General features: G+C 32.5%; 29 protein-coding genes and 1 pseudogene (2 of these 30 cut by a window edge). 14 read left to right on the forward strand and 16 right to left on the reverse strand.

From position 1 onward, the window contains the following. On the forward strand, window positions 1-460 hold the end of the coding sequence (locus KTT71_RS02440) for an N-acetylmuramoyl-L-alanine amidase (RefSeq protein WP_216782280.1). 851 nt of this gene lie to the left of the window's left edge; only the last 460 of its 1,311 coding nucleotides appear in the window; the start codon falls outside the window, past its left edge; the stop codon is at window positions 458-460. A 2,188-nt stretch (window positions 461-2,648) separates the two neighbouring features. Beyond that, window positions 2,649-3,605, forward strand: a complete 957-nt coding sequence (miaA, locus tag KTT71_RS02445) for a tRNA (adenosine(37)-N6)-dimethylallyltransferase MiaA (protein WP_216782281.1) — start codon at window positions 2,649-2,651, stop codon at window positions 3,603-3,605. Between the two features lie 533 nt (window positions 3,606-4,138). Here miaA and nuoN read toward each other — a convergent pair. The 13 genes from nuoN to ndhC all read right to left on the reverse strand — a co-directional run bounded on the left by nuoN (window position 4,139) and on the right by ndhC (window position 19,300). After that, a complete protein-coding gene (gene nuoN / locus KTT71_RS02450; RefSeq protein ID WP_216782282.1) occupies window positions 4,139-5,611 on the reverse strand; it encodes an NADH-quinone oxidoreductase subunit NuoN in 1,473 nt (490 codons plus the stop codon). A gap of 6 nt (window positions 5,612-5,617) precedes the next feature. Further along, window positions 5,618-7,141 (reverse strand): NADH-quinone oxidoreductase subunit M, encoded by a 1,524-nt coding sequence (nuoM, locus tag KTT71_RS02455; protein ID WP_216782283.1) that lies wholly within the window; start codon window positions 7,139-7,141, stop codon window positions 5,618-5,620. 82 nt (window positions 7,142-7,223) lie between these two features. Continuing rightward, window positions 7,224-9,074, reverse strand: coding sequence for an NADH-quinone oxidoreductase subunit L (nuoL, locus tag KTT71_RS02460; RefSeq protein ID WP_216782284.1), 1,851 nt, complete (start codon window positions 9,072-9,074; stop codon window positions 7,224-7,226). Continuing rightward, window positions 9,071-9,373 carry an NADH-quinone oxidoreductase subunit NuoK gene (gene nuoK / locus KTT71_RS02465; RefSeq protein ID WP_216782285.1) on the reverse strand — a complete coding sequence of 101 codons (303 nt, stop codon included), beginning with the start codon at window positions 9,371-9,373 and terminating at the stop codon, window positions 9,071-9,073. The genes nuoL and nuoK overlap by 4 nt, the downstream gene beginning before the upstream one ends. Next, entirely contained in the window at window positions 9,370-9,951 is a 582-nt protein-coding gene (nuoJ, locus tag KTT71_RS02470) for an NADH-quinone oxidoreductase subunit J (protein WP_216782286.1), read from the reverse strand. The genes nuoK and nuoJ overlap by 4 nt, the downstream gene beginning before the upstream one ends. A 135-nt stretch (window positions 9,952-10,086) precedes the next feature. Continuing rightward, window positions 10,087-10,629, reverse strand: a complete 543-nt coding sequence (gene nuoI, locus KTT71_RS02475; RefSeq protein WP_216782287.1) for an NADH-quinone oxidoreductase subunit NuoI — start codon at window positions 10,627-10,629, stop codon at window positions 10,087-10,089. Window positions 10,630-10,643: 14 nt separating this feature from the next. Then, window positions 10,644-11,621, reverse strand: a complete 978-nt coding sequence (gene nuoH, locus KTT71_RS02480; RefSeq protein WP_216782288.1) for an NADH-quinone oxidoreductase subunit NuoH — start codon at window positions 11,619-11,621, stop codon at window positions 10,644-10,646. An 11-nt stretch (window positions 11,622-11,632) separates the two neighbouring features. After that, window positions 11,633-14,368, reverse strand: a complete 2,736-nt coding sequence (nuoG, locus tag KTT71_RS02485; protein WP_216782289.1) for an NADH-quinone oxidoreductase subunit NuoG — start codon at window positions 14,366-14,368, stop codon at window positions 11,633-11,635. Between the two features lie 32 nt (window positions 14,369-14,400). Further along, the gene (nuoF, locus tag KTT71_RS02490) at window positions 14,401-15,762 is read right to left on the reverse strand and encodes an NADH-quinone oxidoreductase subunit NuoF (RefSeq protein ID WP_216782290.1); all 1,362 of its coding nucleotides are present in this window, start codon (window positions 15,760-15,762) and stop codon (window positions 14,401-14,403) included. Further along, a complete protein-coding gene (nuoE, locus tag KTT71_RS02495) occupies window positions 15,759-16,259 on the reverse strand; it encodes an NADH-quinone oxidoreductase subunit NuoE (protein WP_216782291.1) in 501 nt (166 codons plus the stop codon). The genes nuoF and nuoE overlap by 4 nt, the downstream gene beginning before the upstream one ends. A gap of 2 nt (window positions 16,260-16,261) precedes the next feature. Continuing rightward, complete coding sequence (nuoC, locus tag KTT71_RS02500; protein ID WP_420885572.1) at window positions 16,262-18,028, reverse strand: NADH-quinone oxidoreductase subunit C/D; 1,767 nt, start codon at window positions 18,026-18,028, stop codon at window positions 16,262-16,264. A gap of 108 nt (window positions 18,029-18,136) precedes the next feature. Further along, window positions 18,137-18,811: a NuoB/complex I 20 kDa subunit family protein gene (locus tag KTT71_RS02505; protein ID WP_216782293.1), complete on the reverse strand. Its 675-nt coding sequence runs from the start codon at window positions 18,809-18,811 to the stop codon at window positions 18,137-18,139. A 96-nt stretch (window positions 18,812-18,907) separates the two neighbouring features. After that, window positions 18,908-19,300, reverse strand: coding sequence for an NADH-quinone oxidoreductase subunit A (gene ndhC, locus KTT71_RS02510; RefSeq protein WP_216782294.1), 393 nt, complete (start codon window positions 19,298-19,300; stop codon window positions 18,908-18,910). 3,526 nt (window positions 19,301-22,826) lie between these two features. On the opposite strand from ndhC, the gene KTT71_RS02515 reads away from it, so the two are divergent. The 3 genes from KTT71_RS02515 (at window position 22,827) to aroC (ending at window position 27,123) form a co-directional block, all read left to right on the forward strand. Further along, a complete protein-coding gene (locus KTT71_RS02515) occupies window positions 22,827-23,492 on the forward strand; it encodes a M15 family metallopeptidase (protein ID WP_216782295.1) in 666 nt (221 codons plus the stop codon). 1,485 nt (window positions 23,493-24,977) lie between these two features. Beyond that, window positions 24,978-25,925, forward strand: coding sequence for a 50S ribosomal protein L3 N(5)-glutamine methyltransferase (gene prmB / locus KTT71_RS02520; protein WP_216782296.1), 948 nt, complete (start codon window positions 24,978-24,980; stop codon window positions 25,923-25,925). 112 nt (window positions 25,926-26,037) lie between these two features. Beyond that, complete coding sequence (gene aroC, locus KTT71_RS02525) at window positions 26,038-27,123, forward strand: chorismate synthase (protein WP_216782297.1); 1,086 nt, start codon at window positions 26,038-26,040, stop codon at window positions 27,121-27,123. Window positions 27,124-27,370: 247 nt separating this feature from the next. Here the strand turns inward: aroC and KTT71_RS02530 are convergent, their stop codons facing one another. After that, window positions 27,371-27,517, reverse strand: coding sequence for a hypothetical protein (locus tag KTT71_RS02530; protein ID WP_216782298.1), 147 nt, complete (start codon window positions 27,515-27,517; stop codon window positions 27,371-27,373). Window positions 27,518-30,812: 3,295 nt separating this feature from the next. Between KTT71_RS02530 and mrcB the strand changes: the two are divergent. From mrcB to tsaB, 9 genes and pseudogenes are all read left to right on the forward strand, one after another. Continuing rightward, a pseudogene (gene mrcB, locus KTT71_RS02535) lies at window positions 30,813-33,155 on the forward strand (bifunctional glycosyl transferase/transpeptidase); the annotation flags it as partial. Between the two features lie 1,205 nt (window positions 33,156-34,360). After that, window positions 34,361-35,311, forward strand: a complete 951-nt coding sequence (gene dusA, locus KTT71_RS02540; RefSeq protein ID WP_246543857.1) for a tRNA dihydrouridine(20/20a) synthase DusA — start codon at window positions 34,361-34,363, stop codon at window positions 35,309-35,311. Window positions 35,312-37,813: 2,502 nt separating this feature from the next. After that, window positions 37,814-40,411 carry a type I DNA topoisomerase gene (gene topA, locus KTT71_RS02545; RefSeq protein ID WP_216782300.1) on the forward strand — a complete coding sequence of 866 codons (2,598 nt, stop codon included), beginning with the start codon at window positions 37,814-37,816 and terminating at the stop codon, window positions 40,409-40,411. Between the two features lie 1,442 nt (window positions 40,412-41,853). After that, window positions 41,854-42,627 carry a pyrroline-5-carboxylate reductase gene (gene proC / locus KTT71_RS02550; RefSeq protein ID WP_246543863.1) on the forward strand — a complete coding sequence of 258 codons (774 nt, stop codon included), beginning with the start codon at window positions 41,854-41,856 and terminating at the stop codon, window positions 42,625-42,627. 1,824 nt (window positions 42,628-44,451) lie between these two features. Next, entirely contained in the window at window positions 44,452-44,628 is a 177-nt protein-coding gene (locus KTT71_RS03485) for a hypothetical protein (RefSeq protein WP_420885573.1), read from the forward strand. Between the two features lie 60 nt (window positions 44,629-44,688). Next, on the forward strand, window positions 44,689-45,030 hold the full coding sequence (locus KTT71_RS03490; RefSeq protein WP_420885574.1) for a DNA/RNA nuclease SfsA: 342 nt from the start codon (window positions 44,689-44,691) through the stop codon (window positions 45,028-45,030). Between the two features lie 219 nt (window positions 45,031-45,249). Continuing rightward, window positions 45,250-45,705 (forward strand): RNA polymerase-binding protein DksA, encoded by a 456-nt coding sequence (gene dksA, locus KTT71_RS02560; RefSeq protein WP_216782301.1) that lies wholly within the window; start codon window positions 45,250-45,252, stop codon window positions 45,703-45,705. A gap of 739 nt (window positions 45,706-46,444) precedes the next feature. Continuing rightward, window positions 46,445-47,707: a polynucleotide adenylyltransferase PcnB gene (pcnB, locus tag KTT71_RS02565; RefSeq protein WP_246543824.1), complete on the forward strand. Its 1,263-nt coding sequence runs from the start codon at window positions 46,445-46,447 to the stop codon at window positions 47,705-47,707. A gap of 3,218 nt (window positions 47,708-50,925) precedes the next feature. Next, on the forward strand, window positions 50,926-51,621 hold the full coding sequence (tsaB, locus tag KTT71_RS02570) for a tRNA (adenosine(37)-N6)-threonylcarbamoyltransferase complex dimerization subunit type 1 TsaB (protein WP_216782302.1): 696 nt from the start codon (window positions 50,926-50,928) through the stop codon (window positions 51,619-51,621). A 919-nt stretch (window positions 51,622-52,540) separates the two neighbouring features. Here tsaB and ettA read toward each other — a convergent pair. Together ettA and argS are read right to left on the reverse strand one after the other, a co-directional pair. Then, window positions 52,541-54,205, reverse strand: coding sequence for an energy-dependent translational throttle protein EttA (gene ettA, locus KTT71_RS02575; protein WP_216782303.1), 1,665 nt, complete (start codon window positions 54,203-54,205; stop codon window positions 52,541-52,543). A 1,877-nt stretch (window positions 54,206-56,082) separates the two neighbouring features. After that, window positions 56,083-57,671 carry the 3' portion of an arginine--tRNA ligase gene (gene argS, locus KTT71_RS02580; protein ID WP_216782304.1) on the reverse strand. The gene runs 142 nt beyond the window's last position, so 1,589 of the gene's 1,731 nt are visible here — the last part of the coding sequence; its start codon lies beyond the right edge, outside the window; the stop codon is at window positions 56,083-56,085.

Below are 57,671 nucleotides of genomic sequence, written 5' to 3' on the forward strand. Positions count from 1 at the left end.
CTCAGTATGGTTATTATCAGACCGTCGTGCAAATAATGAAATGGCAAGCTGGTTGAGCAAACATAGCAAGAAATATGAATTACTTGGCGGTGCTGGTCATGTATTAACCAAAAATAGTCATGACAAATACTTTAGTCACGCTGTTCTCGATTTGCAATTTGTTCACTCACAACGCGTAGGATCTGAGATAGCAATGCAGATTATTCAGCAACTAAAGTCAATTGGTAATCTACACAAAAGACATCCGGAACACGCAAGCTTAGGAATTCTGAGTTCCCTAGATATCCCTTCTCTGCTGATAGAAACTGGTTTTATCAGCAATATAGGAGAAGAACGTTTATTAGGAAGTGCTGTCTATCAAGAAAAAATTGCTAAGGCTATCTACACAGGAGTACGTAATTACTTTGTTGCACACTTGCACCAAAGTAGTTATAAGATATATAAACGAGCAAAGATCTGAGTATGATTAGCTTACTATGGGCAAAATTATTGGTCTAAAGTGTAACCTATTATAACAAAATTTAAATCGAAAAATTATTTAATAAACATAATGTAATTTAGGTCGTAACATAATCTAATATAGATATATTTTGGGTATTACAGGCTGTAAAGAGACTGCAACTAGAAAAGTATGCAGCAAAAAAATTATTTTTAAAAGAAATTTCTTGGTTCTGTAGATACAGATATTGAGCGTAATTATATACGAGAGAGTTAAATAATATACGTATTCAAGAGATCTTACTTATTTAAAGCTTGCTCATTAAAGGAATCTGGTGTTAGCAAAAAACTGGTAAGATACTTTTCTTTATTAGTTAAAAGAGTAATAAAAATAATACTACAGATAGTTTGTAGAAACGTAAATATTACTATTGGAATAGATTTTAAAAAGACGAATCATGAATAAAATAACGATCATGGATAAGATAGATCTTAAAAAGATGAGCGTGTATATTAGCAGTTCATCCTTATTAAGTAAAACATTTAGTAGCAGATGATCTTGAAGAGATTATGAGACTAGTATTTTGTCGAGTAGTTATCATGGGTATAACCATCAAATCAATATTATATCTAAAACCATAATCCTTGCTCATATCTCATAATAATAAGGATGTGGTATATAAAGCTCTAGGAAAATATACATGGAATATAATGGTACAACAAGCTCCTATCCCCTTTCGTACTCTAAAAAGTTAAAGTATTTAATCTCCATAACACTCTATTAAACTATACATTTGTGGGCATGAAAAAATGAGTGTAGAACAATTAGTTCACTAATCCTCTTATCCATATTATCCTATTTTTAACTTAGTATCTAACTCTACCAGCATTTATAATCTTACGAGAGCAACTCATCCTGTAAAAAATCAGATATATTAAAATTCAGTAGTACTATCTTAACTTGTAGTACTGCATTATTAGATAATATAATTTTTACATGCAAAATAAATAAATAGATTAAAGTATGTATGGTTTTTAATAGATATACCATAAGATACCCTAACTCATTGAAAAATAATAAGGTTATCTTATTTTAGTATTATAAGTAATAAAATAAAGCACCATATTAGACAGATGGGTATGATCCGTCTTAACTAAATAGTGATTACTAGTATGCTTAGGTATATAATTTAGTATTGATATAAATTAAGAGTACTTTAACTGCTATCCAGCTTAGCACGAATTGCGTGTTATTCGTGGAAACTAGTCTAGTATTTTTACATTAGGTGAGATTTATCTGGGAATCAACAGTCTTGTGCCATACCTACGAACACTTCAGAATAAAAAACAAAATACTCCCCGCTAGGAAAAGTGATATATTAAATTCTTGGGATAAATACGTTCAACAAAATACTTGTATATAAAACCGTACAAATTTATCATTGATCTAATAAAATATATCTTTCTATATATAAAACATTATTCTTGTAGAGAGAAAGCATACTAAATATTTAAGAAGATTGCTCAAAATATTGCGCAGTATGATTCAGAGTTATAAGTATATTTTATAACTATTTGCTCGAAAATACTAAGATATTTCAACAGAAATGCCCCCTCGCATTATCCCTGAGATAGAGATAATATTTTTCCTAGTCGGTATTTTAATCAAATTATGTATTTCGCAAGCTAGGCATAATGAACTATAATTTTAGTATATATGTAGTGTAAATAAAATAATAATATAACACAGTTATTACTAAGCACCACAGATCTCAGATCTATAAAGATTTCTGATACGATTTATACCTAATTTCGGATCTAATTAGATAAAGAACAAAAAACTGCACGGAAAAGATAATAATTTAGGTTTTTTATTACATGAATGGGAGAAAGATACTATATCTGATCTCCACTTATTACTATCAAATTACACTAATTAGATATGATTCCTTATCTCTTATATTTTATATCTCATTGAAACAACTTCAATCTATTATAGTGAAGATCAGGATGTAGTTAGTTACAATCCTAGTTAAAAGGATTAGTCAAAAAACAAGTTGATAGCCGTACAATTATTTAGGTTAGCTCAAGAAACGATGCTCTGACTGCAGTAAAAATACTAAATTCTAAGTTATTATATCCTATAGATTTAAAACAAAAGCTCGCTTTGGTTAAAGTAATATTTACTAAGAGATAAATCAAAAATATTTATGACGAGAAACACAAATAACAACAACCCTCCTGCTATTTTTATGATGGGACCTACAGCCTCCGGTAAAACTGCTCTAGCTATGGAAATCAGCAAGCATGTACCTGTTGAACTGATAAGCGTTGATTCAGCCATCATATACCGTGGAATGAATATCGGTACTTCTAAGCCAACCAAGCAGGAATTAGCAGAGGTACCTCAGAGACTTATTAACATTCGAGATCCTAAAGAAAGTTATTCCGCCGCTGATTTTCGTTTGGATGCACTACGTGAAATGGCTGCGATTACCTCAGAAGGCAAAATACCGTTGCTAGTTGGCGGGACAATGCTTTACTTTAAAACATTGCTGAAAGGAATCTCACCATTACCCGCCGCAAATCTGCAAATTCGCTCCCAAATAAAAAGTTGGATTCAATCTAAAGGCTGTAATATAGTACATCGTCAGTTACAATATATAGATCCAGAATCTGCATTTAAGATTCATTCAAATGATCCACAGAGACTTACTCGAGCACTAGAAGTTTTCCTTATTTCGGGTAAAACCCTAACACAGCTTACGAGAAATTTATGCGAAAATCTACCTTATAATGTCTATCAATTTGCACTTGCTCCCGTGACACGGGAGCTATTACACAGAAGAATTGCCCTAAGATTTGAAAAGATGATAGCAGATGGTTTTGAGAACGAAGTCAGAAATCTATTGAAGCGTTATGATTTACATAGAGAATTAAATTCCTTGCGCTGTATCGGTTACCGTCAAATGTTGTCGTATATATCAGAAGAAATAGATTATAATGATATGGTGTACCGTATACTTTGTGCAACGCGTCAATTAGCTAAACGTCAGATGACTTGGTTGCGTAGTTGGGAATCCGTGGAGTGGCTAGACAGTGACAAACCTGCACAAATGATAGGCAGAATTAAACATATTATTTTCAATAAAAGTAACAGAAACTAATCATTATCAAATATTATGATGACTTGTCGTAGTATGTAATACGAATTAATATAGAATACCACTAAAATCTAAATATTATTATTTTAGTAATATATGCTCTAAAAGAGCAGCACTCTTTTTAAGACTTTTTAAGAGTAGATAATAAATATTTTATGATAAACAGAAGAAATATAAACTACTAAAATTATATCTATTTCTACAGAGTATTTTATGAGATTTTTGTTCTTTTATTTAAAGTTACGAAAATATATGTTTATAAAGAAACTGAATAAATAATTTTTTATTGTTAATAAAAAGAGCTAACCTAATTTTTTAAGTGCAGAAATATATCATATGTCAGATATTTTCTATTGCTATATATAGAATTTATAATTTTTAAGACGCATCTAGATAAAAATCTAAAATTTTTTCTGTTATAAAGTACTATTACCTTGATCTACCACTTTATAATTACACTTATCACATATTCTCGATCTAGAAGAAATAGTATAGCTTTTATGCATTTGACTGAAGGTAATACTACCTAAATTATATTACATAATCAGTTGCGCTGTCTGTACCAGAAAAATTAGCGGTTGTGGAAAAATACCAAACAGCACCAGAGAGATTCCAGAAAGCAGCACCACACATCCACCGGGAGTAAGCGCCCAGTTATGCGGCGTGTCACGAGCCAGCATTTCAGGCGCATGTAGATACATACTCACGGACACTCTTAAGTAAGAGTATAGACCAATTGTACTACCCAACACAACAGTTCCGGTTAACCACCATAAATGTGCATTTATGCCTACAAAAATAATGTAGAACTTTCCTATAAAGCCAATCATCATTGGGATACCAGCAAGAGACAACATTGAAACTGTCATCAATGTAGACAAAATAGGTTTGTGCCAGAATAGACCTCGGTATGAAAAAAGAGATTCTGTATCGGGACCGCTATATGGACTAGACATCAGGCTCACAATTCCAAAAGAAGACAAGCTCGCGAGCAAATAAGAGATCAAATATACACCAACTGCTTCAAGGGAAATTTGCTGGCTTTGCACAGCAATAAGTGTTACTAATAAATATCCTAGATGAGCTACAGAAGAGTAACCTAGTAAGCGCTTAATATTTTTCTGGGTGATTGCCATCAGATTACCAAAAAGAATAGAACAAATTGCAATTACCCCTATAACTAGCCGAATATTCTCGCTTTTAGTTACAGGAAAAGATATAAAAAAACGCATAAATGCTGAAAATATAGCAATTTTAGTAGCAGTGGCTAAAAAGGTCAGAACTGGTGCTGGAGCACCTTGATACACATCTGGGGTCCACAGATGGAACGGGAAAAGGGAAAGCTTAAACCCAAAACTAACTAGCATTAATCCCAAGCTAACTAATATTATAGGATCATTTAGCATGATAGGATCAGTCATGCACTTACTTAGACCAACAAAAGATAAATCACCAAATTTGGCATAAAGTAACGCCATACCAAACATTAAAAAAGAAGAAGCTGCACCTGACATAATAGTGTACTTAATAGCCGCTTCAAAAGAACGTTGCTGCCGGTAAATATAACCAATAAGACCAAATAACGGAAGTGATATTAGTTCAATACCAATGAATAGCGCCGCCAGATGGTTAGCGCACGCGAGGATGATTCCTCCTAAGGTTGCTATTATAAGCAACAAATAGAACTCATCACGATTATCTGGATATCCTTCTAACCACAAATAGGCAAAAGTACTGGTTGCAAGACTCGAGATCAAGACCATACCAATATAAAGAATGGAGAAATAATCAATACGAAATAACGGAGTTATTATTAAATCACCATCATTTATAAAGATAATTTTTTTTACAAAATAAAGTGAACAAAAAGCTAGAGTAAGTCCGATCATTGTAGTTGTTGCATTGAAGAAATGATTACGTTGCCAAGCAATTCGCAACGTAATAATTAGTACCGTTGATACAAGAATTAGTGGTGGTAATAAAGCTATCAGATGTTGAAGATTTATCATTTTTAATTACAGCCTTATATTCAAGTGTGCGGCATTATCAAACCATGCTTGCATATTCCTCATTCCAGAACTGGATGTATCTATAATTGGCTGAGGATAAATTCCTAGAAATACTAACAGGGACACTAGTAGTATAATTATGAATAGCTCGCGTACACTCATACCAGCTAATATTTTTTCAGATTTTGATTTACCGTAGTAAGTACGCTGTATCATACTTAACGAATAGATAGAAGCAAATACAAGACCGAAAGTTGAGATAATAGTGATCATTGGTACTTTTTTAAAATTGCCTAACAAAATCATGAATTCACCGATAAAATTACCAGTACCCGGCATACTTAAGGTTGCTGCTGCAAAAAAAAGAGATAGCGCAGGAAGATATTTAATCCGTCCCCATAATCCTCCCATAAGACGCATGTCACGAGTATGCAGTCGCTCATACAACTGACCAGAGATAATAAACATGCCTGAGGCAGATATCCCGTGAGAAATCATCTGAATAACAGCTCCATAATATGCCAGTTGATCTCCAGAATATATGGCAATCAACACAAAACCCATATGTGAAACCGAAGTATATGCAATTAGACGCTTAATATCAGTCTGAGTAAATGCAATCAATGCTCCGTAGAAGATGCCTATGACACCTAACCACATTGCAATAGGTGCAAAATCTTGAGATGCTTCAGGGAATAAAGGTAGACTAAAGCGCATTAGACCATAAGCTGCAGTTTTCAATAATATACCAGATAAGTCAACAGATCCTGCTGTTGGTGCTTGGCTATGTGCATCTGGCAACCATCCGTGCAATGGAACAATCGGCATTTTTACTGCGAAAGCTATAAAAAATCCTAACATTAACAGGTACTGAATTTTATGATCCATAGGAGTATTCAGCAAATTCTCATAGTTAAAAGTCCAGAAACCTGATATATTATACTGAATAAATACTAGTCCAAAAATTGCAATTAGCATGACTAATCCACTGGACTGAGTATAAATAAAAAACTTGTTTGCTGCGCTAATGCGCGTTTTACCATCAGATCCTTTATGTCCCCAAAGTGCGATTAAGAAATACATCGGCACCAACATCATTTCCCAGAAAAAAAAGAACAAGAAGAGATCTATAGCCAGGAATACACCTGTAACCCCCCCCAAAATCCAAAGTAGATTCAGATGGAAAAAACCCTGATACTTTTTTATTTCATTCCAGGAGCAAAGAATAGAGAGTATACCTAGCAAGCCAGTCAGTACGACCATAAGTAATGATAGGCCATCTAATGCAAGATGAAATTCAATACCAAATCGTGGAATCCATGGTATAGAGAACTCTGATTGCCACTGTGGAATACCCTTGACATGAGTCAAAAAATAGCAACCCTGCCACCACAGTTGTAGGGAAAGCAATAATGTTATAGACATTGCTATCAACGCGATCCAGCGTGGAGCTTTAGCACCGAACCGCTCGCTCTGCCAACTCAGAACACCACCGATAAACGGGATAAGAATTAGCGAAGGTAATAGCATGGAGTTTATGTCCCTTTTAAATTGAGTGATATAAAATGTATATTTAATAAGAGTTATGATGTATTTAGATATTCAAGATCTTTTATTTATTAAATAATAAAAGAGATAATAATATTATGATAGACCCTATACACATCGATGCTATATACCAACGTAATTTACCGTTTTCTAGCAATGAGAGACAACGATTACACCAACAAGAAAAAAATACTAATATATTCATGAAGCTGTTTAAGGGGTCGTACTTCAATAGGTTAGCCCCCATTTTAAATGGCTTAATAAATATTAAGTTGTATAAGAAGTCAAAACCCCAAGCATGAAACCATATTGTTGATAATAACCGAGCCGGAATACTATGTAGTAAAAGAGTAAAGCTCTTAGTTTTACTGAGGTACAAAAAGATGGCAAGCATTATACCAATAATAGATAAAATACCGGAAATAATTGATAATGTCACCATCCCTACTTTTTCAACATGTTCTTCAGGCAAAACTCCTGATAATTGAGGTTTAATTAAAGCACCAATAAAAGTTGACATAAATATCAGTACTATCAAAGGGAAGTTATGTGAAATACCTGTTCTAACATATACAGTGCTTTTTGTTTCACCATAAAAAATAAGAAAAATCATACGGAAAGTATATAGAGACGTCAGGAACGCACCAAATAAACCTATGAGCATAAGATTAAGATGGCCAGAAGCCATGGCTCCCCACAGGATTTCATCTTTGCTATAGAAACCAGAACTAAAAATTGGTAACGCTGATAGCGAACTACCACCCACCAGGAAGCAAGTATATATAAGAGGCAGAGATTTGCGCAATCCACCCATTTTTAATATATTCTGTTCATGATTACAAGCCATAATGACCGAACCAGAAGATAGAAACAATAACCCTTTAAAAAAGGAATGTGTGATTAAGTGAAAAATTGCAGCACTCCATGCCTGAACTCCAAGAGCTAGAAACATATAGCCAATCTGACTCATGGTGGAGTAAGCTAAAATACGTTTAATATTAGTTTGCACTAAAGCTGCAAAACCGGACATAAGCAACGTCACCCCGCCGATCATGCCTACCAGATTTAATACTTCTGGAGCCATTAAGAATAATCCATTCATACGAGCAATGAGATAAACACCAGCAGTAACCATTGTTGCGGCGTGTATCAGTGCGGATACAGGTGTTGGACCAACCATAGCATCGGCTAGCCAAGTTTGCAATGGCAGCTGCGCAGATTTACCGACAGCTCCACACAGCAGCATCAACGTTGCATATGTTATTTCCGGGGAACCAACTACAAATTTCTGCGGGGCTAGAATAATTATTTTATGTATATTTAAAGTTCCTAGTTCTTTATAAAGTAAGAATAATCCAATTGCCAGAAAGACGTCACCGATGCGCGTTATTATAAATGCTTTCATTGCAGCGGCACCGTTATCCGGGTTATTATAGTAGAACCCAATCAACATGTAGCTACACAAACCTACCGCTTCCCATCCTACATACATAAGCAATAGGTTATCGGCGAGAATCAAGAGCACCATGCTAGCAATAAATAGGTTAGTGTAAGCGAAGAAACGTGAATAACCTTCTTGACCTCGCATATACCAAGATGCAAACATATGGATTAAAAAACCTACACTGATTACTACAGACAACATGGTTAGCGATAGAGCGTCAATAGTTAACGTGATTGGAATATTAACCTCTCCTACGGATATCCAGTTCCAAAGATACTGATTAAATACTTGAACGCCGCTCTCTTTTTGTCTTAAAAAATCTAATCCTATATAAAAGGTCACCAACGCTGCTAAACCTATAGAACCTACCCCGAAAAAAGATGAAGTGCATTCTCGCCAACGACCATCGGAAAACGCCAAAAATAAAAAACTTATTAATGGTAGCAATATAGTTACATAGAGTAGGTTCATCCGCGCATCTCACTAACAGAATCAATATTCATTGTATGGCGACGACGCTGTAATTGCAATAACAGAGCCAACCCAATGCTGGCATCCGCGGCTGCTATACTAATAGCAAAAATATACATTACTTGACCATCTGCTTGCTTCCAGTAATTTCCTGCTGCTACGAAGGCTAAAGCAGCCGCGTTAATCATGATTTCTAAACTGATAAGCATAAACAGTAAATTACGTCGGGACATCAAACCAATAAACCCCAGAAGAAACAAGATCGCTGCTAGAATTAAAACATCCTGTAACGGAATCATCCTAAATCCTCCGATTTTTTATTTTTAACTGAAATTATTTTAAGTTCATTGGTATACAATTTTTTTACTTTATTAAAATCTTCTCCCTGTTTACGCTCGCGACCAAGATGGAACGCTACAACTAAACCTGCTAGTAAGAGCATAGACATTATCTCAACTGCCAGCAAATAATGATGAAAGAGGGCTATACCTACTTCTTTTACGTCAATAATATTCCTTTTGATGGCATGATCTTGCAAACTTGTAATAGCGTAAACCATTATAGTTAAAAAGATAGTAGATAAGACAATAGGTCCTCTATAGTTGGCAAGCTTGAGACATGAACGCTCCTGTTCTGCAACACATTCCCCTAGATTAAGCATCATGACAACAAAAACAAATAAAACCATAATAGCACCGGCATAAACTATTATTTCAAATGCTCCTGCGAAATAAGCACCAAGAGAAAAAAATACTGCAGACACCGCAAGCAATGATATAACAAGATACAGTAAGGCATGAATCGGATTATTATGAGATATCACTAGAACCGTTGATACTACAGCAACTAGCGATGCCATATAAAATACAAATTCCATACTTAATTCCTTGGTTATCTGTAGATCAATAGTTGACCATTCAATACAACATACTCAAAAATATTTTGTATACTTGTAAATAATAATGAGAGTTATTTTTACTTTAATGTTGCTAGTAATAATATAAACATAGTTTTATGGCAAAAGAGCTTTCACATCAATAGGCTGTACTTCATTTTTAGCATCACCTTTTAATTTACCATCAATAGACATACCAGTTGCACGATAAAAATTATACTTAGGATATTTACCGGGTCCTGATATTAATAAATCTTCTTTTTCGTATACCAAGTCTTGACGCTTAAAGTCACTTAATTCGAAATCCGGGGTCAGCTGAATAGCTGTTGTTGGGCAGGCTTCTTCACACATACCACAAAAGATACATCGAGAGAAATTGATTCGGAAAAACTCTGGATACCAACGGCCATCTTTAGTCTCTGATTTTTGTAATGCAATGCAGCCAACAGGACAAGCAACAGCACATAAGTTACAGGCAACGCAACGCTCTCTTCCATCTGGGTCACGAGTCAAGACGATACGACCACGGTAACGGGGTGGAAGATATACTTGTTCTTCAGGATATAGTCTAGTTTCCCTCTTAGCAAAAATATTCATGCTTATTAGGTACAGGCTGCGAATTTGGGTGAAAAAACCAACCACCAATCCTTTCAACGTCATGGTATATACCCCTGTTATTGAGCATTATATAAAATCATACCTGCAGTACTTAACAAGTTTAATAAAGTTAGTGGCAGGCAAATTTTCCACCCAAATGACATTACCTGATCATACCTAGGGCGTGGTAGGGAGGCACGTATTAGAATAAAGATCAACATAAAAAAGAAAGTCTTGATCGCAAACCAGATTGCTGGGGGAAAGAATGGACCATACCATCCTCCAAAAAAAAGAGTAACAATCAGAGCGGAGACGGTTACAACACTGATATATTCTCCTAGAAAGAATAGACCAAACTTCATACCGGAATATTCAATGTGGTAACCATCTGCTAGTTCCTGCTCGGCTTCTGGCTGGTCAAATGGATGGCGGTGACACACTGCAATACCAGCAACCATGAAGGTCAAAAAACCTAAAAATTGTGGAATAACATTCCATAGATAAATCTGTGACTCAATAATCTTAGTTATTCTAAAAGAGTCTGCTTGGGCAACTACACCCATTAGAGAAAGACCAAGAAAGACCTCATAACTTAACGTCTGCGCAGATGCCCGCATCGCTCCTAATAAAGAATACTTGTTATTACTTGACCAACCAGCAAAGAGTACGGCATAGACCGAAAGCCCTGCCATCATAAGAAAGAATAATATACCTATATTTAGATCTGCTACTGTCCAAGTAGGGCTAATAGATATAATAGCAAATGCAATAAACAAAGATGAGAAAGCAATAATCGGTGCCAAAGTAAAGATAAAGCGGTCAGAGAAGTGCGGAGTCCAGTCTTCTTTAAAACACATTTTAATTATATCTGCAACTAACTGCAGTGATCCTCCCCACCCAACCCGATTTGGGCCATAACGATTTTGGAATAAACCAAGTATTCGACGTTCTCCTATACTCATGAATGCGCCAAGCATGATTACACCTAAAGCAATCACAATAGCTTTTATTATTGCAATAAGAATCACAATAAATTCTTGGGTCAAAAAAGACACAAGACTGCCTCCTATCTGTTTATTTTCTGGATAAAATCAACTTTTCTTCCGTTCATAACTGGAGAGATACCTGGTAATCCAAGAGGTAGTCCAATTTGACCAGATTTTAAATTATCACTTAAACGTACAGTTAGTAATAATTTCTGTTCCAGAAAAGTTAGTTCTAGAATCATACCGCTATTTACTTCTAGATGCGATGCATCCTCCGGATTTAATATCACGTACGTTTCTGGCATATGAGACTGTATAACCGGTGAACGTTGAGTCATTTCTTCACTACCAAACAGGTGGTAGTAAGGAGCAACTACCCAATGCGTATTTTGATAAGCAGGAGGAATAGCATGAAAGTAACTTCGCGAACCTTTACCTGCAGTAATTAGACGCACACCAGGATCTCCGTGACGCAAATTACCTCCTACTTCATCTTGAAATTTATTCCAGGCCTGAGGAGAGTTCCAGCCAGGAGCCCAAGCAAATGGAATCTGCTGTCGCTCTTTTAATGTACCGCTATAACCTTCCATAGAAAACGTAAACGCAGTATCTTGATCCTGTGGTTGACGTGGTTCATGTACACTGATATTAGCACGCATTGCAGTACGACCGCTATAACGGTGCGGTTCGCGAGCTATTTTCTGACCTTTGATTCGGAACATAGAGTCAGGTGCAGCATCTAAAACTTTTTTCATATATGGATATGATTTGACAAAAGATTGAATCACATGATCTAACTTAGTCCAGTCGATCTGACCTCTTTCCAAGAAAGAATATATTGCGTGCAGCCAACGCCAACTATCCAACATAACAGAAGGAGTATTATGATCAGGATTGTCATAATATAGTGGATCGTAAACTTGGAAAAAGCGCTGAGCGCGCCCTTCCTGATTGACAACTGTGCCGTTACCTTCTGCAAAACTAGCTGCAGATAATATAAGATCTGCCTTATCCATGATAGCAGTCTTCTGATGATCAATTACGATAAGGCTTGATATTTTAGTCATTGCTGCATCTATACGAATAGCTAGAGCATGACGATAAAGATCATTTTCAAGCACTATAACAGAGTCTACTTTATTCTTTTCTATTTCAAGCAATGCATCATCTATAGATAGAGCATTCATCATTGCCAAGCCCATGCTGTTTGCTTCAGAAGCTATAAAAGTCAAACCAACTTCGATATTATTTGCTTTAAGAGCCTTCTCTATGTTAGCAGAGGCTTCGATTAAAGGGGTATAACCGGCATTACTACCTGTTACAATCAATATTTTTTTTGCTTTAGTCAATGCTTGCACAATCACTTCAACTAGTCTGCAAACTGAGTCGGATAAATTTTTAACAGCAGGAGCATGGTTATTTAAAGCATGAGCAACTGCAAATCCTAGACGTGCTTGATCAGCAACAGGTGCACGGTAGCTCAATGCAGCAATATCATCCAAACGGGTACAATCAATGCTGGTTATAAAAAGTGGATATTTAGCGCGCTGGCTAATATTTTCGATCGCTGCGCTCTGCCATTTAGGGATTCTATGGGAGTCGGCCATGGCGCGCGCTTTACCTTGTACAGCCTGACGCAATGCCAATGCAATACGAGCTGCAGTTTGAGTCACATCTTCTCCAAGAATAAGAACCGCATCATAGCTTTCCATTTCACGCAAAGATGGCGTATAAACACTTCCTTCACTCAGAATTCTCTGGATTAAATGCAAACGACTTAATTCACCAGCCTCAATACCGCTGTAGAAATTACTTGCACCAACTAGCTTACGCAATGCATAATTGCTTTCAAGACTCGCACGTGGAGAGCCAATACCAATGCTTTTTATTCCCCGGCTCAAGAGATCAGCTGCAGCTTTGATCGCTTCTTCAGAAGTAAGTGTAATCCAATCATTTCCGAGACGTTGTTGTGGCTGACGAGGACGATTCTTGAGGTTGACATAGCCATATCCAAAACGGCCAAGATCACAAAGAAAATAATGATTAACATTACCATTGTAACGATTTTCAATACGGCGAACTTCTCCATAACGTTCGCCAGGGCTAGTGTTACAACCCACACTACACTGCAAGCATATACTAGGAGAAAACTGCATATCCCACTTACGGTTATAACGTTCGGAGTGCGTTTTATCTGTAAAGACACCAGTAGGACATACTTCTATAAGATTACCAGAAAATTCACTTTCTAAAGCGCCGTTCTCCGTACGACCAAAATAGATATTATTACTTGTCCCGTAAACACCAAAATCAGTGCCATTAGCATAATTTTTGTAATAACGCACGCAACGATAACAGACAATACAGCGATTCATTTCATGAGTAAGAAAAGGACCTAGTTCCTGATTATTGTGAGTACGTTTGGTAAAGCGATAGTTGCGGATACTATGACCTGTCATTACCGTCATGTCTTGCAAATGACAGTGTCCCCCTTCTGCACATACTGGACAATCGTGTGGATGATTAGTCATTAAGCATTCAAGAACGCTCTTACGGAATATTTTTGTTTCAGGATCATCGATTGAAATTACGCTTCCATCATGAACTGGAGTCATACATGAGATTACCAGACGACCATTTTTATCTTCCATATTTTGATATTGCTTTACTGCGCACTGGCGACAAGCACCGATACTTCCCAGAGCAGGGTGCCAACAAAAATAAGGAATATCAAAGCCTAAAGAAAGACATGCTTGTAATAAATTATCGTCTCTATTGACTTCATAAGACTTCCCTTCTAGATGAATTATAGCCATTATCATATTTTCCAAATTTAAAAATATTTAAACTACCAGCGCGATTTCAATAAGTTAGGTTGAATACCTTTAATGGTGCCCATATTACCGGAATGTTTTATTATAATTCCTGCTTCGAATTCTTCACGAAAATATTTAATAGCACTTTGTAATGGTTCAACGGCTCCAGGAGCATGTGCGCAGAAAGTTCTCCCTGGACCTAAATGACGGCATAGCTGTTCAAGCATTTCTATATCACCTAACTGGCCTTCTCTAAGCTCAAGTGCACGTAGTATTTTTACAATCCAGGGTAAACCATCTCGGCATGGCGTACACCAACCACAGGATTCTCTAGCAAAAAATTCTTCTAGATTGCGAACTAAAGACACCATAGAGATCTTATTGTCAACAGCAATTGATAGAGCAGTACCTAATCGACTGCCTGCTTTGCCTATATTATCGAAGTCCATTGGAAGATCGAGATGCTTACCGATCAAAAAGTCAGTTCCTGCTCCTCCTGGTAGCCATGCTTTAAGAGTTAGACCATCACGCATGCCACCTGCATAATTTTCAAAAATTTCACGCACTACAGTGCCAAATGGTAGTTCCCATAAACCAGGATTTTTCACACGACCGGAAAACCCCATTAGCTTAGTGCCTGCATCTGTACTACCATTTATAGAAAGACTTCTATACCAATCTACACCATGTTCAATTATCGCTGGCACATTACACAGGGTTTCTACATTATTAACACAGGTGGGCTTACCCCATACGCCAAAGCTAGCAGGAAATGGCGGCTTAGAGCGGGGGTTAGCGCGACGGCCTTCTAATGAATTGATAAGTGCTGTTTCTTCACCGCAAATATAGCGACCGGCGCCACTATGAACAAATATCTCAAAATTAAATCCTGAATTTAAAATATTTTTACCTAGCAAACCAGCTATCTCAGCTTCTTGAATGGCTTTACGGAGATTAATCAAAGCATTAATATATTCACCACGTAGGAAGATGTAGCCACGGTAAGCCTTCAAGGCAAATGCCGCGATGAGCATACCTTCGAGCAGCAGGTGTGGCATCTGTTCCATTAACATCCTATCTTTATAGGTACCAGGCTCCATTTCATCAGCGTTACACAGCAAGTAACGGATATTCATTGATTCATCGTTAGGCATCAAACTCCATTTTATTCCGGTGAGGAACCCTGCACCACCACGTCCTTTTAGCCCTGCATCTTTTACTAAGTTAATAACTGCATTATGCGACATGCTTTTAAGAGCTTTTTTGGCGCCTTGATAACCACTTTTACCGCAATATTCATTTATCCAGACCGGTTGTTTATCATGACGCAAACGCCAAGTTAATGGATGACTTTCCGGGGAACGGTTTAAAAATAAAGATGAAGTAATCGTCATTTATACTTTTCCAGTAATTTTATGACATTGTCTGATGTCAGGTAAGCATGAGTATCGTCATCGATCATTATATTTGGCCCCTTGTCGCAATTACCTAAACAGCAGGTTGGCAGGAGAGTAAAACGCTTATCTAAAGTAGTTTGACCTGGCTTAATATCCAATCTAGATTCCAGTGCAGCTTGAATTTCCTCATAACCGTTTATATAACACACAATACTATCACAGTAACGAATAATATGCCGGCCAACAGACTGACGGAAGATTTGGCTATAAAAAGTTGCTACACCTTCGACGTGTGCTACTGGAATATCCAAGACTTCAGCAATTGCATGAAGAGCACCATCCGAAACCCAGCCATGCTCTTTTTGTACAATTTTTAGTGCTTCAATTGATACAGCATGTGAATCTTCATAGTGAGTCTTTTCATATTCAATAGCCTCTCGAGTGCTGTTGCTAAGTACAAATGCTTTTTTGTTTATTAAAGATTCATCTAACATGATTAACGGTCCACATCTGACATAACGAAATCAATACTGCCAAGGTATACAATTAAGTCAGATACTAAGCTGCCACGAATTACTGCTGGGATCTGTTGAAGATGTGCATAGCTTGGAGTACGGATACGAGTGCGATAGCTCATACTACTGTTGTCACTAATTAGATAATAACTATTTATTCCTTTAGTAGCTTCAACCATTTGGAAAGATTCGTTAGCAGGCATTACCGGACCCCAAGATACTTGTATAAAGTGTGTAATTAGGGTTTCTATGTGCTGTAAAGTGCGCTCTTTCGGAGGAGGAGTAGTCAATGGATGATCGGATTTAAAGGGGCCTGCAGGCATATTATTGTAACATTGCTCCAAAATTAATAGACTTTGACGTAGTTCTTCTACTTTGAGCATAACTCGATCGTAGCAATCACCATTATGAGAAACTGGCACTTCAAAATCAAAGTTTTCATAACCGGAGTAAGGACGCCATTTGCGTACGTCAAAAGATATCCCAGTTGCACGCAAACCTGCTCCAGTAACTCCCCAATCTAGTGCTTCCTGTGAGTTGTATGCAGCAACTCCTATAGAGCGCCCTCTAAGAATGGAGTTTTGTAGCGCAGATTTAACATAAGACTCTAATCTATTAGGCATCCAGTTAAGGAAATCTCTTAATAATCGTTCCCAGCCATGGGGTAAGTCTTGTGCAACACCACCAATACGAAACCAAGCTGGATGCATACGAAAACCGGTAATTGCTTCAACTAGATCGTAAATTTTCTGACGATCAGTAAAAGCTAAGAACACTGGAGTCATTGCACCCACGTCTTGAATAAAAGTGGAGATATATAATAAGTGACTATTAATACGAAATAGCTCAGCAAGCATGACCCGGATAACTTTTACGCGTTCTGGCACTTCAATCCCTGCCAATTTTTCAACAGCCAAGATGTAGGGCATCTCATTCATGCAACCCCCGAGGTATTCTATACGGTCGGTATACGGAATATAGCTGTGCCATGATTGACGCTCGGCCATTTTCTCTGCCCCACGGTGATGATATCCAATATCAGGCACACAGTCGATGATCTCTTCGCCGTGTAACTGCAATACAATACGGAATGCACCATGAGCAGATGGATGATTAGGGCCTAGATTTAAAAACATAAAATCTTCGTTTTCAGTACTTCGTTTCATCCCCCACGCTTCAGGTCTAAAAGTTAATGATTCCATTTCTAAGTCTTGTTTTTGTTTGGTGAGCTCAAAAGGATCAAACTCTGTTGCACGAGCAGGATAATCTTTACGTAATGGATATCCTATCCAGGAACTAGGCATCATGATGCGAGTTAAGTGCGGATGTCCATTAAAAGTGATACCGAACATTTCCCAAGTTTCACGTTCATACCAATTAGCATTAGGGAATATAGTAGTCACGGTTGGAAGATACAGGTCTTTTTCAAGTAATGCTACCTTGAGCATTATATCTCGATTTTGTGCAATAGAGATAATATGATAAAAGACGGAGAAATCTGCCTTTGGCAGGTTATCACGAGACGTTCGCAGACGTTCATCAATTCCATGCATGTCAAAGAGCATTACATATGGTTTTGGCATGTTTTTTAGAAAAGAAATAACTCCGAGTAATTGCTCACGCTTGACCCAAGCAACAGGCATTCCAGTGCGTGTAGACTGCAGAGTAAATGTATCATACCCAAAACGGTTCTGTAATTCATCTATAACACAATCATGAAGATGATCAGAGGTTTGCCAAGAACTCATATAAATATCTTGAGGATTTGTGTCTATCATAATATATCAATACTATTCACATGTTTGCTAAAAAACAGCGAACTAAAGGGGCTAAATTATGCTCTTTAACTATGATAGTTAAATTTCGTCTGGTGAACGTAAATGAGTTACTGCCATGCGCTTAGCTCTCTTACGATTTTTTTCTGATGGCATCTTAGCTCTGTAAATACCTTGATCGCCCACTACCCAGGATAATGGGCGTCGCTCTTGAGCAATAGATTCCTGCAATAGCATTAGGGCCTGAATATAAGCTTCTGGACGCGGTGGACATCCTGGGATGTATACATCTACCGGAATAAATTTATCTACGCCTTGAACGACTGAGTAAATATCGTACATACCACCAGAATTTGCGCAGGCTCCCATTGAAATAACCCATTTAGGTTCCAACATCTGTTCATATAAACGCTGAATAACAGGAGCCATTTTAATGAAACATGTTCCTGCAATCACCATAAAGTCAGCTTGACGTGGAGAAGCGCGCAAAACTTCTGCACCAAAACGAGCAATATCGTGCACTGCTGTAAATGATGTAACCATTTCTACATAACAACAAGAAAGACCAAAATTATAAGGCCAAAGAGAGTTTTTACGCCCCCATTTTACTATATCACGCAAAGCCTTATCGAGCTTGCCTGTATAAATACTGCGGTAAACATCCTGTTCTAATGGATCTGAAACCATCTCCTTTTTTTGGACTGGATAACGTTTATTATTACCCTCTATTTCGATACGAGTGAGCGTATAATCCATTATTTATTATGCCTTTTATTTTGCTATATTTAGTATGCCTAAGTATGATGAATTCACTACATCATTAACTATAATTTTACGCACAGTGATATTATATTATGTATGTCTCTTAGATCTAGATGGAGTCCAATCGAGACCCCCAACACGAGCTAGATAAAATAAGCCTATTAACAGAACCAAAATAAAAAATGTCACTTCCATCAGACCGGGCCATCCATTTTCCCTGATTGAGGCAGACCAAGCATATAAGTACAATGCTTCTACATCAAAAATAACAAAGAACATAGCTACTAGATAAAATTTAGCAGATAAACGCAGACGTGCTGATCCTACTGAGTTGATGCCAGATTCATAAGGAATTGCTTTTTCTCGCGATCTTTCTCCAAGGGCATATGTTCCCAGAAGCATAAGAGCGCACAAACTAAGCACAATAATAATAAACACAGCAAATGCCCAGTAGTGAGAGATTACTTCAATATTTTTTGGCATAATTATCTTATCTTAAATCTTTAATCAGAATGCAATTCACTATACTGAAAATACAAGAATGTCTACACAAGCATGTACGGGGAACGAAGATAATAGATTATATAAAATATATTTTACTATAAACTTTTACTATGTTCTATAATATTTTGTCAAGTTTATGGAATATAAGCAAATTTATTGGTGATAAATACTATCTTATCATATTATCAGCTAAGCTCAGTATAAGTTCCTATGCTTCATAAGACTGCTGCAGATGGTTACATTTTATTTAATGTATTAATAAAATAAGTTACTAAATACCTTGGAGAGGTTCTAACTTTCTAAAAGTAATAAAGTAGCTGTGATACAGCATGGATGGAATTTTTTCTAAAATACCGATAATTATCTGCAGATAAACAAATATATCTAACCATATTTTATTAATACTTAAGATATTACTTTTAGAAACAAATATTAAAGATTCTTTATTCACTTTATAATTTATTTATTAAGCATGATACTTTTATGCAGAAAAAAGTTATTACAATCTTTAGTGATTTCTAAGAAATACTGCTACTCCTAGTATCTTATTCTAATTTCAAATCTTAGACTGCGATTTGAGTTATGTAAACTTCTAAGGGCACGCATAATAATATAATATATTCTGTATATCTAATATTTTAGTACTGTCTATATTTAGGAGTGTTTTTGATGTTTAATATAAGATTATAGAACTACGCGCTATTTCGAATCATGTGGTACAAAATTAAGTTGGGTGATTGCAAAGTAGTAAATATTTTATAAAACTCATCTTTTTTATTCTTTACTTTATAAAGAATTTACGAGAATCATCAAATTCTTATAGTTATTCTCAGTAGTAATAATCATGATAAGTTTTAACAAAGAGTAGTTTTCATTGAAAATCATCATATTTAATTAATTAATAAATATAGTTATTATTATCATTCAACTTATTCAGCAATACTACTCGTTTTCTCCTGATACTTACTTTCTAGTATAGTGATGGTGGTTATGACATAGATAATTAACTGGTTAGACTAAAATATTATTTCAAAATCTAAAAAACATATAGAACGATTTCTTATGACCGAAAAAATTCTAGAAAATATACAATAGTTTTACAAATCTTAGTCAAGGTAGCAATAGTAAATTTTTAAAATATATTTCCTAGCTACTGGTCTACCGGAGAGTTAGGTTCTGAACAATATAAATTCTACATACTTTAGTTACTCCAAATCAGGTTCCGTCCGATGATATATTATCTTAAGACAATAATATTCAAGATATCTTCTATAAAATAAGATTTTAAGTTTAAGCTTAAAATATTACAGTATCATCTACTTAGCACCACTAGAAATGGTGATGACAGAATAGATCAACGGCAATATCTAATTATAATAATTGCTAAGAAATAGACCATGCATAGTCTATTATAAGAAGATTTTGAAAATCTTGAGATCAATACATAGCATGAACTAACATGGCCTTTATGATCATCTGTGATAAATCAGAGACAACTAGTAATGTCATTAGCATTGAAATATTTGATAATATCAAAAATCGCATCAAGTAACTGTAATACTCTTTATATATAATTTGAGTATGTTAGTTACGAACACACAATTTAATAAAATGAGTACAATAATACAATAAGCATATAAATACCTACTTAGATGTTGCTCCAATACCCTTATAAGGTAGCTGCAAAGAGAAAAATCATACATATATAATTGTCGACAAATAGAAAATACACAGAAATCTATAATTAGTATGCAGAGATAAAATAGTATTAAATGAACTATACTTAATTTTAACGTAAAAGCATAATTTTAATAAAACGAATAATGAAATAAATACGCAGGTTAATAGCTAATCTAATAGGGGAGCGGCTCTTCTAATAAGTTTTATTTTTTTAGTACTAATATCTAATATCAGGAATAATAACTGTGTAATGATTAGAGCAACTAACAAAGCTATAACTATTATCTAGAGTAGAATATTAAGACCTTAAATTATAGAAACCTCATTATTAGTTCAGAGGAAGATCAAAAAAGTATTTAGGTGAATTACGCATTATATCATCAGCTTTTACTCTAGATAATGTAATAATATTATTAATTAAACATTATATCTGACTATAATAATTCCAGGCAATACAATATGTTAAAACTGAAATTACTTTGTAATAATTTATAATGATATGGGAATTATTGAATACCTATATATACCGATATCATCGACATATGCTTGTAAGACAAATAAGAATTATATATGCGATGCTAACTGAATATATAATATATTGAATTATGTTAGTAAGACTCTGTCGTAAAGTTTTTTAAACATAACACAAACTTTTAATACCTATTATGCTCGCTATTATTAGATGTGTGGTATAGTAAGATCGTAATCTAACACCATTGCTAAAGCATGATGAATATAATAGATTCATTACCCTCCCTATTAGATATACCAGTCTCCTATACGGCATGCCTCAAGAATGAGAAATACCATATATAAAATTTTAACTAACCGCTATAGATTTATGATTTGGTAAATTCCTCGCATAAAATTATGTATTCTTCTTAAGAACAGATATCAGTTTAAGTAACTATTCTGGTAAGATACAAGACCTCATAGGAGGTGATTAATATTTTAATTAGTAAATATCATTGATATAGCATACATTACTAGACAACTATCTACGTCATTCTCTTTAATAGATCACAATATCACATTGCTTAGTAACGCAATTTTTTATTTTGATCTATGCATTTCTATGTAGAAACAAAGATAACATCCATGCACGGTATAAAAAACAAGATGCTACACTGCTATACAGCTAATTTAATGTATCCCTTTAGCTAATTAGGTTCTTGATACACGCAAAGATATTCTTGCTATGTTAGTTATTAAAAATCATGCTTGAGAACTAAAATTTCTTTGCACGAAAATAATATAGGAAAAGAGGAATAAGTTTATATATTTTCTAAGAAAAGCTAAACATCATTCAGTAAATTTTGTATTTATTTTAATTATAAAGACCTATACATTATATAACAATCTAAGATATAAATAAAATATAAAAGTAAATCTTCAGTATTAAAATTTCAGAATATCTCCACAGTAAAATACTATCAGTATAAAAATATTATCTATTGGTCTAGATCTAGTTCTTATTAAATTATATGTTTATTTTATTTTCATTTTACTAACATATAAAAATATATAATAGATTTAAAGATATTAATTAGTAAAGATAAATTACATTAGCGTCATTTATTAGATCAATTATTTAGATCAGATGAATACTAGATTTATATATGAGATAACTCATTTATCTCATGTATTCACTTGCTAAATAATACAATTCATGTTAAACATTAATAAATGATTTAAATATATTTCTTATTCAAATTCAGCAGATATGTTATCTAACTTAAAATAGTGAATTACTTACTCATTCTTCAAATAAATTAATGAATTTTCCTATAAATTACACAAAGATACATGGAGTTAATAGAGTAGTTTGATCACAAATGAAATGCTTACTGGGCAAAGCTCCGAACATTTGACAATACTTTATGGCAAACATCTTTTGCAACCTAAAGCTGCCGAAGCTTTTCTAAAATTACAGAAGGCAGCAAAAAATGACGGTTTTAATTTGCAGCCTGTAAGTACGTTTAGAAATTTCGCTCGCCAGCAAATGATTTGGAATATGAAATTCACTGGCAAACGAGTTATTCTAGATGCAAAAGGCAGACCACTGAATATAACAACTCTAAAAGATAGAGAATTGTGTTATAGTATTTTGTACTGGTCCGCACTACCTGGTGCCAGCCGCCACCATTGGGGCACCGATATTGATATATATGATCCGAACCTCTTATTGAAGAAACAAAAACTGCATCTTGAACTTTGGGAATATTTAGAAGGAGGATCGCAATATCCATTGAATCAATGGCTTTCAGATAACATGATTATTTTTGGATTTTATAGGCCATTCAATGGAAATAAGCAGCCAGGAGTAGCTTTAGAACCTTGGCATATTAGCTATAAACCACTTGCATCTTTGATAGAAGATAAGATAACGGAAGAAGTCCTACATAAAACTTGGCAAGGGCAATATATTGCAGGCTCAAAATGGCTTATACCAAACCTAACAGAAGTTTGCTCGAGATTTATTTATAGTTAAGAAACTTTTTTGAAAATCTGAAAAATTTTAGCTCTTGCAATTATTTTATATTAAACTTATAAAGTTATCTATAAATTAATTATTCCTGTCCTAACTTTATAAGAAAATTTCTATAACTATATAAAGACAGAACACTCACAAGAACCTTCTAATTAAAAATACAATATATGTAATCAATAACACCTACTACGAAGAAAAATAATATTATAAATAAGGTATATATGATACAACGCTTAGGAGCGAAAAGAGCACTGATATCTTACCTGAAATAGCATACCAAGTCTAAAGTAAGATAATAATTAATATCATATTATGCATTGCTTCTAAAACAACCTAAGAAATTTTATAATACTAAAATAATAGAATTATAGCTGCTTTCATAAGCATTGAAAAGTAACCCAGAAAATGAGTAATATCAGCATTAGACAGTTAAATATGGGGAATGAATATTCCTTGTTTACAAAAAATTACTAATAATTTTTACAGGAAAATAAAATTATATAAAACCAAAGCATCATATGAATTCCAAATAACAAAGTAAGGGTATACTGAAAGATAGATTTAAACCTCCCTAAAACGCTTTACACATAAAATTACCTCTATCGAGCATTTATCTATACAGAAGTAATCAGTATTAAGGGATGATGAGATTCAATTATAAAATATAGTAGATAAAAATAATAAACATAATGCATACTAATATCAATTAATATATGCATTGTCTTAATGATATGCTCATTTCTGCAAGAAAATACTGCCTAAAAAATACGAAGAGATCCAGAGTACCCTTATGTAAAATCATCATACTGAAATCGTACTACCTCTTAAAATTAGATATTAGTATGCTTCATTGAATGAAAGATGGATTTATCAAGGATACTGTTATTAACTTTAAGGGTATATGCATCATCGGATGATAATCCCTTTATTTGTATAAATATGAAATATTCATTCCCCATATTTAACTGTCTAATGCTGATATTACTCATTTTCTGGGTTACTTTTCAATGCTTATGAAAGCAGCTATAATTCTATTATTTTAGTATTATAAAATTTCTTAGGTTGTTTTAGAAGCAATAAGGTTAAGCACTGCAGATACGCAAGGGGCCTCTAATATATAAGACTAGCACAAATGAAAATAACAATCCTATTATATATAACCACCTACAGTAAGCACTAATTCCAAGCTATGCATTCGACAAAATATTAATTATCCAAGATCTTCAAGAACGGAATTATTGATAATTTTAAGTATATAATTTCCAGTATAGGAAATAAATATTAGATAACCTTTTGATTTTCTATTACAACAAGTTCTCTAAGGTTCTATCTGATAATCAAAAACCTCTTGAGCTATATTACTACTGATATATTAAATACTAAGTTCATGTCAAACTAAAATGTAGACTATTTTATTATTATTTTTCTTTAATTGTATTCTGCAGTATACATAATAGCCATACATAGATATTTCGGAGGCTAATTTTGAACAACATTTTAGTCAGTGAGATAGTTAATGAACTATATACAATTCAAGATATTCTGCGTTGGGCAGTAAGCATTTTTAGTGCAGCTAACATTCATTATGGACACGGTACTGATAATCCGTGGGATGAGGCCCTGCAACTAGTTTTGCCAACCTTATGTCTACCCATGAATATCCCTAAAGATATTTGCACTGCTAGATTAACTCTCAGAGAACGTATTCTTCTCGTTGAGCGTATAGATCGCCGAGTAAAAGATCGCATTCCGGTAGCTTATCTAACAAATAAAGCATGGTTTTGTGGTCATGAGTTCTATGTTGATGAACGAGTACTCGTGCCAAGATCCCCGATTGGAGAGTTGATTGATAACTGCTTTAATAGCATTATCAAACATAATCCCAGGAATATCCTGGATATGTGTACAGGTAGCGGTTGTATTGCTATAGCCTGTGCGTACGCATTTCCTGAAGCTAGGATAGATGCGGTAGATGTTTCTACGCAAGCTCTATCTGTGACGAAGCAAAATATTCAAATACATGATTTGGTAGACAACATAACACCGATACATTCTGATCTATTCAAAAATTTATCAGTATTCAAGTATGATCTCATTGTAGCTAATCCACCATATGTAGATGAAGAGAATATGTTGAGTCTGCCCGTAGAGTTTAGCTTTGAGCCTAAAATAGGACTGACTGCGGGCAGAGATGGCTTACAATTTATACGTCGAATTCTAGCCTGTGTTTCAGATTATCTAGTGAATGATGGCATACTAATTTGTGAAGTAGGAAGTAGCAAGATACATCTAATAGAACAGTATCCTTATATTCCATTTATTTGGTTAGAGTTTAAAAATGGAGGTGACGGTGTATTTATGATAACAAAAGCGCAAATAGAAGATACACCATTTTTTTCCTCTTTATCGAATATAAACCAAGCATGCCGGTAAATGTATATCTATTGGTACACTTGATATAAAAAATTTAATATGTTGAAGAAATTACTGAAGAAACAAAAAATAATATTTTTTCTAAATTAGAAAACAAAATAAGAAGGCAAATATGGCAGGTAATAGCATTGGTCAATTTTTTCGTGTTACTACATTTGGGGAATCACACGGTACAGCTTTGGGGTGTATAGTTGATGGTGTACCGCCATCAATTGCTCTTACGGAAGGAGATATACAACAGGATTTAGATCGGCGTCGTCCTGGTACTTCTCGCTACACAACACAACGCTGCGAACCTGATAAAGTCCAAATTCTTTCTGGAGTTTTTCAAGGCATTACCACAGGTACTAGTATTGGTTTAATAATTAAAAATACCGACCAACGTTCTCAAGATTATAGTAGTATAAAGAATGTATTCCGTCCAGGACATGCTGATTACACCTATGAACAGAAGTATGGTAACCGCGATTATTGCGGTGGTGGTCGTTCCTCTGCACGTGAAACTGCTATGCGTGTTGCGGCAGGGGCTATAGCAAAAAAATATTTAAAAGAAAAACATGGAGTTCATATACGCGGATATTTAGCCCAAATGGGTGATATTTCTTGTCATATGAAAGATTGGGATCAGGTAGAACAAAATCCATTCTTCTGCCCTGATTCAAGCCAAGTAGAGGAATTAGATAAACTCATGCGCATGCTGAGGAAGGCTGGAGACTCAGTTGGTGCTAAAATAACAGTTATCGCAAAAAAAGTTCCAGTAGGACTAGGTGAGCCTGTATTTGATCGTCTGGATGCTGATTTAGCGCATGCTCTAATGAGCATAAATGCCGTCAAAGGAGTTGAAATTGGTGATGGTTTTTCAGTCGTTAATAAACGTGGCAGCGATAATAGAGATGAGATTACTGCTACAGGATTTCAGAGCAACCACGCTGGAGGTATTTTAGGAGGTATCAGCAGCGGTCAGGATATTATCGCGCATCTTGCGCTGAAGCCTACTTCAAGCATTATGATTCCTGGTAAAACCATCAATAAACAAGGTGAAGAAGTAGAGATAGTAACCCGTGGTCGACATGATCCTTGCGTGGGTATTCGTGCGGTACCAATTGCTGAAGCGATGATGGCTATTATTATTATGGATCATCTACTACGCCAGCGAGCGCAGTGCGCAGATGTTAATTCAGGAGCACCACGTTGGTAGAAAATACTTATTTGTTTGACGGGGGGTTAGATATTAGGTGTTATATTCAAGGAATATATAAATCCAGTAGATTTATATCTGTTAAAAGATGGTATAATAGGTACACACTGTTCATAAAATCTATATTGCAGTTACACATCACATGTTACCACGAACTTATGATAAATGGTTTATTTATGAGATCCGAGCAGTATTAATTTATAGACAGGCTTATTCATGACGTTTATTTTTATCTTATTGCATATAATCAGAAAGAGAAGATATTAGAGATATTATGCATATATATCTTTTCTTTGCCACCGCCGTATAGATACGTCAAAATATTTGACACATTACCAAAATCATTATGGGACAGAGAATATTGCATTAAAACTAGTCCCTTCTGTTTAGCCACTATAAGTTCTTGTAATCTTTAAAAGATATAGCATCTTGTTTGATATATCTCTTCATTATCATGATTAAACGAAAAAGCAATAAATGATAAGTATTTTGGTCAATCAGTAAATGAAAACAAGCAATTATTAACATGATTAGGAAATTACAGTAAATAGCTATGTACTCTGTACCCTAGAGGGTACATGTGTCTAATTTTTAAAAATAAAGATATATTGTAAGGAGTATAGAGCAAAAGATCCCTAAGATCATGAGGACTGATGCGTAATTTTAAATAAATTTTGTATAGATATGAGATGCTATTATCTTACTACTTACAATTACTTATAAGAGATGACTTTGATTAATTGAGGTGATATATTCTTCATGATCAAAATGTTTTTTTCATATATATAATTCAGCACGGTCTAGCTTTTATATTTTTATTAGATCTATTTATGATAATAAGTATTTATCAGGATAAAACCATTAGGGAGATAATATTGCTATATCTAATAAGATTAAATAATTTATCGATTGTTCTATAGGATTTGTTTATTACATGCATTGTTTCTATACAAGAAATAATAAACTATATGTGTAATGGCAGCTAGACTACTTTATGTGTATAAATAAAAAAATATTAATCCTGAGTCTCATCTCCAGCAATGTTGCATTGTTTTATCGAACACAAGAGATTATATATCATATGATGTATAAAGCTACAAGATTCATGAGATTAATTGGCATGAACATAAAAAGATAAGAAATATTAATATAATCCCCTCTCTTTACGAATCAAGTATTACAATTTTCACAGATACATCAAACCAAAGTATGCACTTTTATTCTAAAACAATAATATTATGAGAAATATCTTGCACTTTTGATGTTACAGTATGCTTTTCTATCTTGAGATCCTGAACATTATTCTTCATACAGCAAAATCAAGTAAAATTTTAGAATAAGGGAATTATATACCAAAAAACAGAATCTTATGCAAATTCTCATCAGTAGACAATGACAGAAGCAGGGTAATAACATTACTATATACTGATAATCATTAATAATAGATATTATAATACTATACAGCATGCAGATATTTATTCTAATCTTTATAACTATAAAATTACACGCATCTGTATTTTTACAGTTCTTTCGGGCTATTTAATAGGCATGAATTTAACTCAGTTAAAATTTTAAAGAGCCTTACAAGAAACATTAAAATTAATGCTTATAAAAATACTAAATTATCATCTAGGTCTTATCTATATACACATAAACAATATCATGATGTTAAATAAAGTTTATAAAATTGTCACGTTATATATAAAACTTTCCGAAATTCCTAGATCTGTTAGAAAGTATATAATATTTATTTCAGAGAAACAGGGCTAATAATATTATCATTATCTTATCGTCTTAGACGATAGTATTTGCTATCGTAACTGATTTATGACGAATATACTACACTAAGTAAGTTTACTTATACCTAAGAAAAAGAAAAACTTATAAGAAATATTCCAGCACCAAAAATTTCTAACGCACCCCCCAGAAATACACAGCACTATAAATTAAACAGTATTGAAGTAGCAAAAAATAAACTTAAGATCCGCACTATATTATGTGTATAATATAATATTTACTAAATATGTTATTACTAAAAGTGTTATTAATGGAATATATTATTTATCTAATGCAAGTCTTAATTGTTTGGAAAATTAATAACATGCTTTTAGGATTTATATTTGCATAAGTTAATTAGCAGGTTTATAAGGATACTAGATGCGTTCTATCGAATCTTTAATTTATATTGAGGTTATATCATTGACTAGATTATACAAGCAGCAAAGACGAGGATCATTTAATATTCTCTAAATTTATTAATCAGGAAATACTACTAACATACGAATGATATTCGTTTTGATTCATCCAGATGCATAACATCTATAAAATATAATATGAGTATTCTAAGTAGCAGAATACAGGATAAGCTCGTATCATAATAACTGTATGAAAAAATAAGATCATGTATCATGTATCATGTATCATGTATCATGTTACATGTAACGCATTATACTTAATACTAATAGATAAAGACTAATCATATAATTATATTGTCACAAGCAATATTCTGGGTGATAAGATTCATAAAGTATGGAATCATTGGTTCAATAAAACTTTATTCTTGCTTTTTGATATTTGATAAGAACATGAGACAGAAATACTAAATGTAAAACACGAATAACACTGTTAGTGATTAACGTTAAAATTTATATTTACATAAATACACTATATCATAAAAACTTTTCTACCCTCATTTATTTAAAAATAATCTTTAGTTTAACAAAATACTTAATCTGCTCCAGATTAGTAAAATATATCGGTATATTCAATAAATAATTAGTGCATTTAACGAATGCTGTAACAACTTATGCGCCTCCAATAATAAATAAAAAGATAAAAGAGTTGTATACTGCATTATAGACTTCTAAGAGATTTGTTATAAGAGACTATAGCCTAAAGATTATTTTACTATTTTAATTTAAAAATCTGCTAATAATATGATTTTAAAAACAGAGGAAGGGAAAATGTATATTTATGTTTAGAAAAATATAAAAATTTTATCAGGATAAATCATTTTAACTTTTGAGGATATTAATGCTTTTATTATAATTTATCACTGTCATAGTTATTGTGTTTAATGTTCACTGTAGCATAATAGCCAAGATATATTTTATAGAGAGATGATATACTTCTAATATATCTAAAAATTTTTTTTATTCTATCAATAGCCTTGATAGTTAAGATTAGACAAGTGTTATAAACATTATATAAAATAAATAATATAATATTATTTATTGGTTACATAATATTTATGCATAAACATTTATAGCATGGAGATGTATCAGCTTCATTACATTTTAGTGTTGCCTGATTTTAATTTTATTATATAAATATTTCGCAAAATATTTATTAAAGCAAAAGGGCATATAAGGTCGAAGACCAAAAGATAGAGCAACACTATTTTAGATTGAGCATGATTTATAATCACTTAATACAGGATATATAATATTAAAACAGATGATTATGATAATTTATATATTGGAGGTACTCATCAGTAGATTCTAAAAAGATTACTTTTATCGACATGTTACATAATACTAATTAAAAATGATAAAATGATACGATATAGATAGCAAATATCACCTTATCACACTATATAGCCAATTATTCATACAGTAATAGCTATCTAGCTATCGCAATGATTTGTATATAAAACAATATAATTATAACGGCTATTATGATAACTAGAAGATCAAATTGAATATACTGAAGACAGAGAGGTCAATTTGTCTAGCAGAAATTTAAGAAACTCTCATCAGCATAGATTATTCAGTCGTCTTTTCAATCCTGCACTGAGCATTTTTTTATTATTAGCAATTTACGGTTTTTATCTTGATGAGCAAATTCGTGCCCGCATAAACGGTAGAGTTTGGCAATTGCCTGCTGCAGTCTATGGCCGCATGATAGACCTTGAGCCCGGCACACCCCATAGCAAAAAAGAAATAGTTAATTTATTAGAGAGCATGCAATATCGTAAAGTGGCTAATATTATACGTCCAGGTGAGTTCTCAGTAGACGGTAATAACATATATTTGCTGAGACGCCCTTTTAGTTTTCCGAATGGTCAAGAAAAACAAATACGTGTGCGTCTTTTATTTAGTAACGATCGCTTAAGTCAAATCCAGAATATGGAGAACCAGCGTCAATTTGGTTGCTTCCGCTTAGATCCTCGTTTAATCACTATGTTAGGATCAGCAAACGGTGAACAGCGTCTATTCGTGCCACGTAGCGGATTCCCAGATCTACTCGTATATACGCTTATTGCAACTGAAGATCGTCATTTCTACGAACATGACGGAATTAGTTTTTATTCTATTGGTCGTGCTATATTAGCTAATCTTCATGCTGGACGTGCAGTACAGGGCGGCAGTACCCTAACCCAACAGCTAGTCAAGAATCTTTTTCTAACTAATGAGCGCTCGTTTTGGCGTAAGATTAACGAAGTCTATATGGCTTTGATACTAGATTATAGATACAGCAAAGATCGCATCTTAGAACTATATCTCAACGAAGTTTATCTAGGACAGAGTAGTAGTGAACAGATCCGAGGATTTCCACTAGCAAGCCTATATTATTTTGGACGTCCTATTGATGAATTGAGTCTCGATCAGCAAGCGCTATTAGTAGGTATAGTAAAAGGTGCATCACTCTATAATCCATGGAATAATCCAAGATTAGCACTCGAGCGTCGTAATTTGGTCCTAAAATTATTAAAAGATCAACAAATGATAGATAAAGAACTTTATGACATTATCAGAGCTCGTCATTTAGGGGTGCAGCCAAAAGGCGGGGTAATTTCTCCACAACCTGCATTTATGCAGATGGTACGTCAAGAATTGCAGGAAAAACTAGGTAATCAGATCAACAACTTATCTGGCGTAAAGATATTTACTACATTAGATCCGTTATCACAGTATGCAGCTGAAAAAGCTATTGAAGATGGTATTCCATTACTAAAAAAAATGCATCATATTAATGATCTTGAAGCGGCAATGGTTATTGTTGACCGCTTGAGTGGTGAAGTGCGTGCAATGGTTGGTGGTTCTCTTCCTCAATTTGCGGGATTTAATCGTGCAATGGACGCTCGTCGTTCTATTGGTTCTCTGGCGAAGCCACCAACTTATCTTACTGCACTTAGCCAACCAAATAAATATCACCTGAATGCTTTGCTAGCAGATAAACCAATTTCGCTCAAACAACCAAACGGTAGTATATGGAGCCCGAAGAACTATGATCGTCAGTATCGTGGTCAAGTGATGTTAATAGATGCATTAACTAATTCTCTTAACGTGCCCACAGTAAATTTAGGAATGTCTTTAGGATTAGATCAAATCAGTTTAACATTGCAGAATTTAGGTATTCCTAAAGATGTAATTAATCCCGTTCCATCAATGCTGCTGGGGGCTTTGAGCCTTACTCCAATGGAAGTAGCACAAGAATACCAAACTATTGCTAGTATCGGTTACTTGGCTCCTCTATCTTCAGTACGTTCCGTTATTGACGAAAATGGGATGATATTATATCATAGTCTGCCTCAAGCACGCAGTATGATTTCTCCACAAGCTGCTTATCTTACACTATATGGTATGCAACAGGTTGTAGCACGAGGCACTTCTCATTCGCTAAACGCAAAGTTTAGTAAGTATCATCTAGCAGCAAAAACAGGTACTACAAACGACCTACGCGATAGTTGGTCAGCTGGTGTAGATGATAAAGAAGTTACTATAACCTGGGTAGGGCGTGATAATAATAGTCCAGCCCATTTAACTGGTGCAAGCGGAGCTCTTACCTTGTATAGTAGATACCTAGAATACCAAACTCCACGACCACTGAATTTAGTACCTCCAGAAGGTATTACCACTATGGGTATTGATGCATTAGGCAACTTTATATGCAACGACGGTGATTCACTCAAGATTCCTGTCTGGACAGAACATCCGGATAGATTGTGTGCATCTTCTAGTATACAAAAAATTGAGAAATTATCAAAGGCAGTAACAATAACAGATTGGATTTATGACCTGTTTAAATAGAACAATAATTAGTTGCTTAATAAATATTTTTTATTAAATGTATATATATTATAGGTTATACCTAAAATATATAAAATAGATGATTCAAGATCACATTATATTAATATAAGAAGTAATATGCTAAATTATATCATCAACATAAATTCAGTTAATCTAATAATATAAGAGTTTACTACTAAATAATAAAGGTTCTGTATAAGATTTTGGTCATATTACTATTATTATATAAAAATAATATGAAAGCTAAGTACATTCCTTTACAATAAATCAATATAAAGATAAAAATAAATATGAACAACGCGATAACCTAGAATATCTATTACATTATTCATACAAACTAGACGTAATATTCAGTAAAATATTACCCGATAGGACATACGATAATGTCTCAAGGCGTGCAAGTATAGAGTTATATGCTATACTAAAAAGATGACTTATAAATTAAATTTTGCATACTATCTCAATAGTATCCTTACTAGTATTTTAGGACCTCTTTGTTACTTAACACAAGATAGTAGTTGAATTTATTGCATCTTCTAAAATTTTGGAATTTTTTATTCTAAGGCTACAAGAATTCTTCTATTAATAATCAAGAATTTTTATTTCTTATATATCGCTATATTTTATTTACATGTCTTAATAGCCTGTATGCCTTAAGGATTGATTACAAAGATAGGCATCTCAAGAGTAGATAAGGACAGCTAAATAAGTATCGCAATAAACCAAAGAAATATTCTTTTAATACAATTATATAAGGACTCTATAAATTTGTATATTAAACATAGTCGTAATAATTGCTATATAAACATCCTTGAATAGACTAACACGCACTTTAAGTATGAATATGGATATTACAAAACAATAATTACAATATTTTATAATAACTGTAGCAATTTGCATTAGCAAATCTATTTAAATTTATTTTTTTTCAAAAAACATCTTGATTATATTACATGGTATTAATCTAAATACCCTCAATAATAATTATAAAAGCACTTATTTATTTTTTTAATTATAATTTATAATCATTCATTTATCTTGTTAATAAATGCATTATACACAATATTTAGTCTTTTTTAAATTATAGCAAGGTGACAATGAATTATTTGAGCACCATATACCCCAACAAAAATCATTATATAGATCAAAAAAATTTCTCACTTCATCGTAAGCAACAACATTTTTGCCGTTTTTCAGTGGCCCCAATGTTTAATAGAACTGATCGTCACTGTCGCTATTTTTATCGCAAGCTTAGCCAACAGACTATGCTGTATACAGAAATGGTAATGATAAATACCATTATTCACGGCAAGAGTGACTCTCTAGCCTATAGCGAAGAGGAGCACCCATTAGCGTTACAGCTAGCTGGTAATGATCCCAAATCTTTGGCATATTGTGCTAGACTCGCTGAGAAACGTGGTTATGACGAAATTAACCTTAATGTTGGCTGTCCTTCTCCCCGAGTACAAAAAGGATTTTTTGGTGCATGTATGATGAAGCACGCGCATCTGGTTTCCGATTTAATTAAAGCTATGCGTGATGTCACCTTTATCCCTATAACGGTAAAAACTCGCATAGGTATTGATTATCATGACAGCTATGAATTCTTGCATAATTTCATCGAGGTCGTATCCAATAAAGGCGAGTGTAACAGTTTTATAGTACACGCTCGTAAAGCATTGCTTTATACTCTAAGTCCAAAAGAAAATCGTGAGATTCCACCGCTGGATTACCAGCGTGTTTATAGACTAAAACGTAATTTCCCTAATTTAAATATCATCATTAACGGTGGTATAAAAACAATAGAACAAGCGAAAATACATCTAAATCATTTAGATGGAGTCATGATAGGTCGAGAAGTTTATAAAAACCCTGGAATTTTAGCGTATGTCGATCGGGATCTTTTTAACTCAACTGACTGTATCCCAAATAGCATGGAAGTTGTACGCTCATTATATCCATATATTGAGCGTGAGCTATCTAGCGGGACCAAATTAGGCAGTATAACTCGGCATATACTAGGTTTATTTCAAGGTATTGAGGGAGCCCAGCAATGGCGCCGCTATCTTACTCAAAATGCTTATAAACCAGGGTCTGGTATTGAGGTTGTTGAGGATGCTTTAAAATTTATAATAAATAAAAATCATGTACTCTAGTAGCAATCATCTGGTAAATGAAATTTTTTTAATAAGATATAACTGAGTGATAACAAATCTTTTATAGTATGAACCCCGAAAACAATAAACAGAGAACATAGTGTAGTAATAAACTTATTAAAGTATATATTTTATAATAAATAAATAATTACTATTTTATCTTTCAATAAAGAATTTAAATCTCGATAATAGCAACATGCCTCATAGCAACCGATCTTTTGTTTGAATCAAATTACTTTAGATGGTATAATAAGGCTAATATAATAATATTAATCTCGTTAAATGATAACAGTGCAATCTTGCTAGTATCTTTGAAAATGGCATAAACAAGTATAAATAAAAGATTTTTAGATATTTATCAGTCAAGTACTTTATGCCAGGAGAAATTAAAATATCCCTATAGTAAAAATCAAATAATCTGATAATGATATCTTTTTATTGATAAATTAACAATAAAATTTATTCTCCTCTTAATCCTTCAATATTAAAACAAATAATATAATTTTTTAAAAAACTGAACATGTATTAGTACAATTTCTTATGAATTTTTTTGAAAATATTATATTTATTTTTTATCTCAATATATTAGAATTATTTATACTATTCTCTTCTATCTCCATGGCCTTATAAATGATATTGTACAATTTGCAAAAAAGAGATTTCATCTACTTCTAAAAACTCAAATTATCTCTGATAAATATCTAGTATTACTAAAATATATCGCAAGAGTTAATATTTATTGTTTGAGTTGATGTCTAGTGAATATTTATACTTTAGAGATTACATACTAAAATTCATCAGAGTAGAAAAACCAAATGTTAATGCTAATAATTTTTTGATACATCCAACGTTGGATAATATATAGTCAGTCAAATTATTAGATTTATTTGCAATGCCTTAAATTATAGATACTAAGCAATATAAAATAGTTTATTAAATAAAATTATTCCTACAGCCTTTTAGAAGAAGTAGTGAAATAGCCTAATAAGATTAGACATTATACATAAGAAATTAAGTTAATATATCTCTAAATTAAATTTAAATAGAGTAGTGCTTTTAATTGACCTTTATAATAAAACCATCATAACTCCTATTTTACTATAGAAATATAGTACACTATAATATAACTTCATATAAGTTCTGCGAATTCTATTTGAGCTAATGTAGAGGCACTAATATAATATAAATACTTTTTCTTAGATCAATGGATAGGCGTGACAACACATAGAAAAACCATATACATAAAATATCGTAATACACGCATAAATCACCCATGTTTTTATTGATATTCCTATTATTGTAGTATAAGAACGAATAATTCGAAATTTAGTAATATGCTCTTAAAAGACAAATATTATCTCATTGCTATTTTCATTAGAAGATGTCAATGAATGTAAAAAGGAAACTACTTAGTTGATTAGCGGGAATTGATTCCTAAATTGCTAATAAATCAAAGATAACAAATCAACTACTCTACAAGATACCCTAATGATATAATGAAGTTGTTGAGGATCTTATTCCCTGATTATCCATTTACTAAAATAATAACTTAGATGCTGACCACGATAAATCTAGAGTGACTTATTATAACTCGGCAGAGAAAATATCGCATACATAAGTATTAATCAGGGCATCATATTTAGCATGTGCATAAATGAGTATTAAAAGGTAAGTCGTAAACCAGGATAAATTAGTGCAGAACTGATAAAACTCCATATTAACAAAGTATAAAGAGTCAATTAGTGAATAAATAAAAATACAAAAGAGTATTATAGATAATAATATTAGGCATGATAGATAGGTTCTAGTATCACAACAGAAAAGCACCATTCTAAATATGGCATGATCATATGCATATTAACGACAACTTTAAGACTGCTATATTGATATATCAGTTATAATTGCTCATATTATCTGTCATAGGTCATATATAAGATTAAATAGTGATCGAATTAAAAATAATCTTTATTCAGTAGAATTAATATTAATCATGCATTTGATTAGTGATTTCTAAAGGAATAAAGTATCTGCTATAAGCAGAAGATATATGAGCAGAAAAGTATAAACATAATCTTCTTGCATTTTTTGATTAATAACATTATGTAATTCATACTAAACATATATTAAATAGATATTTCAAGAAATGATGTTGATAAAAAATAAATTATTTTAGAGTTTTTAGTGCTATATATAGTTCAAAATTAATACGCAGATCAGTTCTGTAGTAATAAAATTTTGTGATAATAACCATATTATGGTATGAGGAATTCCTCGATCTTGAATAACGCACAAGATCTTTCTGCTTAATATTACAGTTTACAAGTTCATTTTAACAAAATTTCTAATCCAATCTTAGATTCAAACGACTGCACTTCGCGGAAAAGTAATATAATACTTTATAAAATTGATCTAAAAGCAATATGAAATCATTTCATCAATCGCTAGGGTAACGGTGAACAGGATCTGTTAGAAATAGAAATATTCATTCAGGTAAGGGTCATTATGGCTAAAGCTCTCGTAATAGTTGAATCCCCAGCAAAAGCTAAAACGGTAAGTAAATATCTAGGTCATAACTACGTAGTAAAGTCTAGCGTGGGTCATATCAGAGATTTATCAAGCATTAATTCATCCAATAAACGAGGATTCGTCGGTAAGGATACTAAAATAAAGAATGTAGTTAAAAAGCATGAGCACGAAGCGCTGATTAAGCGTATGGGATTAGATCCATATCGCGGATGGGAAGCTAACTATGAAATACTTCCAAGCAAAGAAAAAGTGGTTGCTGAGTTAAAAAAATTAGCAAAAGAAGTAGATCATATTTATCTCGCAACAGACTTGGACCGAGAAGGTGAAGCTATCGCCTGGCATTTGCGTGAGGTTATTGGGGGTGACCACAATTGCTATAGCCGTGTAGTATTTAATGAAATTACTAAAAAAGCCATTCAGCAAGCCTTCAATGAACCTGGTAAATTGAATATTAACCGAGTCCATGCACAGCAGGCCCGTCGCTTTATGGACCGCGTTGTCGGCTACATGGTTTCCCCGCTTTTGTGGAAGAAGATAGCCCGTGGTTTATCAGCAGGACGAGTACAGTCTGTTGCAGTTCGTTTAGTTGTCGATCGCGAGCGAGCAATCAAAGCTTTTATTCCTGAAGAATACTGGGAATTGCATGCTTATTTCAAGATACAGAATAAATACACAATAAATATGCAAGTTACCACTTGCAATAATAAAATATTCAAACCAGTTAATTATGAGGAGACTCAAAACGCTATTAAAGTACTGCAAAAAGCGTGTTATAAAATGTTAGATAGAGAAGATAAAAGAACCAGTAGCAAACCTTACCCACCATTCACTACCTCGACGTTACAGCAGGCATCCAATATACGTTTAGGCTTTAGTGTAAAAAAAACAATGATGTTGGCTCAGCGTCTATATGAAGCAGGCTATATTACTTATATGCGTACTGACTCGACAAATCTAAGTCAAGATGCAATTTATATGGTACGCGGTTATATTAGTAAAAGATTTGGCGAAAAATATCTACCGCAAGAACCGAATACTTATGAGAACAAAAAAAATTCTCAAGAAGCTCATGAAGCAATTCGTCCTACTGATATAAACGTGATGTCTGAGCATTTAAAAAATATGGGGGACGAAATAAAGAAACTGTATTCTATTATTTGGAACCAGTTTGTGTCCAGTCAAATGACCCCCTCAAGATATAGTTCTACTACTATTTTTGTTCAAGCAGGTGCGTATACGCTTAAGGCAAAAGGCAGTACCTTGCAGTTTGATGGTTGGACAAAGATTCAACCTCATATTCATAAACATAATGAAGATTGCAATTTACCCTTCATTGATATAGGTAGTACTCTAATTTTACAAAAGCTCATGCCAAGTCAGCATTTTACTAAACCACCTGTACGTTTTAATGAAGCGTCCTTGGTTAAAGAGCTAGAAAAACGTAGGATTGGTCGTCCATCTACCTATTCTATAATTATTTCAACAATTCAGGATAGAGGATATGTACGCATCGATCACCGCCGTTTCTACGCAGAGAAATTAGGAGAAATAGTCACCTATAGCTTAAAAGATAATTTCAGCGAACTTATTAACTATGATTTTACAGCCCATATGGAAGACGTTCTAGATCAGGTAGCGAATGCTAAAAAAGATTGGAAAATTGTGCTAGATAGATTCTTCCAAAGTTTCAGTAAGCAGCTTTTAATTGCTGAAAAAAGTCCGGAGGATGGGGGTATGCGTTCAAACCACATGGTAATGACAAGCATTTCCTGTCTATCCTGTAAACGCCAGATGGGCATTCGTACCGCAAGTACCGGTGTATTCTTAGGCTGCTCAGGATATGCCATGTCTCCAAAAGATAGATGCAAAAATACTATTAATCTTATTCCTGAGGATGAAGTACTAGAAGGAAGCGATATAGAAACTAATTCTCTACGTACAAAGAAACGTTGTGTAAAATGTGGTACTGCAATGGATGGTTACCTAATTGATGATCAACATAAACTACAAATATGCGGTAACAATCCCTCCTGCGAAGGTTATGATATTACACAAGGCAAGTTCCGTATCAAGGGTTATAATGGTCCAACAGTACAATGCAAAAAATGCAGCTTTGAAATGCATCTAAAAATAGGACGTTTTGGTAAGTACATAGCTTGTAGTAATAAAAATTGTAAAAATACCTGTAAAATACTAAGTAATGGTGAGATCTCACAACAGAAAGAAGATCCGGTTGAATTACCAGAACTAGCATGTAAAAAATCAGAGGCATACTTTGTTCTGCGTGATGGCGCTGCAGGAATATTTTTAGCTGCTAATACTTTTCCAAAATCGCGCGAAACACGTGCGCCCCTAGTGGAAGAATTGGCTCGTTTTAAAGAACGATTACCTGAAGCATTCACTTATATAGCTGATGCTCCTCAGAAGGATCCTGCAGGAAATAAGACTATTGTACGATTCAGTCGTAAGACAAAAAAACAATACATCTCTTCAGATCAGGATGGGAAATCTACCGGCTGGAGCGCATTTTTTATTGATGGTAAATGGATAGATAATATATTGATAAAATCATAATTTTAAGAACAACCACCCTAACATCATGAAATTTATTATCTAGAGATAATGCAAAATTTTTTCCTCGGTATCATCTTAGTTGATAGTCCTTTCATCACATTTTATTACTTCCTATCAAGTAGACAATAGTGGCGCCCATAGCTCTTATAGGAGCCACTTAAGCTAATATTCAGGGATGACATTATTCTTTTAGAGAGTGATGTCAGTCATTCCCTTTGTATAGAAGTTATTATAACTCTATTAATATACTAAGCTGTTATGTCAAGATTAATTAACTAGAAGACTGAATGTGATATTTGCTATCCAAAATACTAACATTAGACACTGTCTTGTGTATTAATTAAAGAAAGAAAGTAGCTCCTCTCATTAGTTCAAGTATGTTATTCAGTAAGTAATAAATATTGACCAGTATATATAAAATATTATAGGCCATAATGTATAATGATTATATCTTTTACGCTATATTATATATTTTCTGGAAGTACGGATGAATTATTTTCTATTACTTGCCTGATCCTGATTAAAATCATATTCAATATTATTTATTATGAAATTGTTCATATGCTTTATTATCTATTTTTATTATAATTCCTACAATACTCCTGCTTGCTAACTATAGGGTTAGTGGATAGAACACCAGAAGTTTAAGCATTTGTAAAAATATAGAAAAATCTCCGCTAGAGAGAATAGTAGGTCACATGTATTTCAACACAGAATTAATAAAATAATATAAAATAGGGCTAATAATATTCAATATCGGCTTGTGGAATATAGTTAGTTAGAAGATAAGAGGCTCTTTTCGAAAGATCTTTAACGTTTAATAATATATCGCTATAGAATCAATCTGGAAGCGTTTAGTCATCTAAAACATCAAGAAAAATTCTAATAACCTAAGAGATAGTTAATTATTTTGTTGAGCTTGCATACAGAACTACATTTCATACTATATTAATCTTTAGATTATATCTATCTGTTACAATTAAATTTATAGAGAAACCTAAAATAAGGTCAAATTTTTGATATCTTGCCCAAGAAGTTTTTTGATAGCTGGAGATAAAATACTAAATACTACGATGAGATTTCTATAAAATCTATTGATTATCATTATATCGTTATGTGAATTCATAAGACTTTCGGTCCCTAGTAAGTACGAAAATAAAAATAAGATACAGCAAGATAAAGTAAATAATAATATTATAATCGCATATTAGAAAGCAATTACCGTTATTTTAAAGTGATTAGATTGTGAATTTAGTAGAAAAAAATTTTTTTTATATTCTAAAATATATGTTTAGACATATTTATCATCACGTCATTGTATTTAATCTTTTAATTGACATGAAATTTCTAATGAATAAGAAATAACCTAGATAATTTTCAAGGAGAATAATCTTGTGATAAAGATAGCGGATAAAAAAATAGGTTTTATAGGTTGCGGTAACATGGGTAAGGGAATACTAAAAGGTATGATTGAAAGTAAGTTAATTCCAGCAGATAATATAACGGTATATAACCGCAGTATTAAAAGTAGGGATTCTATTAGTCAAGCATTTGGTAATAACAGTGCAAGCAGCGCTGCTGAAATTGCAAAGATAGCTGATATAATTATTGTTGGAGTTAAGCCAAATATTATTAGATATATTCTAAGAGCCATTCGTGATCTTATAAAACCAAGTGCGATTCTAGTTTCGATAGCAGCAGGAGTCACAATAAAGACGATAGAACTTGCCTTAAAAGATGGATGTAAAGTCGTAAGAGTGATGCCAAATATACCCTCACTAGTCAATGAAGGAATGTCTTCCATAACACCAAACAAACATGTCAAAAAAGAAGAAACTGCACTTATAAGCAAAATATTTAGAAGTTTTGGCAAAGCAGAGGTAATTCCAGAACATATCATCCATGCAGTAATTGCTGTCAGCAGTTCTTCTCCTGCTTATGTATTCATGCTGATTGAAGCTATGGTAGATATAGCAGTACTTGCAGGCATGTCCAAGTCACAATCTTATCTATTTGCTGCTCAAGCAGTAGTTGGCTCTGCTAAAATGGTACTAGAAACGGGCAAGCATCTTTCTGCCTTAAAAGATATGGTTTGCTCACTCAACGGAACTACGATGGAAGCAGTGAAGGTTTTGGAGGAAAAAGAATTCCGTGCAACCGTAATGGCCGCAATGCAATGTTGCATAAAAAAATCAAATAATATGAGTATTGAATAGATCCTTAGATATATTATTAATTATCTATATAATTTATTTTTATATTATTTAAGGGTAATTACTTATACAGCAATCTACTGCGTATTAAACAGTAGCATTGCTTGATTATTAATATAATAGATGAATAATATCAATTTTAAAATATTATTATCTTTTATAAAATAAATTACAAACTTATATAAATAATAAGCTATTTATTAATAGTTAACGTATGCGCAGTATTATAAAATATCTTATTTTATATAGTATGGCAAGCGCTATTTCTGATAAGAAATTATCAATTAATGTAAATATGCTTATATGTATCATTTTAATTATAAAAATCTTTTTCAATTTCAAGGTGAATCTTTAAAGGATACTATCCATAGCATTTAACTACGTTAATAATATGATCGTACTATCTATATCATTTGATAGTAAGTAAAATTCTAAACATAAGTATAAAATAAATAAAATACAGGGGCATTATTTGTTTAGTTCTTGATATATCAAGTATTCACGTATTTAGTGAAGGGATAAATAATATTTATAAAATAAATAGCTCCTAAATATAAAAATATTATTTTACCATCTTGCTATGCAACGCATAAAAAATTATATATGATTCATAAATCAGTCTTTTATCTTACCGCGGGATACTCAGAAACTCACGATGCATATAAGTAAAATGACTGTTTTGTCCAATAAATAAGGTGTTAAGTTAGGATATACTGTATATCCTAACTTAACCTAGAAAAACAAATAATATCAGATAGTATCTAAGCTAATTATATCTATAGATATAATACAGGATATACACAATAGAGCAGTATTTTTGATTTAAAAAAATCTAAGTGCAGGATCTACTCTTCTTTAAGATTCAATTAATCTATAATTCATATATTGTAAGTCTACTTAGATGGGAGAAATAATCATAAGTCATTTCAAATAGATGCAATTTCTAATGCTAGATAGCACGAACTATCATGTCAGAATTACTATATTTTGAGAATTTCACAAGAAGTTTTATTATTTTATCTTAAAATAAAGATAACAGTTCATCTAATATTTAGTAAAAATGCATAGTATTATCTATAATAAGAGTTCAATATGCACTATAAGATCAACACAAAGGATCTGAAACCGTCTTGTAAGACATTCTTCTTAAGCGATGCATCTAATTCTTATAACATGAATAGATAACAGTACAAAAGATAAAAGGAGAATGTTTCATAATTAGCATGAACTAATTAATGTGATTATCAGAGAATTAATAATTTATTATATTGATCAAGCATAGTATATGCTTAAGGAATATTTCTGTTTGTTAGAACTATTTTTATAACATTCTACTTGCTTTACCTGACTAAGGCAGGATACTCAAGATCTGAGTAACTATAAAAATATATCTTAATATGATAACAAGAAATTTTCTTGATATTAAGAAAAAGATAGTCTTAGGCTGAGCTAGTATTTCTTGCATGTATACAGTTTCGATATTGTACTTGAGCACACTTATAGTCTGTAATATAAATCAAAATTTGAACTACATTAAAAGCTAGCGCGATCAAACATAATTTGATATCACAGTAATTGTATCATTATGATGCAATTTTAAAATTTAAAAAATGATGAATGTAATATGAGCTCATTATACTCTATTACTCTCTAACTAACAAAAATACTTCGCTTGCAAATAATATTAAAATTTAATAATACAGAAACTTAGAAGAATCAGAAACTTAGAAGAATTATGATTTTTCTCCTCCACTCCAATCAGATCGACTAATAAAAAGCAATAAATGTTTACTTGCTAATGTTCACTTGGCTGATAATAGCGAAATAATGATCCATTTTTCTAAAAATGGAGCAATGACAGGATATGCAACACTAAACGATATAATATGGTATTCCACATCAAATAATCCTAGAAGAAAATATGCACATTCTTGGAATCTCAGTCAAACCCAACTAGGGCATCTTGTTTGTATAAATACTATGCAGGCAAATACATTAGTATAGTAAGCCATCCGAGCGATATACATTAAAGAGATATTTAATTATACAATAATACGTACTGAAATGCGATACGGTGCAGAAAACAGCCGCATTGACTTATTATTAGAAGGAAACAATAAACCTAACTGCTATATCGAGGCGAAGTCTGTTACACTATTCGACAAAGGATGTTGTTATTTTACTGATGCAAAAACATTGCGTGGACAAAAGCATCCTCGAGAACTAGCATGTATAGCTCAGCACGGACAAAGAGTAGTATTATGCTTTGTAGTACTACATACAGGTATTACAATTGTTAGACCAGCAAAACATATTGATCAGAGATACATAGAATTATTAACGGAAGTATATACTATAGATGTAGAGATTATATGCTATAGTGCATATATTAATGAGGGAAAATAGAGCTAAATACCCAATGCAATTTTTATTTTCCTAAATTAGATATTTCTTACCTCTGTTAAAAGAAAGCATATTTACTTACTCTCAGTATAGTAGCATTTAAGACTATTGTTAAAAATATGCATCACTAAAATTGCCAATCTGAACAATGTCTGCTATTGATATCTCGTTTTATTTACCCAAATTTAAGATCACTAATGCGTGTTGTCTAGGAGAAAGAACATGCAAAAAGAGCAAAACCGTAAACTATCTTCTTTAAGTATTCTTACTATTGCAGGAGTGGGTCCGTACCAAGAGAAGCCTGGTGAAAAGTATATGAATAAAGCGCAACTTCTTCACTTTAAATTAATTCTTGAAGCATGGCGTAGTCAGCTACTTTATGAAGTTGACCGCACTGTGTCATGTATTCAAGACGAGGCTTCTAACTTCCCAGATCCTATTGACCGTGCAGCACAAGAAGAGGAATTTAGTTTAACTCTACGCAACCGTGATAGAGAGCGTAGACTAATAAAAAAAATAGAAAAAACTTTTAAGAGAATGGCAGAGGAAGATTTTGGTTTCTGCGAATGTTGTGGTGTAGAGATAGGAATCAGGAGATTAGAAGCGCGCCCAACCGCTAGTCTTTGCATCGACTGTAAAACTCTTGCCGAAATTCGAGAAAAACAAATGGCTGGTTAAATTGATATATAGAAACTTGTAATCCTTAATACAGCCATTACAGGTTTCTGTAATAGGTTCTAAAGAACTGTAATACGAAGGGATCTAAAATTTCATAAATTATTGAAATGAAATATAATGAGCATGCATAATAGTAGATTAATTGCATATTAAACATAATATCATAAATCGCTCTATTTAAGGTATTATGCTATTTTCAGATAGTTTTTGCGATTTTTCTAGTATAAAATTGCTCATTTTGATGAGCAATTCGAGTATCTGTAAGGATACACATAGTAAGCAGACCCGCATCTCAGTCTTTATTAACATCAAAATGCACTGCAAATACAAAGATTGCATACTAAAATGATTAACTATATTTACGCTACTCGATTTCAAATGATTCAGATGGTTTTACTATTGTAATCTCATAATATATATCTGTTCCTGTCTATGAAAATTGCTAAATCTAAATAAAATCGTTCAATATAAATCAAAAAGATTAATTTCAGGTAAAATAAATGATGCATGCATCATAACTATGATCACAATAAGCTTATTAATCTATTATGATCCGATATTTTCCTTGATATTATATATCACATAAAATTAATAATTTTTAAAACGTTGCTTTGAATCATGCAGTACATATAAGTCATAATATACTATTGAGGTGCAATATTTTATCCGAGTCATTAACTTTTAGCGTAAGGTTTTAAGACGAGAGGAGGAAAGAGCACAAACGGAGGACTTAGATCTAATGACGATGATATCACGCAATCAACATAATATTTCGCGCCAAAAAATTAGTGAAAATGCCCTCAAGGTTTTATATCGCCTAAAAAAATTAGGCTACGAAGCGTATTTAGTCGGAGGAGGCGTGCGCGATTTACTCCTTGGCAAGAAACCTAAAGATTTTGATATCACTACCAATGCAACACCGGAACAAGTCCGTAAAATATTTAGTAATTGCCGTCTCGTTGGTCGACGTTTCCGCTTAGCCCACGTAATGTTTGGTTCAGAAATTATAGAAGTTGCCACATTCCGCGGTCACCATGAACATGGAAATAATGAAAAAAATATTTCTACTCAAACACAAAATGGTATGCTGCTGTGGGATAACGTATATGGAAATATAGAAGAAGATGCACAACGTCGCGATTTTACTATTAATAGTTTATATTACGGAATTTCAGACTTTACAGTGCGTGATTATACCGGAGGTCTGCGTGATCTAAAAGAAGGACGAATTTGCTTGATAGGAGATCCCGAAACTAGATACCGGGAGGATCCAGTGCGTATGCTTCGTGCAGTACGATTTGCTGCCAAACTGAATATGAACATTTGCCTCAAAACAGCAAAACCAATTCCATATTTAGCAGAATTGCTACATGAAATTCCATCATCTCGACTTTTTGAAGAGTCTTTAAAACTACTACAATCAGGATATGGATTTTCTACCTATAAGCTACTGTGTGAACACAAATTATTCCAACTGCTGTTTCCGGTAATTGCTCGTCACTTTACAGATAACGGAGACAGCCCTCTAGAACGCATTATTGAGCAGGTACTACAAGATACCGATTATCGCTTAAAAAATGGTATAAGAGTTAATCCTGCTTTCCTATTTGCGGCGATGCTATGGTACCCTCTAGTAGATCTTACAAAGATAATAAATGATAAAAACGATTTGACATACTACGAATCGTCTGCTCTTGCAATGCATAATATTTTAGACGAGCAGTGTCGCACACTTGCAATTCCGAAACGTATCACCACTTTAGTGAATAATATCTGGTCACTACAGCAATGGCTACATCAACGTCAAGGTAAGCGTGCACACAAACTGATGGAACATCCTAAGTTCCGAGCTGGTTTTGACCTGCTCGTACTAAGAGCTCAAGTTGAAAATAACAATGATTTACACAACTTAACTAAGTGGTGGGATGAATTTCAGATAGCAAAATTAACGCGTCAAAAAGAAATGGCAACCAAAGTTAGTGATAAGAAAGCAACTCATTAGAATACTCTTTAGTTTATTACCGAAACAAGCAATACATAATACTTATTATATATCAGGTTAAATGGCTAATAACACATCATATATCATTGTAAAATGGTAAAATATAAAAGTTCTAGTAATTAACAAAGAGATGTGTACTAATTATCTTAATATAATTATCTTAATATAATTATATACTTAGATAAAGACTTGACTCCTGATAATTGCTATAATTTTATAATTCAAATAAAATATATACCATACATAATTATATATAACACATGTTGAGTGACGCAAACACTTCTCTGTTTACGTATTATTTTTATAAAAATTAATAAAAATTTTATTAGATAGAAAAAGATGAAATTAACAACAGGAACTTTATAATTTATTTTGCAAAAAATAAATTAATTATATTCTCTTAATCATATAAACTAAAAGATATTTTATAGATCTACACTATCAACATAGATATATATGATAATTTAAAATTAATAAACATAGATAATTAATTATGCAATATATTATTTATCTAACTAATAAACTTTTTTACAGCAGATATATTATCTTTGCTAAGATAAAAACTATAATACATTACATGATATTAATAATTATAGATAATAATTAATTATATTTTAAATATTAAATTCATTTAATACTACAGATAGTTGTATGCGAGTATTCATAACTTTATCGTATTACTAATATTACAATATTAATTGTAAATAATTCATATATAGTGCACCTAATAGTATTTTATATAATTTAATAGATATCTATCTAATATATCAATATAGGCTAATAGCCTAATATTTCTAATGTTATCAGATAAAATATTCTCACGCTTATTTAGATATCAATTTGAATTGATATTTTATATTTCAAGTTCTATATAAACTAAATTATGGTTTAGATATCGATAAATTTCTATCTCATATTACTAAACAGGCGATAAAATTTATAATTATCAATATGATGAAATTATATGATTTTCTATTTACTTAAATTATCAGATTCAGCGAGATAAAGTTGATTGATAGACTCATAAATTGATATATTGATTAATATAATCAGAGTCGTCTTATTTTTATACACCGGATAAAATTATTGTAAGAATATTCTACTCTTATGAATACCGTCATAATATAGATGTATTTTATCATATCAAAAATATGTATACAATCTTCTCGGTAACTGCAGAGCAATTATTAAAAATGATTATATTGTAATATCCATAATATTTTAATTAAAAATTAGCACGGTCAAAAAGATAAAATAAATAAAATAGCAATCTCTATCATAGAGATACATAATATTAGTTCATAATACCTTATTTGAAAAACTATAGATAAAATACATCTGATATATTCTCACGGTACTCTAATTCAGAACACGTTGGACAAATACTTTCTTTTTTAGGAATACATGAAGGGCTATCATCTACTCTGCAGTAAACAGATAAGGAGTCTTAAAACTAAAGAGGTATCGTTGTGAACTTAGATGAGTCTCTTATTTATACTGAAATAATATTTTAATGAGTTCGATAGGTTTAGGATGTTACGTAATTACTATATTACTAATTATTTTAATAATGCTCTTTAATATAACTTTACAAACTAAGAGATGATGAGCTAATAATATATAAATAAATAATTTGTTTAACTGAATCATTTTGATATCTTAATAAGATTAGATATCAAATAAAGCCATAATGTTTATTAATCCAGCTTTGTATAAAGATATAGCTACAGCTGTCATTTGATCAAATGACCTCATGATTGAGCAACTTGAATGTCTGAGATATGGACTAAACTTAATTAAGTAATATAAGAACAGTCAGTCTTAATTCAGTTACTTAAGAGGTTCTAACAATCGAATAGAATCTATAAACAGTGTCTTAAGATTTATTATCTTATATACTAACTACTTATTTCTGTGTTATAATATACCTTCTTGTATTCTCTAGAATATATGCAAATCAGAACTACTTACTATCTTACTTGTTCAATTATTTTCAAATAATTAGATTAAACTTATTATCTAAAAATTTTAGGCAGATTCTTGGGGTATTAAATCACATAATATTTGTACTATTCGCTCTAATACTATGGTTAATGTCATTAACAGGATATTTCCTTAGAACTATGATTTCTTTGTTTTATGATACTTGAAGAATAAACTATATTTAATGGTTTGGATACTTGATAATAATCGGTAATTTTATTTATAGCAACTGGCATTGATATACTAGAAGATCTATATCTTGTATCATCTTTTTCCTATATTAAGATCGACTTATTGCCAGTGATATCTCGTAAGTTATCTTTACAAAAGCATATGCAAAATATTATATAGATGCATATATTTTTATCACGGATTAATTATATTAATAAGATGTTATCTTTCAAAGAAATATTTTTCTTGCTAAAACCTATGATTAATATTCCATCATACGTTTATCATAAATTTTTAAAATCTAAGTTCATGAATTACGCAGAAGATCATGAAATAACATTATTGAGTCTTTGCTTAACTTCAAAATATTATTTTTTCTGAGAAAGATGATGTATTATGATAGGCTTACATAGTACAGTAAAAGCCTTATTAGTACATCCCTTTTCCCAAATAAAAGAAGTGGTATGATACTGTAATATAATCTTGGTATAATAGTTAAGAGAATGATATAACTGTAACAATAATATAGCAAGTTATATCTAGTTTTCTGCGAAAAGAACTAAATAGTTGATAACCAGTAGAGCATATTCCTATATAAGAATGTACTATTAAGTAGTTGATTCAATATTTTAAATTAACTGTATCTCTGGAGTACCGTTAATTATTAGATTGTATATGCAGATCTGTTCATAGAGTAGATAAGATAATAAAACTTTAATAAAGTTAATATATTAAATGAAATATATTTAATATTTCTATTAAAACAGCTCATATTTTAGGATATCTTTCCTAATTTAGTATAATGCCTAAGATCATATTTAATATGATCAAATCAATTCTTTTATATATTTGTAATATTTTATTTAGATACAGTAATATTTATGATCACTTATCTATTTAATGAGTTAGTAGAAATGCTAATTATGTGAATTTAATGTTCTTTATTGTGAGTTATATAATTGATTAATATAATAGAACATTATTAAATGATAAAACACTTATTCTTCCTATAACCTCTCTCTTGACTTTATTGACTAATCATTTTTAGTGAGGTAGGTATATCTATGAGAATTTTAGCTATTGATACTACGACAGAATCCTGCTCTGTAGCAATTTGGAATAATGGCAAAAAACATGCTATTTCTGAAGTTTGTCCACGTGAACACACACGGCTTGTGTTGCCAATGGTGCAGCAAGTATTAATAGAGTCAGGTATTTTATTAAATCAACTTAATGCCTTAATATTTGCTCGTGGTCCCGGCAGTTTTACTGGAGTACGTATTGGTATCAGCATTGCACAAGGATTAGCAATGGGTGCGAATTTACCAATGATTAGCATCTCAACACTTGCTACCTTGGCACAAGGTGTTTTTCGTTTGACTGGAGCCACCAAGGTTCTTTCAGCTATTGATGCCCGCATGGGCGAAGTTTATTGGGGACAGTACCAACGTGATAATGATGGGATATGGGTAGGTGAAAGCACCGAAATAGTGCTTAATCCTGCATGTATTAACAAGCACATAATTTCGTTAAGAGGTGAATGGGCGATAGCTGGAACAGGATGGGTTAACTATCCAAGCATGGTTTCAAAGATTCCGATAAAGTTAATTGATGAAAAAATTGTCTTCCCGCAGGCTGAAGATATGTTGCAATTAGCTCTGATGGATTTTTCTTTAGGTAAGTTTATAGCGGTAGAAAAAGCTAAGCCATACTATTTACGTAATGAAAAAATATGGCAAAAAAAATCTAGTCGTAAATAGTATAGTTGATTGAAATCTAATGTTAGTTTTTAAGATATTCAATATAGTTAGGCTTTAAATTAAAGAATAATATTCTAGGAATATTATTCTGGGCTGTTATCTATTTTAAATAAATTTGAATTTTGATTTTTATGTTAATTGTTGGCAATGCCAACTTTATCAAATTAAAATTATTTGCAATAGTAATAAAAATATTTAATAAATAACTAAAACTGCTCATCATAAATAGTGATACAGGTAGTATTATTTTTTACTCTCAGTTAAATATTGACTTATTAGATTTAAGTTATTGACCATTCAGCTCGCATGCTAAGCAAGCTAATGTTAATGTGTAGAGGTATTTTATCCTTATTGTTATATAAAAATATAATTAAATATAATAAAGAGATTTTATAAAGAGATGTTCTTGAAGCAATAGATAAAATTACAGTCTTGCACAAGTACTATTTTTATAGTCTGATATCTAGATCAAATACAGCAACATCTAGTTGTAATAAATAAAAGATTTACTATTACATAAATCTAGCAAACAAAAGGAAATAACACTGTTATTTAACATTAAATGATGCTAGTTATAGTACATTTTTTAAGAAAAATCACGATTCTTAATAACCATTTTAGATATTTAGCAGTATTTTAATCTTGCCAATGTTAAAAATTATTTATCAATTTGCTCTGCAAAATACTGCACTTAAAATCTAGTAATACATATTGCAGTACAATAAGAGATATTATGAATATGCGTTTACCTTGAAAAAATCAATGATTATGAGATATAAATAAATAATGCTGTAAATATGTAAATTAAAATTTATCTCGAAAGACTATGTAAGTTCCTTATAGATAATTTTTTAATAAGTAATAACGATTATGCTATCTTATTTCCCGTATATATATTTTAAGTCTCACCAACACATAATTAAACCATCTTTCTGTATTTTATGCGGTGTGGTTCTAAAGATCCTGCTCCTAGAGCACGTTTCTTATACTCTACGTATTCATTAAAGTTTCCTTCAAAAAATTCAACCTTACCCATATCTTGATAATCGAGAATATGGGTTGCAATTCGATCAAGAAACCAACGATCATGGGAAATGATCATAGCACAACCTGCGAATTCCAGAAGGGCATTTTCTAGTGCGCGAAGAGTTTCTAGGTCTAAATCGTTAGTTGGTTCATCGAGTAGCAAGAGATTACCCCCAACTTGTAATATTTTGGCTAAATGCAAGCGGCCACGCTCACCACCAGATAACTCACCTACATACTTACCTTGATCTATACCCTTAAAGTTAAACCGCCCAACATACGCACGGCTTGGAATTTCTAAATTACCGATATGCATTATATCCTGGGAGTTAGAAATTTCTTCCCACACAGTTTTCTTATTATCCATTTTATCACGAAACTGATCAATAGATGCTAGAATAACAGTTTCGCCGAGCTGAATACTTCCTGAATCTGGCTGCTCTGCACCGGAAATCATGCGTAATAAAGTAGATTTTCCAGCACCGTTAGGACCAATAATACCAACAATCGCTCCTCTAGGAAGAGAGAATGATAAATCTTCAATTAGCAAATGATCGCCATAAGATTTTGATATATTTCGTAATTCTAAAACTTTATCCCCCAAGCGAGAGGATAATGGAATGAATAGTTCGTTAGTTTCATTACGCTTTTGGTATTCAATGTCATTCAGCTTGTCAAAATCAGCAAGGCGTGCTTTACCTTTAGATTGACGGCCTTTTGCTCCCTGGCGAATCCACTCTAGCTCTTTCTTAATAGATTTTCGACGAGCGATCTCACCCGAAGATTCTTCTGATAAACGCTTATTTTTATGCTCTATCCAAGAAGAGTAGTTACCTTCCCATGGAAGTCCTTGACCGCGATCAAGTTCGAGTATCCACGAAGCAACATTATCAAGGAAGTAGCGGTCATGTGTAACTGCTACAACCGTTCCTGCATAATCTTGCAGAAATCTTTCTAACCATGACACAGAATTAGCATCTAAATGATTAGTTGGTTCGTCAAGAAGCAACATATCTGGTTTTTCTAATAACAAACGACAAATAGCTACCCTACGACGCTCACCGCCGGAAAGGTTAGCAATCTGAAAATTCCATGATGGAAGACGCAGAGCATCAGCGGCACGCTCTAGCTGATTATCTAGATTATGTCCATCGTATAACTGAATTAGAGATTCTAGCTCATTTTGCTCTTTTGCTAGTTCATCAAAGTCAGCACCAGAATCCCCATAAAGCCTATAAACTTGATTGAGACGAGTAAGGGCATTTTTCACCTTAACGACTCCTTCTTCTACAACTTCACGTACTGTTTTTGTTAAATTAAACCTTGGTTCCTGTGATAAATAACCAATCTTGATCCCCGACTTAGGACTTGCTGTACCTTCTATTTCAGTATCAATTCCAGCAATAATGCGCAGTAAGGTAGATTTACCTGCTCCATTTAAACCCAAAACACCAATTTTGGCCCCCGGTAAAAAACTAAGGGAAATATCTTTTAGAATATAACGCTTCGGAGAAATTATCTTGCTAACGCCATGCATAGTATAAATGTATTGAGCCACGGTCTTATATACCCCTTTATTAATAGAACATATATTTTCTATGCTTGATAACATACTAAAGCAGAAGATAAGAGTTAAAGTAATATGATATCTACATTGCAAGATAAAATATTTTAAAAGAAATGTGATACTACTGTAACCTGTTGTCTTTACTTTAAAATTATTTCTAGATGCACTATTACAATATAAAATTATAAGATAAAGATTATTACTGATCTTAATTTTAGGTTCTTATTTAGAGAAAAATATAAATCTGATAATTAGTAATTACTCATCTAAACAATAGAAATATTTGCTTTATTTTCTTGAAATTATTTAATAAATATTTATATAGAAATTGCATAAAACGATGTAATACTTGATTGCAAAATTATAATAATTCTCCAAAACATTAATTATATAACTGAGTATTTGTTATACATTTATCTCTTAGATAAGAGTCTAGCAATAACAGATATACTGCCTTAAGATATAATTAGAAATGAGTAAGATTAGTTTTAGTCACTCACTGAAACTATAATCTTTAATAAGATAAATAAAATATCTTAGCTCAGGTGCGTTATCAATGCTTGACAAGATTGCAACTATAAAACAAACATAAATAGTTTATCGTTAGAAAATTCTGGACAGTGAATTTGCTCGATTGCGAAATTGATGGATATTATTAGGCCAATCCAATTCCTAACCAGCAGATAAGAGGCTAAATATTAAGCTAACTTAAGAATAAGTTGAATTTTAAAAATATAAAATACAACCTCATATGACCTCAGAGAAGAAAATATATCAGCATCATCCCTGAATAAAAATGATATTTAAGATTTATCTAAAGTATGCTAAATGTATGAATGTTAACTCCCGAGTGATAATTCTAAATAATAAGATAACAGATGCATGAAAACTAATAAATAATAATTTATAAATAATATTTATGATAAATACATATAGCAAATTTAAGATCACAGATAAAAATATTAGCAGTACAATCTAACCAATAAAATTTCACAAGAAAACGTACGTCCAAGCTAAAACATAAACAGATAACTCTGCCACTCATAAATATGATTGATATTACAGAAGTTTAAAACCTAGGCTATCTTAAGTTACTGCTTTTCAATACAAAAGGGTGCTACGTATAACTTTTATCTAATAACTACCATTTTCTGTAATTATATGTCTTTCAAGTGTTAAGATTATATAAGGATAAACATCCTTTCGATATCAAGCTGATCTAGATGCAGGATATATAATATATTGCATGACCAAGAGAAATTATGGACATGAATTTTGATATAATTTAATTGTATTCAATAATAATATTTCATTAGAAATATAGAAAAAGTTTTTTAATTATAATTCATTAACTATTGATTGTTAATACTCAACAAGAGTTAGATTATTTGCAGAAATAAAAATATCTATAAAAGATAGCTATTTAAAAATACTATTACTTGTTCTGTTAACAGTTCTTTTTATAAAAATACACGACTCTAGTCCATTTGTATTATGATGAGTTGCTATTAATAGCACAATCTGACTAAAATAGAGAAAGATAATAATATCATAATATAGTATTTTCTATCTAATTATTAGGTTAGCAGTAAATAGGATTACTGAAAGATGATATAGATAATTTTTTAGAATATTTCTAATATATGAGTATACAACTCTCTTTTATCAACTAATAAATATAGTTGCATCAGTCTGTGAATTTCATAATGATATCTTATGTTTTTATTATTTATTCAAAAGTTAACTCTCTTTTTCTGATGAAAATATAGCAAATAAATAGAAGATTAAAATTATTTTTGTTATTATCATAACCCTGCTTAATAGGTATTACGACCAAAAGATTAGGTAATCCAAATAAAAATATAGGATTACATACGCTCTACAGTTTCAATACCAAGTGTACCTAAACCTATTTTTAGTGTTCTCGCAGTCAGCGCAGCTAGCTCTAAACGACTCTTTCGCTGTGATTCACTTGTCGCTTTTAAAATAGGGCAGTGTTCATAAAAACTAGAGAACATACCAGCTAAATTGTATAAATAACTGCACATTATATGAGCTGTACCTTCTCTAGCTACTTGTGTAATGATTTCTTCAAACTGAATTAAACTAATAGCGAGAGATTTTTCACATTCTTCAGTAAGAATAATGTCGCCGGTCAAAGTAGATGAATCAAAAGGAATGCGTTTAAATATTGATGATATACGAGTATAAGCATATTGAATATATGGTGCAGTATTACCGTCAAAAGATAGCATCTTATCCCAGTCAAATATATAATCAGTCGTGCGACTTTTAGATAAATCAGCATATTTAATCGCGCCAATACCCACTACTTCAGCCGCGTGTTCTAATTCTTCGTAGCTTAAATTTTTGTTCTTTTTAGCTATTAATTTACTTGCACGATTAACTGCTTCATCCAGAAGGTCAGATAATTTAATATTACTTCCAGCACGAGTTTTGAATGGTTTACCGTCTTTACCTAACATCATGCCGAACATATGGTGTTCAAGGCTAACAGAATCAGGGACATAGCCTGCTTTACGCACAATAGACCAAGTTTGCATCAAATGCTGATGCTGACGGGAATCAATATAATACAAAATTCTATTAGCGCCAAGAGTTTCATAGCGATATTTAGCGCAGGCAATATCACTTGTAGCATACAAGTACCCGCTATCTTTTTTCTGGATGATAATTCCCATAGGTTTATTGTGTTTATTCTTGTAGTCTTCTAAGAAGACTACTATTGCACCTTCACTCTCAATTGCTAGACCTTTATCTTTGAGGTCGGCTACTATTTCTGGGATCATAGTATGATACATACTTTCTCCCATGACATCATCTTTAGTCAAAGTCACTTTCAGGCGATTATAGCTCTTCTGATTGTGCAACATAGTAATGTCTACTATTTTTTGCCAAATATTTTTGCAAACTTTACATCCGCCTTGAAGTTTTACAACATATGCGCGCGCGTTTTCGGCAAACTCAGGATCTTTGTAATAAAGATTATGTGCTTCTCGGTAGGCAGATTCTAGGTCAGCTATATTCATGTCATTTACATGTTTATTTTGATTTTTGTTGAAATAAGCAATAAGCATACCAAACTGCGTCCCCCAGTCGCCTATATGGTTGGCTCGTATTACTTTGTGCCCTAAAAATTCTAATGTACGCACAGACGCATCGCCCATAATGGTAGAACGCAGATGGCCAATATGCATTTCTTTGGCTACGTTAGGAGAAGAATAGTCAACTACGATAGTTTGTATTTTTACAGGAGAAATACCCAGACGGTCATCCTCAAGAGAAATTTTAACCTGTTTTGCTATCCATGCAGAATCAAGGAAGATATTCATAAAACCTGGACCTGCGATTTCAACTTTACTAGCAATACCTTTTAAATCAAGATGATTCAAAACCCTTTGTGCTAGTTGTCGTGACGCAATACCCAATTTATTAG

The organism is Candidatus Profftia tarda, from assembly GCF_904848675.1.
Classification (GTDB): domain Bacteria; phylum Pseudomonadota; class Gammaproteobacteria; order Enterobacterales; family Enterobacteriaceae; genus Profftia; species Profftia tarda.

Coding starts and splice junctions, on each gene's coding strand:
- KTT71_RS02505 (WP_216782293.1), bottom strand. CDS start 18,811: ATGGATTATACGCTCACTCGTATCGAAATAGAGGGTAATAATAAACGT.
- KTT71_RS03485 (WP_420885573.1), top strand. CDS start 44,452: ATGATCCATTTTTCTAAAAATGGAGCAATGACAGGATATGCAACACTA.
- nuoI (WP_216782287.1), bottom strand. CDS start 10,629: ATGACGTTGAAAGGATTGGTGGTTGGTTTTTTCACCCAAATTCGCAGC.
- topA (WP_216782300.1), top strand. CDS start 37,814: ATGGCTAAAGCTCTCGTAATAGTTGAATCCCCAGCAAAAGCTAAAACG.
- nuoF (WP_216782290.1), bottom strand. CDS start 15,762: ATGACGATTACTTCATCTTTATTTTTAAACCGTTCCCCGGAAAGTCAT.
- tsaB (WP_216782302.1), top strand. CDS start 50,926: ATGAGAATTTTAGCTATTGATACTACGACAGAATCCTGCTCTGTAGCA.
- miaA (WP_216782281.1), top strand. CDS start 2,649: ATGACGAGAAACACAAATAACAACAACCCTCCTGCTATTTTTATGATG.
- dksA (WP_216782301.1), top strand. CDS start 45,250: ATGCAAAAAGAGCAAAACCGTAAACTATCTTCTTTAAGTATTCTTACT.
- nuoN (WP_216782282.1), bottom strand. CDS start 5,611: ATGATAAATCTTCAACATCTGATAGCTTTATTACCACCACTAATTCTT.
- nuoK (WP_216782285.1), bottom strand. CDS start 9,373: ATGATTCCGTTACAGGATGTTTTAATTCTAGCAGCGATCTTGTTTCTT.
- nuoC (WP_420885572.1), bottom strand. CDS start 18,028: ATGAGTTCTTGGCAAACCTCTGATCATCTTCATGATTGTGTTATAGAT.
- ndhC (WP_216782294.1), bottom strand. CDS start 19,300: ATGCCAAAAAATATTGAAGTAATCTCTCACTACTGGGCATTTGCTGTG.
- nuoG (WP_216782289.1), bottom strand. CDS start 14,368: ATGGCTATAATTCATCTAGAAGGGAAGTCTTATGAAGTCAATAGAGAC.
- proC (WP_246543863.1), top strand. CDS start 41,854: ATGGGTAAGGGAATACTAAAAGGTATGATTGAAAGTAAGTTAATTCCA.
- pcnB (WP_246543824.1), top strand. CDS start 46,445: ATGACGATGATATCACGCAATCAACATAATATTTCGCGCCAAAAAATT.
- nuoE (WP_216782291.1), bottom strand. CDS start 16,259: ATGTTAGATGAATCTTTAATAAACAAAAAAGCATTTGTACTTAGCAAC.
- aroC (WP_216782297.1), top strand. CDS start 26,038: ATGGCAGGTAATAGCATTGGTCAATTTTTTCGTGTTACTACATTTGGG.
- KTT71_RS03490 (WP_420885574.1), top strand. CDS start 44,689: ATGCGATACGGTGCAGAAAACAGCCGCATTGACTTATTATTAGAAGGA.
- nuoJ (WP_216782286.1), bottom strand. CDS start 9,951: ATGGAATTTGTATTTTATATGGCATCGCTAGTTGCTGTAGTATCAACG.
- nuoL (WP_216782284.1), bottom strand. CDS start 9,074: ATGAACCTACTCTATGTAACTATATTGCTACCATTAATAAGTTTTTTA.
- nuoM (WP_216782283.1), bottom strand. CDS start 7,141: ATGCTATTACCTTCGCTAATTCTTATCCCGTTTATCGGTGGTGTTCTG.
- dusA (WP_246543857.1), top strand. CDS start 34,361: ATGTTTAATAGAACTGATCGTCACTGTCGCTATTTTTATCGCAAGCTT.